We start from the raw sequence: 57,472 nt of genomic DNA on the forward strand, positions 1-57,472 counted from the left end.
GAGAAGCCCGGCCTCGACCAGTACATCGGCAAGAAGCTCATCCTCGGCATCCGCCCGTCCGACTTCGAGGACGCCGCCTCCGCCGGCGCCCACGCCGACAACGGCTGGGCGACGCTGTCCGCCAAGGCGGAGGTCACCGAGGAGCTCGGCTCCGAGATCAACGTGCTGTTCCTGATCGACGCCCCGCCGGTGGAGCACAAGGACACCGTGGCCGCGGCCGACACCGGCGACGACGAGGAGGCCACGCTGCCGCTGGCCGGCGACAAGTCGCTGTGGACCGCCCGGGTCAACGCCCGCAGCCACGTGCGTCACGGCCAGACCATCGACCTGGTCGTCGACACGCACAACCTGCACTTCTTCGACCCGGCCTCCGGCCTGGCCGTCGGCCACCCGGCCAACGTCGGCCGCTGACCGCAGCCGTACTCCGGCTACCGATTCCCGGCCGCGGGCCCGCCCGCGGCCGTCCGGGCCCTCATCGCGACCCCCTCCCGCGAAGAGGGCCCGACCCGTTTCCCGGGTCCGTCAACGGCGGCCGATGCGGGCGGAGACCTCCGCGACCAGGCGGCGCGGCACGAACCTGCCGACCGCGACGACCGCCTTGTAGCGCAGGGAAGGCACCGAGACCCACTTGCCCAGCGCCAGATCGCGCAGCGCCTCGGCGACGAGCTTGTCGGCGTCCAGCCACATGAACCCCGGCATGCCGGACATGTCGATCGAGGCGCGCTGGTGGAACTCCGTCCGCACGAAACCCGGGCAGAGCGCCATGACCTTGACGCCGGGCTCGCTGATCTCGGCCGCGGCGGACTCGCTGAAGTTGGCCACCCAGGCCTTGGACGCGCTGTAGGTGCCGCGGGTGAAGAAGCCCGCCACCGAACCGACGTTGACCACCGCGCCCTTGCCGCGCTTGCGCATCCCCGGCAGCGCCGCCAGGGTCAGCCGCAGCACCGCCTCGCAGTGGACCTTGAGCATCCGCAGCTCGTCCTCCACCGGCGTGTCGAGGAAGTCGTGCCGCTGCGCGAACCCGGCGTTGTTGACCAGCAGATCGACCCCGGCACGGCAGCGCGCCTCCACCAGGGCCAGGCCGTCGTCGGTCGCCAGGTCGGCGGGCAGGACCTCGACCGCGACCCCGTACCTCAGCTCCAGCTGAGCGGCGGCCTCGCCGAGCCGCCGCTCGTCGCGCGCCACCAGGACCAGGGTGAAACCGTCGGCTGCCAGCCGGCGGGCGAAGGCGGCGCCGATGCCGGCCGTGGCGCCGGTGATCAATGCGGTAGGCATGCCAAGAACCCTAACGCGGCGGGGGTGCGCGATCGCTGGAGCCGATCGTTCCGGTTCGTTCGCGGCGGACCGGCGGCGACCGGAGAATCAACATCGACAACCTTTTTCGGGAACCCCCTCGGGCTGGGCGCCGTCATGCGTGCCTTACGGCCCGCTCAGCCCGCCGTAGCTCCGGAAAACGGAGTGGGGAGGGGGTGCAAGTCCGGGTCGCGGAGCCTGACCGGGTTCGGGCTGCTCGCGATGGAGAAGCGGGAGGCCACGTACCCTCCGCATCACGTGGGTAGTGGCGCCGGGTCGCGAAGAGCGCGCGGGGACGGCGCGGCGGTGGCGAAGAGCGCGGTTGGGGCGGGGTGGTGGCGTCGGGCGGTGGTGAGGGCGGTTGGGGCGTGCGAGGATGGGCGGCGTGCGCCTCGCTGTGGCCGTGCTCGCCGTCGTCCTGACCGGCTGCTCCGCCGCGCCGCCGGAAGGAACCCCCGTCCCGCCGTCCGCGTCCGTTCCGGCCGACGCGGAGGCGGTGAGTCCGTCCGCGTCCGTTCCGGCCGACGCGGAGGCGGCGAGTCGGTCCGGTTCGCCCGCGGCGAGTACGCCCGCGCAGGGCGGGCTGCGGTTCACGCGGATCGCCGAGCTGGAGCGGCCGGTGGCGTTCGCCGTCCGGAGCGGGGATCGGCGGCTGTACGTGGCCGAGCAGGGCGGCAGGTTGCGCACCACCGACGGCGACACCATCGTAGACCTGTCCGGAGAGGTGAGCGGCGGCAACGAGCAGGGCCTGCTCGGCGTCGCCTTCCACCCGTCCGGCCGCTGGCTCTACCTCGACTGGACCGACAAGGCCGGCACCACCCACGTCACCGAATGGGCCTACGACGGCGCCCGCGCCACCCGCAGGCGTGACGTGCTGACGCAGGAGCAGCCGTTCGCCAACCACAACGGCGGCCAGCTCGCCTTCGGCCCCGACGGCTACCTCTACATCGCGCTCGGCGACGGCGGCGGCGGTGGCGACCCGGAGGGCAACGGCCAGGACCTGGGCACGCTGCTGGGCAAGATCCTGCGCATCGACCCGCGCGGCGGGAAACCCTACGCGGTGCCGGAGGACAACCCGTTCGTCGGCAAGGAGGGCGCGCGGACCGAGATCTGGGCCTACGGGCTGCGCAACCCGTGGCGGTTCGGCTTCGACCGGGCCAACGGCGACCTGTGGATCGGCGACGTCGGCCAGAACGCGTGGGAGGAGGTCGACTACCAGCCGGCCGGCTCCGAAGGCGGCGAGAACTACGGCTGGAACCTGCGTGAGGGCAGGGAACGCTTCCGCCAGGGCCCGGCCGGGAAGCTGACCGACCCGGTGATCGTCTACCCGCTGAACGAGGGCGGCAACTGCTCGGTGATCGCCGGATTCGTCTACCACGGCGCGAAGATCCCGTGGCTGCGCGGCCAGTTCCTCTACGGCGACTTCTGCGCGGGGTGGATCAGGGCGGCGCCCGTCGACGAGCCGGCACGCGACCGGCGCGTGGGCGAGGTGGAGCAGCTGTCCTCGTTCGGCGAGGACCACGACGGCGAGCTGTACGCGCTCAGCCTGGCCGGCCCCGTCTACCGGATCGATCCCGCCTGACCAGCTCGATCAGGTCCTCGACCTGCTTGCCGAGCCGGGTCCCCCGCGTCCAGCCCGCGTAGTGGGTGAGGAAGACGACGAGCTCCCGCAGCTCGGCCTCGTCCAGGTCGCCCGTGCGCAGCGCCGCGTCGAGCTGCAGCTCCACCTGGTCGTCGATGCCCTGCCCGACGAGCAGGCCGAGCAGGAGCAGGCGGCGTTCTCTGAGGGTGAGCGTCTCCCGCGACCAGAGGTCGGCGAAGGCGCGCTCCGCCGTCATCCCGTACGAGTCGACGATCTCCGTGGCCGGTCCGGCCGGTTCTGTCATCGTGCGCTCCGGTCGCGTGAGGGGGGTGGCTTCATCTTCGGCCACCCACCGCGCGATGACCAAGAGGCCCGGCCGGAAGTCAGACCTGGACGACAGGAAGACCTGTTGATCTGTAACAAGTGAGACCAACGCACGGCCAAGTTTTGGTCAAGATTTCTCATGCCGCGCACGGCTCAGTCGGGAGAAAACGGGCACAACAACTGCGGTGCCTCGTCATGCGGAGGTAATCCCTGGTGAAGACGACGCGGGCGTGGATCGCGCTCATCGCCGCGGCGGCGACCATGTCCGCTTGCGGGCAACCCGAGTTCCACTACGTGCGCGACCGGGACGGCACCACCTACTTCAAGGTGCCGTCCTCCTTCTCCCGGCTCGACGCGTCCCCGCTCGAACGGCTGCTGTCGGACGACCACCCGAGCTCGGCGGCGGCGCGGTTGCGCAGGCAACAGGTCTGGTCGACGGCCTACGACCAGGCGGCCCGGCCCGCCGTGGAGCACCTGTTCGGCTCGCGGTACCCGTTCGTGTACGTGACCGTGCGCAAGCTGACCGACGGGCAGCGCAACGAGATCTCGCTCAACCGGATGCGCGACTTCCTCCTGCCGGTGACCGAGCAGACGCGCACGGCGTACCTGATGTCCGTGCTGCGGGCGGGGCGAGCGCCGGCGTTCAGCCACTTCGAGCCGCTCATGGACAGGGAGCTCACCCTCGGCGACGGGGCCAGGGGGGTCCGGGTCCGCTACAACTACCGGATCGGCGGCGAGATCCAGACGTTCGACCAGACGGTCATCCTCGACGGCCAGGGAACGAGCCTGTCGGTGATGTTCCTCGCGTGCGAGGCGACCTGCTTCACCCGGCGCGCCGCCGAGTTCGACCAGATCGCGGGTTCCTTCAACCTGCTCAGGCTGCCCGGATGAGGGAGCACCCCGTGAAGACCACGCCCCACGCAGGGCTGCGCGCCCCCGGGAGCGGGCCCGCCGACCAGGACGCCGCCACGGCTGAGAGGCGGCGGCTCTGGGACCGGAGCAGGGTCCTGGCCGGCCTGACGGCCGTCTATCTGGTGCTCGCCCTGAAGGTGATGGCGGATCACCCGGGCATCGTGCCGTTCGCCGACGCGGTCCGGGTGGTGGCCAGGGACCATCAGTGGATCTTCTGGCTGCTCGGTGCGGAGGCGGCACGGCAGCTCCACCTCCTGGCCGCCGAGCGCCTGCCGGGCTACCGGCGGTTCTGGCGCCGGCGGGTCTTCGGCGGGTGGGAGCGCTGGTCGCACCGGCGTCTCGACGACTGGACCAGGTTCCGCCTGGCCCGCCTGGCGAAGATCGCTGTCTGGGTGGCGCTGCTGGCCCTGGTGCTCGCGGCGGTGCTCGGCACCGGCCCGGCGGTCGCGCTGTTCGAGGCTCCGGCGCTGCTGTCCCGGGCGCTGCCGCTCGTGTTCCAGATCGCCGTTCCGCTCGTCGTGATCATCGTCGTGTTCGCCGGTCTGCTCTGGTTCCTGTCCAGGGGCGGGGTCGAGACGTACCTCCCCGGCGAGGTCACGACCCGCTTCGCCGACGTGTGGGGGCAGGACCACGTGGTCGAGCGGATCAGGCAGAGCCTCGTCCTCCTGGAGAGACCCGGGGAGATCGAGCGGCGCGGGGGGTACGTGCCGGGCGGCCTGCTGCTGTGGGGGCCGCCGGGCACCGGCAAGACGCTGATCGCCGAGGCCGTCGCGGGAGAGACCGGCAAGCCGTACGTGGTCGTGGACTCGGGCGCGTTCGCCGGCGCGTTCGCGGGCGTCGGCGCCCTGAAGGTCAGGACGCTCTTCAGGAAGCTGCGCAGGCTCGCGCTCCGCTACGGAGGCGTGGTCGTCCTCTTCGACGACGCCGACGCGCTGGGCGGGCGCGGCCGGCCGGGACCGCCCGCCGAGGGCGGCGGCCTCTCCGGCTGCCACGGACCGGACTACCTGTCGGAGGAGAGCCGCTCGGTGCTCGCCTTCCCCGGCGAGCCCCTCGGCGGAGGCGGCGGCGACGCCTGCACGCAGCGGGCGCTCCTCACCGAGCTGTCCGGGCTGAAGGAGCCGCGCGGGCTCTTCAACCGGACGGTCAGGCGGCTGCTCGGGATGCGGCCCAAGCCGCCGCCCCCGTACCGCGTCCTCGTCATCCTGGCCACCGAGCGGCCGGACGCGCTGGACCGGGCGCTGCTGAGGCCCGGGCGCGTCGACCGCGTCCACCGGGTCGGCCACCCGTCCAGGGCCGGGCGGCTCCGCACCTACCAGGGCTACTTCGCCGAGGTGGCGCACGAGCTGACCGCGGAACAGATCGGCAGGCTCGCCGCCATCACCCCGTACGCGACCGGCGCCACCATCAAGGACCTGGTCAACGAGTCGCTGATCAGCGCCGTGCGCGACGGGCGGGAGACCATCACCTGGCCGGACGTGCTGCGCGCCAGGCGGCAGCGGCTCGGCCCGGACGAGCACGTCGAGCGCGAGCGCCACGCCGTGGCCGTGCACGAGGCCTGTCACGCGGTGGTCGCGTACGTGACGCGCTCCCACCAGGAGATCGGCCTCGCCACCATCGAGAAGGGCGCCGGCGACCTCGGCCCGTCGAACGGGTCCACCCGCTGGAAGTCGGAGTACGAGGCGGACATCATGGTCTCGCTCGCCTCCCTGGCGGGGGAGCGGATGTTCTTCGGCGAGGACAGCTCGTCGGGCGTCCGCGACGACCTGCACGCGGCGACCTGCCTGAGCGCGCTCATGGAGTCGTCCTGGGGGATGGGCTCGGGCGTCACCTCGCTGCCCGCCCTCCGGGAGCTGGGGATCAGCGGCGGGCGACCCGGCGTGCTGGGGGAGCGGGTCGAGGACAACCTGGCGCGGCTGCTGGCCAAGACCGGGGACCTGCTCGCGGAGCACCGCCGGGACGTGCTGTGCCTGGCGCACGCCCTGGAGACGCACCGGACGCTGGACGGCGACGACGTGGTGGCGATCCTCCGGCGGCGGCGGGGGCCGGTCGTCGACGGCACGATGTACGCCTCCGACGAGTTCTACCGGGACCTGGAGGAGTACCACGCGGAGGCCGCCCTGGCGCACCGCGAACACCGCCCGGTGGCGCGCGACCTGCCCGGCGCGGCGGAGACCGTCACCCCCGTCCCACCAGGCGACGGCTCCACGGTGCCGGCCCCGGAAACGGCGACCCCCCTCGCCTTCGCGGTCCCCGGCACGGATCCCGACTGGATCGGCGCCCCCGGCACGGCCCCGGCCTGGCCGGGAGCCCCCGGCACGGCCCCGGCCTGGCCGGGAGCCCCCGGCACGGCCCCCGCCTGGCCCGGCGCCTCCGGCGGCGACACCCCCGGGTCGGATCCCGCCTGGCCCGCGGCGCACGCCGGGGTCGGTGCGTCGCCTCCGGATGCTGGCTGGTCCGGCGCGTCTCCTGTGGTGAGAAGTCCGGCGCCCCTTTCCCTCGCCGCAGGTGAGGGTGATGAAGGGCGGCCCGAGATCGTGCCGTGGGGGTCGGAGCAGCAGCCGCCACCGCCGAGGGCAGTGCCGCTGATCGTGGACGACACGGTCGAGCAGCCGCCGCCGCGGAGTCGTACCGGACGGTTGTGGGTGGTCGCGGCCAGCCTGTTCATGCTCGTCGGGCTGGCGATCATCCTCGCGCTCGCGCTGACCGGCGTGCTGACCGCAGGCCCAGCCTCGGGGACGGAGACCGGCGCGGCCGCCGCCCCCGGCCCCGCGCCGGGCATCGCCTCGCCGTGGCTGCTGATCTCGCTCTTCGTGGTGGTGGTCGCGGTGGTCGTCGGCGTCGGGCTCACCACCGTGGCCGTCAAAGGCGTCCGGGTGGCCCAGGCCAAGGCGGAACGGGACCGGGACGAGGCGCACGCCCGCGCCCAGCTCCTGGCGGCGGCGCTGGACCCGGACACCGCGATGCGGCTGCTCGGCTACGACGGGAACGGACGGCGCGAGCTCGGCCCGGAATACCGCCTCACGCCGGGTGACAAGAAGCGACGGCCTTAACACGGCGTTCACATAAGGGCAAAAACCGGGAAACGGCGGTCCATAAGACTCGGCGTGGCTGATGAACATGGGAAAGGGACCCGCTGTGAGCTACAAGGCTGAGTACATCTGGATCGACGGCACCGAGCCCACCGCTCTGCTGCGCTCGAAGACCAAGATCCTCGCCGACGGGGCCGAGCCTCCGGTCTGGGGCTTCGACGGCTCCAGCACCAACCAGGCGAAGGGCTTCAAGTCGGACCTCGTGCTCCGCCCCGTGCTCACCTGCCCCGACCCGATCCGCGGCGGCGACCACGTGCTCGTGTTGTGCGAGGTCGAGGAGGTCAGCGGCGACCCGCACAAGAGCAACACCCGCGCCCAGCTCCGCCCGGTGGCCGAGCAGTTCGCCGAGCAGGACTCGTGGTTCGGCATCGAGCAGGAGTACACGTTCTTCAAGGGCAGCCGCCCGCTCGGCTTCCCCGAGGGCGGCTTCCCCGCCCCGCAGGGCCACTACTACTGCGGCGTCGGCGCCGAGGCCGTGTTCGGCCGTGAGATCGTCGAACTCCACCTCGACCGCTGCCTCGCCGCCGGGCTGAAGGTGTCCGGCATCAACGCCGAGGTCATGCCCGGCCAGTGGGAGTTCCAGATCGGCCCCGCCGGTCCGCTGGAGGTCGGCGACCACCTGTGGATCGCCCGCTGGCTGCTCTACCGCACCGCCGAGGAGTTCGGCGTGGAGGCCACGCTCGACGCCAAGCCCGCCCGCGGCGACTGGAACGGCGCCGGCGCGCACACCAACTTCTCCACCAAGGCCATGCGCGAGGGCTACGACGCGATCATCACCGCCTGCGAGGCCCTCGGCGACGGCGACAAGCCGATGGAGCACGTCAGGCACTACGGCGCCGACATCGAGAGCCGCCTGACCGGCGCGCACGAGACCGCCCCGTGGAACAGGTACACCTACGGCGTCTCCGACCGCGGCGCGTCCGTCCGCATCCCGTGGCAGGTCGAGGTCGACAAGAAGGGCTACATCGAGGACCGCCGCCCGAACGCCAACGTCGACCCGTACGTGGTCGCCCGCCTCCTGGTCGACACCTGCTGCACCGCCCTGGAGAAGGCCGGCCAGGTCTGACCCGGGTTCGAGGAGGGGAGAGAACGCGGGCACCCCTGAGGCCCGCGTTCTCCTCTTCAGCGCAGCCGGGACTGGTAGACGCGCCGCGCCTCCTCCAGCACCTCCAGGCCGTCCTCGTCGACCCGGTCCCTGATCTGCTTCTCCAGCAGGTCGAGCCAGCGCAGGCAGAACGTCACGTCCTCCTCCCTGGCCACCCGCCGGTGGCACACGTCCAGGTGGACCGGGCTGGTGTGGGCGAGCACCCGCCCGCGGCCCTCGGCGACCGCGACCACGTACGTCGGCCACACCACGGACAGGCGCGCGGCCAGCTCGCCGGGCGGCCCCGACGCCAGCTCGCCGTCGGCCGTCAGCAGCCGCACCCGCTCCGCCCCGTCGCCTAGCACCCGCGCCGACACCCGGACCGTCTCGCCCGGCGCGAGGTCCAGCGTGTCGCCCGGGCCCCGGCCGTCCACCTCCAGCTCCAGGAACGGGCCGGTGGTGACGAACGTGCGGCCCCGCCGCACCGCCTCCGCGTACGCGCCGGCGGTCAGCCGTCCCTCGACGCGCGCGTACGTGCGTTCGCGCCCGATCGGGCCCAGCCGGTGCGTGCGGCCGCCCGTCGCCGCGACCCGGTTGCCCGCGCCGATCAGCCGGCGGTACGCGCAGGGCGAGCCGATCACCGACGGGAAGCCGTCGACCAGCCCCAGCGCCGCGTCCACCACGGCCAGCCGCGCGTCGAACCCCGGATCGCCGCCGCTCATCAGCTGGTCGGCCGTCTCCGCCGGCCCGCAGCAGGAGTTCGCGTAACACACCAGCGTGCCCCGGCGGTGCAGCTCGCACAGCGCGACGGTGGACAGCGGCCACGAGTCCAGGCCCAGCACCTGGTGGACCAGGTCCACCCGGGCCAGGTGCGCGCCGTCCGACCACGGCAGGTCGCGGCCCGACCACCGCGCCAGCGTGTCGCCGTCGCCGGGCGGCACGTTGACGACGTGCAGGTCCTCGCCGTGCTGGGCGGAGGCCACCCACCGGGGCGGCCGGTTCAGCGGCACGTGCAGGTCGGCGCCGTACCAGCCGCGCGCCGCCGCGTCGTACAGGCGGGGCGGGGCCAGCTCCACCAGCGTCTCTCCTTCGCCCGGCAGCAGCGTGGTCTCCGCGCACCCGTGCTCCACGCCTCGCGCCGCCCGGACCTGGACCGGCTCGCGGGGCACCGGCAGGACGAGATCGTCGCCGTGGAAGTACGGCAGGCCGTCGAGATCGCGCGCCGGGGGCGTGCCGGGCGGGCACCAGCCGCGCCCGTCGAGGGTGCGGACGCTCCAGCGGCATGGGACGCCGGCCCGCAGGCGGAGGACCGGCTGACCAGGTAATGGTCTCGGATAGTCACGCATCGGCTTCTCCCCGTGATCGAAGGCGCCGTCATCGTGACACGGCCATCACCCGCCGGGAAGGGCCCCCTTCTCGGCGGGGTGGCTTCTTTTACACCCGGTATGAAGGAACTAGAGCCGGAACCCGTGATCGGGAGTAATCTCCGCCACGTCCATCTGCGCCTTCTGCAGGCGGCCGGAGTGATCCCAGTTCATCGACTGCCAGCGGGTGAACTGGTCGAGCACCCACATCCCCGACTGGCGGCTGCCGTTGCCCGACTTGCCGTTGCCGCCGAACGGCAGGTGCGCCTCGGCCCCGGACGTGGAGTTGTTGATGCTGACCATGCCCGCCGAGACACCCTCGCGGAAGGCGAACGCGTGCTTCGGATTCGTCGTGTAGATCGAGCTGGACAGGCCGTATCCCGGCCGGTTGGCCAGCTCGACCGCCTCGGCCATGGTCGAGAACGTGGTGACGCCGACGATCGGGCCGAACGTCTCCTCGAGGAAGATCCGGTCGTCCGGCCGGACCCCGTCGACCACCACCGGGTGGTAGTAGAGCCCGCCCTCGCCGGTGAAGCCCTCGCGCGGGTTGTCCTCGGTGATCCGCCCCGTCGGGCCCGAGACGACCCGGTGGTGGGGCTGGATCCAGGTCAGGTACTCCTCGTACCGGTCGGCGAACTTCCGGTCGAGCAACGGGCCCGCCAGCACGTCCTCGCGCGGGTCGCCGACGCGGGCCGCCTTCAGCGCCCGTACGAAACGGTCGGTGAAGTCCTGGTGGACGCTCTCGTGCACGATGGCCGTGCCCAGGCTCGTGCAGCGCTGGCCGGCCGTGCCGAACCCGGCGAACAGCGCGCCCTCCACCGCCAGGTCCAGGTCGGCGTCCGGCATGATCACCATCGGGTTCTTGCCGCCCAGCTCCAGGCAGGGCGACTGCAGGTGACGCCCCGCCAGCTCGCCGATCTTCCTGCCGACCTCGCTCGAACCGGTGAACCCGATCTTGTCGACCGTGCCCTCGGTGAGCGCCCGCTCCAGGCCCTCGAAGGTCTGCGCGCCGTCGGCGAAGACCACGTTCAGCACGCCGTCGGGCAGCCCGGCGGCCGCGAACAGCCGGTACATCGCGTGCGCCGACGCGGCGGCGTACTCGGCCGGCTTCCACACCACCGCGTTGCCGCACAGCAGGGCCGGCACCAGGTACCACGACGGGACCGCCACCGGGAAGTTGCCCGCCGTGATCACCGTGGCCACGCCGACCGGGTTGCGGAAGGTGAACAGGTTCTTGTCCGGCATCTCCGACGGGACCGTCTGGCCGTACAGCCTGCGCCCCTCGCCCAGGAAGAAGTCGCACGTGTCGACGATCTCCCGCACCTCGCCGAGCGCCTCCGCGTACGGCTTGCCGATCTCCTCGGTCACCAGCGCGGCCAGGCTCTCCGCGTTGGCCTCCACCAGCCGGCCGATCGACGCGATCACCCGGCCGCGCACCGGAGCCGGCACCTTCGCCCACTCCCGCTGGGCGTCCTTGGCGGTACGGCAGGCGGCGGCGAACGTGCCGGCGTCGGCCAGCCCCACCCGGGCCACCGCCTCGTCGAGCCGCGCGGGGTTGGCAGACGTGTACGTGTCCGAGCCGGCGGCATCTTTGCCACCCACGACGGAAACAATCTGACGGGTCACCGGTGCCCTCCTCGTAGCTTCTCCGGACAGACAATCATCTCCCCGGAAAATCCCCAACCCACGAGGGACAACCTCCCAAGCGCGGTGTCACCGGTGTGCCGGTTCTGCGCCGCCGCGACGGGCGCGATCGCCTGAGCTTCGGCGAACTGCGCGGCGTCAACGTCGCTGACGCCCAGGTGCCGGATCAGCCCTTCCGCGCGGAGCTCGGCCACCACCGCGAACCGTTCGGCGATCGACTCGCCCATCCCGCCGACCCGCAGATATGCCAGGTCGAGCCGGTCCAGGCCGAGAGAGCGCAGATCCGCCTCGACCAGGCCGCGCAACTGATCAGGCGTCGCCTGCTCGCTCGGTACACCGTTGGGTCCGCGCAGCGGCTCGGCCGTAGAAGCCCGCCGTGTCGATGTGGTTCACGCCCAGCTCCACGGCGCGACGCAGTGAACAGCCTGCCCGGGCATCTGAGGCAATCGGCTGTTGCGCGAACAGCAGCAGCCGACCGACAAGGCTCGCCGAGCCCGGTGTCTCGTCCTCGGCTGCCGTGAGAGTGCTCTCGCGCGAGCTTGAGGAAGAGCAGAGCATTGGAGGTGGCTCAAGGGGAGAACCTGGAACTGCGCCGCCGCCTTGAGCTTCCTGCGCCGTCGCTGCCGGGATCCGTTGTTCAAATACTCCGGTCGAGCCAGTTCAGTACGTTGGCGTAGGCAGCAGGAGCGCGACGGTGCAGGTTGATCGCGTGGCCGACGTCGTCCAGCACCACGGCATCCACTCGGGGCGCGGCCGGGTAGAGCGGCCGTTCGTCCGCCGCGAGAGCAGCCGGCGAGGTGCAGTCGTTGGCGTCGGCGGCGCAGACCAGCCGGTCCCGGTTGCCGACGACGAACAGCACCGGCACGCGAATCGCCTCTGTCACGCCGGGTGCGCCGGCATCGCCGAGCGAGAAGATCTCGCTCATCGTATTCGTTTCTTTCCTGGCGCTGTCGCGCGCGATGACCTGAGGGTCGGCGCCCGGCACGTAGTACATGACCGCGGGCCGCTGCTCGTCCTTGACCGTCACGTAGCCGTCGTCACCCGGAGGAACCTGCGCGGCCAACCGTGGAACCTCGCTCACCGGCTGGCCGTACCGTCCGGCAAGCTGCGCACCGCTCGGCGACACACGGTGCGCGTTGCCCGTCAGGATCAGCGCGTCCGCGGCCTGGAAGCGCGAGGCGGCGAACTTCGCCACTTCAGAGCCGAAAGAGTGCCCGACGAGCACCACATCGGCGAACGCCCGAGGGCCCACCTTGCCCGTCCGCAGCGCCGCCACCACCTGTGCGATGGTCAGCGCGTTGGACTGCAACGTCACCTCCTTGCTCGCCGGGTGTGAACTGCGTCCGACTCCGATGCGGTCCAGGTTGAACGTCGCGTAACCGGTCTGGTTCGCCCGCTTGACGTAGGAGTACCGGTGGGCGCGGAAGGGGAAATCCCAGTAGACATGGCTGTAGTTCAGGCCATGGATCAGGACCTGGACCGTTGAGGCGGCACGGCCCGCAGGCGTGCACAGTCGCCCCCAGATGTGATAGCTCCGTGGCTGGCCAGCGGCGATCGACACGGGTACGGTGACGTCCCGGCAGCGCGCGGTGGGCGTGGACGTGTCGGCGCCGGCTGGGGCAGCGGTCACCAGACCAGCCAGCAGGCCGGCCGCGGTGGCCGCGAGAAGGATGCGGTGGAGCACAAGGGTCCCTTTCGCGGGAAGAGGGGTCACGGTCGCAGGACCGTCTTTCCGGTGGTGGCGCGCGATTGCAGAGCGAGGTGCGCGGCGGCGGCGTCCGCCAGGGCGAACCGCCGGCCGATCACGGGGATGAGTCGCTTGCTGATCAGCGCTTCCATGGCGCTGAGCTCCAACGCCCGGGTGCCTCCTGGGCGCTGAAGGATTCGGGCCCCGACGGCGGAGGCGGCGCTGATCCCCCGGGCGAACAGGTCGTGGGCCGACAACTCGGTCAGGGATCCCGAAGCGGAACCGAACATCACCAGGCGTCCGGCCACCTCGAGCAGTTCCAGCGCGTCCCGGCCGATCTGGCTCCCGACTCCGTCGAGGACCAGCGTCACCGGCCTGCCCGCCAACGCCTCGCGCACAGCGTCGGGCCAGCCGGGCCGGTTGTAGTCGATGGCGTGGTCGGCGCCCAGCCCGCGGATGAGCGCCACCTTGTCGGGGCCGCCCGCGACGCCGACGACCGTCGCGCCGACGGCCAACGCTGCCTGGAGCAGCAGGGTTCCGATTCCTCCGGCGGCTGCGGTGACCAGGACGACATCGCCGGCGACCGGGCTCGCGAGTTCGAGGATCGCCATGGTCGTCCGGCCGGTGCCGATCATGGCCACGGCGGAGTCGGCGTCGACGTCGTCAGGCAGGACGTGGAGGGCCGCCGACGGGGCCAGCGCGAGCTCGGCGTACCCGCCACTGGCCAAGCCGAGGTCGGCGACGACGCGTCGGCCGATGAGGTGCGCGTCCGCGCCGGTGCCTATCTCGTCGACGAGTCCGGCGACCTCCCGGCCCGGAGTCATGGGCAGGCGGGGTGCGACCCGCGGCCCGCCTCCTCCTTGGCGGATGACCGTGTCCAGGAGATGAACACCGGCCGACTCGACCCGGATCCGCACCTCACCGTCGGCGGGATGGGGATCGGGCACCTCCTCCAACCGGAGTTCCCCGGGGCCGCCGAACGCGTGCTGCCTGATCGCTCGCATCGTGCTCAGCCCTCGCCGCGCAGGTTGTGCTTGACCAGCCAGGCGAGCAGCGAGGCGGCGATGGCCTCGGGCTGATCCTCGGGGGTGTGATGGCCGGCGGGCCCGTGCGTCACGATCTCCAGGGCGGACACGTGGGCGGCGCACCAGTCGATGGTCTCCTTGCCCATCATCGTGCCCGGTCCGGGCTCGAAGGTGAGCAGGAGCTTGGGCACCTCCGCGCTGTCGGCCAGCCACTCGTCGTAGGCGGCGACCCTGGCCACGACGTCGGCCGGCTCCCCCTCCAGGGGCATCGCCCGCGGCCACTGCAGCAGCGGCAGCCGGCTCTGCCTGGTCGGGTAGGGGCGGCGGTAGACCTCGTGGTCCTCCTCGCTCAGCCCGCCGGCGATGGTGGCAGGAAGCGCCTTTTCGATGAACGCGTTCTGGTCCAGGACCATGGCCTCGCCCACACCGGGCGTGCGCATGGACTCGAACAGCGGGCGGGCACCGGTGGGGAAGTCTGCCCAGGACATCGGCCTGACGATCGTCTCAGTGAACGCGATGCCCCGGACCCGTCCGGGATTGCGGGCGGCCCAGTCGAAGGCCAGGGCGCCGCCCCAGTCGTGACCGACCAGCACGACCTGATCGAGACCGAGCGCGTCGAACCACGCGTCGAGGTAGCGGGCGTGATCGTGGAAGGTGTAGGCGATGTCGGGCTTGCCCGACTCGCCCATGCCGATGAGGTCGGGTGCCAGGCACCGGCCGTACTGGCTGACGGTGGGCAAGATGTGCCGCCACAGGTAGGACGAGGTGGGGTTGCCGTGCAGGAAGACCATCGGCGTCCCCGCGCCGGCCTCCCGGTAGAAGATCGTGGAATCAAGAACATGGGCAGCGGGCATGGCAGGTCTCTCTGCGAAGATGGCATACTAGACAGGTACCTGACCATACTAGAACTAGACAGGTGGCTGTCAATATGAGCCGAGATCCGTCCGCCAAGCGCCTGCGGCTCGCCCTCCTCCTGCGCCTCCTCCACCGCGAATACGCCCATGACATCGAGGCGTCCCTCGCGGAGGCGGGCTTCGGCGACATTCGCTCGGGGGATGCCAAGGTCTTCCCGTTCGTCCCGCCCGAGGGAATAGCGATACGCGAGCTCGCCGTCCAGGCCGGCGTGCGCAAGCAGACCATGGCACAGTCGGTCGACCAGCTCGAACGTGCCGGTTATCTGGAACGCCGCACGAATCCCCGCGATGGCCGGTCACGGTTGATCGTCCTCACGGAACGGGGAAGGGCGGTACGGCCGCTGGCGGCGGGCATGGGAGACAGGATCGAACAGCGGTGGGCCGAACTGACCAGTCCCGAGGAGTTCGAGACCCTCCGCGGCCTCCTGCACCGCCTGCTGGACCGCATCGGCCAGGCGGACCCCGACGCGGCCGCCCGCTTGACGTCGCTCGACCACAGTCATCTCGACTGACCCCCAACCGTGCACGGTACGGCGGGTGTCGTGCGGGCGCAGGGTGCGCGCTGATGTCTGCCCTTGTCAGTGGGGCGGTCCTGTTCGCGCACGCCATGGTCTGGCCGGACCGGCTCCGAACCGCCTCTGTGAGCTCCGGCGGCTGAGCCGGTACGGGCTCGGGTGCTTCAGGTGCAGGTGATGGCGATCGGCGTGGTGGCGACGCGCTGGGAGAAGTCGGGCGCCCCGCCGTCCAGGTTGGCGAAGCCGTAACCCATGACGTGGTAGTTCCCCGGCACGCAGGACACCATGTTGAGCTTGTAGACGTAGGCGAGGTTGTACTGGTAGATCTCGGCGTAGTTCAGGAAGGTGCCGTCCCGGTACAGGGAGAGGTAGCCGCCGATGAACGAGACCTTCTGGTTGCACGAGACCTCGACGTAGGCGTACACGTTCGTCGTGTACAACTGGGTCGGGTTGGTGATGGTGATGGTGCAGCTCAGGGCCGAGGCGCCGGCCGCGTTCGCCGCCTGGGCGGGTGACACGCCGAGCGCCAGGGCGGCTGCCGCGCCGAGTGCGAGGGCGCGCCTTGCACGGTGAGGTTTCAAGAAGTCATCTCTCCCTACTGCCTCTGGGGTGGGGGGTTCTTGGGCGAGAGTCACACGACGACCGCGGGTCCGGACAGGCCCATTTCGGGTGGTGACCGGCGCCCTGGTGGTCGTATCGCGGCTTCCGGGCGGCCCGTATCCGCCGGACGACGTCGCCCGGCGGATCAACCGGCCGGTCGCGGGCCTCGTGACGGGGAGCGACGGTGTCGTCGCGGTCGCGTCCGCGCGGCGGTGCGGGTGAAACTTTCACCACCGGCTCGTTCGCCACGGGCGCGCGCCGGTCGCGCTAGCGTGCTGCTTATGATCATCCGTACCTGGAGAGGCTGGACGCGGGCGGCCGACGCGGCCGACTACGAGGCATACCTGATGCGCACCGGATACGCCGAGTACACCGCCACCCCCGGCAACAAGGGCGCCTACTTCACCCGCCGCGACGCCGGGGACCGCACCGAGTTCTTCCTGATCACCATGTGGGACTCGTGGGAGGCGGTGAAGGCGTTCGCCGGTGAGGACCCGTCCGTGGCCGTCTTCTACCCCGAGGACGAGCGCTTCCTGGGTCGACAAGGAGCTGACCGTGGACCACTACGACATGTTCGCCGGCACGTAGGACGGACGCATGATCACCAAGACCCGGCGTTCACCGCTCCTTCCGCAGCCAGCGGGTGATGCCCAGCGTCTCCAGGAACGGCAGGTCGTGGCTGACCACGATCAGCGCCCCCCGGTAGGCCGACAGGGCCTGGGAGAGCTGGCGGACGCTGGACATGTCGAGGTTGTTCGTGGGCTCGTCCAGGAGGAGCAGGTGCGGCGGGGGCTCGGCCGACAGCAGCGCCGCGAGCACCGCGCGGAACCGTTCGCCGCCCGACAGCGTGCCCGCCGCCCGCTCCGCCCGCTCGCCCCTGAACAGGAAGCGCGCCAGCCGCGCCCGCACCTCGTTCACCGGCGCTGACGGCGCGAAGCGGCGGACGTTGCCGAGCACGCTCAGCGAGTCGTCCAGCAGGTCGAGCCGCTGCGGCAGATAGCCGGTCGGGACCGGGTGGTCGCCGTCCGCGACGCTCCGCAGCAGGGTCGTCTTGCCGGACCCGTTCGGGCCGACCAGGGCGATCCGCTCGGGGCCGCGGACGACCAGCTCCGCGATCGGCTCGCCGTCCTCCTCAGGCCCGCCGCGCAGCTCGTACAGGCCCGTCAGGTCCGGCAGGGTGAGCACCGTGCGGCCGGCCGGGACCGCCGTCTCCGGCAGGGTGACCCTGATCTCGTCGTCCTCGCGCAGCGCCTGCTCGGCCTCGGTGAGGCGGTCGCGGGCCTGGTCCAGCTTCTCGGCGTGCATGGTGCGGTGCTTGCCCGCCGAGACCTGCGCCGCCCGCTTGCGGCCGCCCATGACGATCTTGGGCTCGCGTTTGGTCGCGTTCATCTTGTTGCCGTACCGGACCCTCCTGTCCAGCTTGGTCTGCGCCTCCTCCAGCTCGCGTCTCTGCCGCCGGACGTCGCCCTCGGCCGCGCGGACCGTGCGCTCGGCGGCCTCCTGCTCGGTCTCCAGCGCCTCCTCGTACGCGGTGAGGTTGCCGCCGAACATCCGTACGGCGCCGTCCCGCAGGTCGGCCACCTGGTCCACGAGGTCGAGCAGGGCGCGGTCGTGACTGACGACCACCAGCACCCCGGACCAGGAGCGGACGGCGGCGTAGAGTCGGCGGCGCGCGTCCAGGTCCAGGTTGTTGGTGGGCTCGTCGAGCAGCAGCACGTCGGGGCGGCGTACGAGGAGCGCGGCCAGCCCGGTCATGACCACCTCGCCTCCGGACAGCGTGGCGGCGGTGCGGTCCAGGTCCAGGTGGCCGAGGCCGAGCCGGTCGAGTTCGGCGCGGGCGCGCTCCTCGACGTCCCAGTCGTCGCCGATCACGGTGAAGTGCTCGGCGGCGACGTCCCCGTTCTCGATGGCGTGCAGGGCGGCCCGCCGCGCGGTGATGCCGAGCAGGTCGGCGACCGTGCTACCGGTGGCCAGCGGGAGGTTCTGCGGGAGGTAACCGATCTCGCCGGCCACGCTGATCGTGCCCGAGGACGGGCGCAGTTCGCCGGCGATCAGCCGGAGGAGGGTCGACTTGCCCGACCCGTTGACGCCCATCAGGCCGGTGCGGCCGGGGCCGAAGGCGACGTCGAGGTCCGACAGGACGGGCGTGCCGTCGGTCCACTCGAACGAGATGGCGTCACAGACGATGGAAAAAGACATAAGGGCGGCTCCCTGACGTGTCTAGAAATTTCGGGACACGTGGAGACACCGCGCGCGCAGGCCGGGAAGACCGGAAAAGAGATGGCCGAAAGAGAGGCGATCGTCTGAGGTCGGGCATGCGCACAGCGAAATGGCGCGGCGTCTCGGCCTCAGATCTCCAACAGGATCACCTCAGGGGTCGGCGACAAGGACGCCGAAACCATACCCGCTCGACCCTCCGAGATCAAGGGGTGGAGCCAACTCCACCCCCGTCGTGCACCTGAATCCATTCACCGGGCGGGCCGCGATCCCTAGCGTCGTCATCGAGAACTCCGACGGGACGGGGGATCGGTCATGAGCGAGATCACGCGGCGGTCCGCAGGACCAACCTGCGCTTCCGGCACGAGCCCGAGTACTTCCACCTGGCCGGCTCCACCGAGCAGGTCGTCAAGGCGGTGCAGGAGGCGGTCCGGGCCGGCCGCCGGATCGCCGTGCGCAGCGGCGGCCACTGCTACCTGGGTCGTCCGCAGTGCCTGGCCTTCAGGCCGGGGGTGAAGCGGACTCTCCCGCGCAGCGGGGCAGGGAAAGCCGGATCGCCCCAGGCGATCCGGCGTCTACGCGGCTCGGACCGGGCGGTTCTGTTGCTCGATGTACTGCCGCAGGACGCTGACCGGAGCGCCGCCCACGCTCCCTGCCAAGGAGGAGCCCGACCACAGCTTGTTCGCCCGGTAGTAGTGGCGGGCCAGTTCGCCGAACTCGGTGCGCAGCCGCCTGGAGGACACCCCTTTCGACGAGTTGACCAGGCAGGACAGTGCGACCTTCGGCGAGAAATTCACCATGTCTACCTGTTCTGATGTCTCCACGCTCAGCCATGAACAATGGCATGATCATGGCGTGCAGCTGCGGTACAACTTCCGGCTCCACCCGTCTGCGGGTCAGCGTCAAGCGCTGGCTCGGGCGTTCGGGTGCGCACGGACGGTGTTCAACGACGGGCTGCGCGCCAGGCAGGAAGCCCACGCCGGCGGTATGCCGTACCTCTCGGATGCAGACCTGTCCCAGCAGGTCATCACCCAGGCGAAGAAGACGCCGGAACGCGCCTGGCTGGGCGAGGTCTCCGCCGTGGTACTCCAGCAGGCACTGGCCGACCTGAACACGGCCTACCGCAACTTCTTCGCCTCCCTGTCGGGCAAGCGGAAAGGACCGAAGGTCGCGCCGCCCCGATACCGCTCCCGCAAGGACAACCGGCAGGCGGTCCGGTTCACCAAGAACGCCCGCTTCACGGTCACGGCGGGCGGGAAGCTGCGCCTGCCGAAGATCGGCGACGTGCCGGTGCGATGGTCTCGTGATCTGCCCGCCGAGCCGTCGAGCGTGACGGTCATCAAGGACGCGGCGGGGCGGTACTTCGCCTCGTTCGTGGTCGAGACCGGCGCAGATCCGTTGCCGCAGACGCCGCACGAGGTCGGTATCGACCTGGGGCTCACCCACTTCGCGGTGCTCTCAGACGGCCGGAAGATCGACAACCCGAGATTTCTGCGCCGCGCCGAACGACGGTTGAAGAACGCTCAGCAGGCCCTGTCCCGCAAGGCCAAGGGGTCGGCGAACCGGAAGAAAGCCGCGGCCCGGGTCGCCCGTGCTCACGCCAGGGTGGCCGACGCGCGCCGGGACTTCGCCCACAAGCTCTCCACGCAGATCATCCGCGACAACCAAGCGGTGCACGTGGAGGACCTGTGCGTGAAGGGCCTGGCCCGCACCCGGCTGGCCAAGAGCGTTCACGATGCGGGCTGGTCGCAGTTCGTGACCATGCTGGAGTACAAAGCCGGACGGTACGGCCGGGGCTTCGCCAAGGTCGGCCGGTTCTTCCCATCGAGCAAGTCATGCTCGGCGTGCGGCGCCGTCGCGGGCACGATGCCGCTGACCATCCGGTCGTGGACCTGCCCATGCGGAGCGGTCCACGACCGGGACGTCAACGCCGCGATCAACATCCTCGCCGCCGGACGGGCGGAGAGGCTAAACGCCTGCGGAGGGACCGTAAGACCCGCCGCCTAGCGGAGGGCAGGACCCAGCGAAACAGGAAGCCACAGAGGTGCCGCACGTGCGGCACGGGCTGAATCTCCGGCCTTAAGGCCGGGGAGCGCGTCAAGAGAACTTCGTCGGCGACGGGCATTACCTGGGCTCTACTACGACGGGAACTACGCCCGCCTCCGGCGGGTCAAGCGCCGCTACGACCCGCGTGACGTCTTCCGCCACGCGCTGTCGGTGCGGCCGTAGGGCCTGGTCAGGAGGCGCGCCGGCGCTTCTGTTGCGTGCCGCAGTTGCCGTAGCCGTCGGAGCCGCCGGAGGCCCGGTTGTCGAAGAACACGTACCGGCTGGACTCGCTGGTCCGCGTCGTCCCCTGGAAGGCGACGCACTTGTCCTTGGCGTAGGCCTTCACCGGTCCCGCGTAATACTTGTAGTCACTCTTGTCCTGGTAGGTCCGTTCGGGGCTCTGGACCCAGAGGGTCGCGGTGGTCCAGGTGGGCACTCCCACGTACCTCGACTTGATGGTGACGACGCAGTTCTCTCCCGTACGCGCGCTGTAGAGCAGGTGGACGTGGGCCCAGACGACGCCCTCGCGGTCGGTCACCGGCCGGGTGCCGTTCGCCACCTTCCCGAAGCCGGGACCGCACACCTGCTCGGGGGTGTGCCCGCCGTGCGCGGCGGCCGGTGAGGCGGTCAGAGCGGTGGCGAGCAGGGCCGCCGAGACGAGTCCTGCCGTGGTTCTGCTCATCATGAGATGTCCTCCCGAGTCGTGGACGGTGATCACGAGAGTGCGGGGCGGGGCGATTGTCCGGAACCGTCCGGCGTGAAGTGCGGACAACGAGTTGTCCGTGGACAAACCGGTTCTCGTCAGATGATCATCGGAGAGGGGGCGGGAAGGGGGCGGTCGCGATGGAACGCAGGGCGGGCAGACCCCAGGGCCGGCCGAGAGGGAGCACGGAACAGGCCAACGCGCTGGCGGAGTTCCTGCTCGGGCTCACCGGCGGGACGACTCTCCGCGAGCTGGCCGGGCGTTACCACGTGAGCAAGACGCTCTGGGGCGAGTACCGTTCCGGCGAGAAGATCATCCCGCTGGAGTTGCTCCGGCGGCTGGTACGCGACCGTACGCCTGACGAGCGCACCCGCCGGACGCGCCTGGAGACCGCCGAGCGCCTGCACGCGGCAGCCCTCGCCACAACCCCCCAGCCCTCCACCGCCCTCACGGAACCGTCCCCCGCCTCTCCCGCGTCCGTCGAGGCGGCCCCGCCCGCCGGCCATCCCACGTCCGCCGAACCGGCCCCGCCCGCCGACTCTCCCGCGTCCGTCGAACCGATCGGTCCCGCGGCGGGTGGGGTGCCGGTGGGACGGCGTAGGCGGCGTCCTCTGCTGTTCATCGGCGTCGCCGGGATCGTGGTGCTCGCCGTGCTCGTCGCCCTGGCCGGGTGGGAGCCGCCGAGCGCGCCCGGCGTCCCCGCGAGCGGCGTCGTGACGGCCCCGCCTGCCTCGGGCGCCGGGGTGTTCTCCGTCGGGCCGGGCGGCCGGGGCGTCTTCCGGTGGGACGGCGGGGAGGAGTGGACGAAGATCGGGGACGCCGCGAAACGCCTCTGGGCCGGTCCCGCGGGCCTGTTCGCGACGGGCATGGACGACCGGCTCTACGTGTACGGCGGGAGTCCCGGCGTCTGGTCACCCATCAGCGAGCCGGGCGCCGACTTCGCCGTAGCCGGTCCACGGTTGCACCGGCTGGCCGCGGACCGCCAGTCCGTCCACGTCTGGGACGGGCAGGGCACCTCCTGGACCTGGATCGGCGCGCCGGCGACACGCCTGTACGGCGGCACGCGAGGCCTGTTCGCCGTCGCCCCCGGCACCGGCTGGATCTGGTTCTACCGGGACAGACCCGGCCACTGGGACTTCGCCGGCACCGAGGGCGCCTCGTTCGCGGTCACCGGCCAGGGCCTGTACGGCCTCACCCCGGATCGCGGCGCGGTGAACCGCTGGACCGAGGGGGAGCCGCCGGCGTCACGGCGGCGATGGGTCCACGCGGCGGGCCCCGCGGGCGAGCTGTACGGAGGCGCCGCGGGCCTGTTCTCCACCGACCCGCCGGGCGCGAGGCTGCGCGTCCTGCCGGAGCCGGGACCGGGGGCCTGGCAGGACATCGGCCCGGCGGGCGCGGAGACGCGGGTGGGCGGCCGGGCGGTGTACGTCCTGGCCCGGGATCGTTCGCGGATCCTCCGCTGGACCCGCGGCACCGGCGCCTGGCAGCGCATAGGCGGACCCGCCCAGACCCTGGCGGTCTGGGAGGACCCGGAAGGTCAGGCCGAACCTCACAGGGCGGGTTAACCGGGGGTTCACCGGTCACCCGTACGTTGACGGGCCATGAGCTGGAAGTACAGGGCCAACGCGACGCTAGAAGGACTGACCGGTTACACGATCACCCGCGCCGGGAGGCGGCGGGCGGCCAAGGCGCCCGAGCCGAGGCCCGCGCCCAGGCCGGCGCCGGAGACGCAGCGGCTGCCCGACGACGTGGTGCGCGAGCCGGTGGACCCGGCGCACGACCGGCTGCTCCGCGAGCCCGTCTTCCTGCTGTCGTCGGTGCGGTCCGGCTCGACCCTGCTGCGGGTGATCCTGAACTCCCACAGCCGGATCCACTCGCCCATCGAGACGCACTTCCGCCGCATGACCGTGGCGTTCGGCACCGACCCCGTACGGCAGGCGATGCGCCTGCTCGGCCACACGCACGCGGACGTCGAGCACCTCGTCTGGGACCGGCTGCTGCACCGGGAGCTGTCGCGCAGCGGCAAGCCGATCCTGGTGGAGAAGACGCCGAGCAACGTGTTCGTGTGGAAGCGCCTCAGGACGTGCTGGCCCGACGCCAGGTTCATCTTCCTGCTGCGGCACCCGATGTCGATCGTGCAGTCCTGGCACGAGGCCGACCCCGTCAAGCGCCCCATGGCGGAGGCCGTGCCGCGGACCCTCGCGTACATGAACTACCTCCAGGAGGCCCGCACCCACCTGGAGGGCCACACCCTGCGCTACGAGGACCTGGTCGCCGAGCCGGAAGGGGCGCTGAAGGACCTCTGCGCCTTCCTCGGCGTGTCCTGGGAGCCCGGAATGCTCAACTATGGAGACAAGGATCACGGGACGTTCCAGAAAGGGGTGGGCGACTGGCGCGACAAGATCAAGAGCGGTACGGTCGTCGCTGGCCGCCCGTTGCCCCCAAACGACGAGCTGCCTCCCGAGCTCGAGGAGATCTGCAGGCTCTGGGACTACTGCTGACGAGCGCGGCCATTTCGTTATCCGGCTCCGGCAGAGTTCGCTTGCCGTTCTCCCGTGGTTCGCACCCCGATCTCACACTGCGCCAAAGGTGTCCTGCATGATCCCCGCTCCCTCACGTCGCACCCTCCTGGCGGGTGCGCTGGCCGGCCTGTCCGTCCCCGCCGCCGCGTCGCCGGCGCAGGCCGCGCTCGTCTCCCGGCCCAACTTCCTGGTCATCCTCGCCGACGACCTGGGGTGGGGTGAGATCGGCATCAACGGGCAGAAGAAGATCGTCACGCCGAACATCGACCGGCTGGCGGCCGACGGGGTGCGGTTCGAGGCCGCCTACTCGGGGGCGCCGCTGTGCGCGCCGTCGCGCTGCTCGCTGCTCACCGGCCTGCACGCCGGCCACTCCACCGTACGGGAGAACCCGGAGGGCGGCCCCCAGCGCGCGCTGCGGGAGGGCGACCTGACCTTCGCCGAGCTGCTCCAGCTGGCCGGCTACCGCACGGCGTGCATCGGCAAGTGGGGGTTCGGCCCCGAGCTGCCCGGCCAGCCGTCCCATCCGAACGAGCGCGGCTTCGACGAGTTCTTCGGCTACATCAGCCACCGCCACGCCCACCAGTACTTCCCCAGCTACCTGTGGCGCAACGGCGGCAAGGTGGCGATCACCGGGAAGAAGTACGCGCCCGACCTGTTCCTGCGGCAGGCCGTCGACTTCATCAAGAAGCCGTCCGACCGGCCGTTCCTGCTCTTCTTCCCGACGAACCTGCCGCACTCGCCGAGCGAGGTCCCCGGCAACGCCGGCCGCTACAAGGACAAGCCGTGGAGCCGCGCCAACCGGCGCCACGCCGCCCAGGTCACGCTGCTCGACTCGTACGTGGGCGAGCTCGTGGGCGCGCTGCGCGAGGCCGGGGTCGCCGACGACACGATCGTGCTGTTCATGAGCGACAACGGCCCGCACCGTGAGAAGGGCGTGACGCCCCGGCTGTTCGACTCCAACGGCCCGTTCCGCGCCGACAAGCGCGATCTGTACGAGGGCGGCATCCGGGTGCCGCTGATCGCCTGGTCGCCGAAGATGCGCTCCCGGGTGGAGACGCGGCCGGTGGCCTACTGGGACCTGATGCCGACGCTGGCCGACCTGGCAGAGGTGCCGGTGCCCGACGGGATCGACGGCCGCTCGTTCCGCGGCATGCTCAGCGGCGGTGCCGGGCCCGACCACGACCACCTGATCTGGAACCGGCCGCGCAAGGCGCAGGCGATCCGCCGCGGCCGCTGGAAGGCGATCAGGTTCGCACCCGGCGTCGAGGGCGCGGGCCCCGACGGCAGGATCGAGCTGTACGACCTCGACGAAGACCTCGGCGAGCGGAAGGACCTGGCCGCCATCAGGCCGGACGTGGTCTCCGAGCTGATGGACCTGCTCGACCGGTCGATCGGCCCCGACCCGCGCCGCCCGTACGGGCTCAGGGTGACGGCCTCGGGCGACCGCGTCACCGTGACGCTCGTCAACGGCTCGGCCGTCACGTGGCGCAAGGTGCGGCTCGGGCTGACCCTGCCGCGCGGGGGCAAGGTGACGGCCCGCAGGGAGGTGGCCGAGCTGCTGCCGGGCGAGGAGACCAGCGCGACCTTCCGGGTTCCCGGGCGCGGCCTGGTCACCGGGTCGGCGGCCTTCCGCTCGGGGAAGAAGCGGCACACGTTCCGCAGGACCTACCGCCACCAGCGCAGCCTTGTGTGAAATATCGCATCATTCGGCAGCCCGTGATGTGAAGCGTGTACAAAGAGGGCTATGCCAGAGCGGGCGGATGATCTCTCCGCGGTGATCTCGGCGGTGCTGACGGGCACCCGCCTGCTCGTCGGCATCGCCGCCCGCTCGCTCGGCGCGGTGGCGGACCGGGTCACGCTGTCGCAGTTCAGGATGCTGGTGGTGCTGGCCACCCAGGGGGAGACCAAGCTCGTCACGATGGCCGACCTGCTGAACGTCAACCCCTCCACGGCCATGCGGATGGCCGACCGGCTGGCCGCCGCCGACCTGATCGTGCGCGAGGTCAACCCGCTCAACCGCAGGGAGAGCCTGATGCGGCTCACCCCGGAAGGCCTGCACGTCGTGGACGAGGTGACCGCCCGCCGCCGCGCCGAGATCGGCACGATCGTGGCGCGCATGTCGCCGGAGCAGTGCCGCGCGCTGGTCGCGGCCATGAACGCCTTCAACACGGCGGCCGGTGAGCCTCCCGGGGAGGGCCCGCACCCGCTGGGCTGGCCCGAGGGCTAGGACGTGATCGGTTTGGGCAGGGCGGCGATCGCCTCCTGGACCGTGCCGTACGACCTGAACCGCTTGGTCAGGCCCGTGACGTCGAGCACCCGCTGGACCCGGGGATGGAGCTCGCAGAGGACCAGGACGCCGCCGGACGCCTCGGCCCCGCTCGCCGCCGCGATCAGGACGCTGAGCCCCGACGAGTCGCAGAACTCGACGCCTTTCATGTCGACGACGACCTTCGCGGGCTCGGTGCTCGCGATGGCCTCGGCCATGCAGCGGCCGCACTCGGCGGCCGTAGCGATGTCGAGCTCACCCGACAGGCTGAGGACGGCGGCGCCGCCGTTGGGGGTGATGATCCAGGAGAAGCCGGGCTGCATGTCTCCGCCCTCCTAAAGTGTGACATTTCACCCTTGAGCTCACCATTGCACAATGCAATGAATCCAGGCAGTACCCAAGAAACAACGCCAACATGCGCCGAGTCCCGTTAATCTCGCCGCTGCGCGTCAACGATGTGACTCAGCGCTACTGGAGCGTACGTCCTGCAAGCCACGATTGCCAGCCCCGGCATCGTACGGGCACATTGAGCGCATGGATCCGGTCAACCTGCGCGAGTACGAGCAAGCGGCCAAGGACAGATTAGACCCCGATCTCTACGACTATTTCGCCGGCGGAGCCCAGGACGAGGTGACGCTGCGTGCCAACGAGGCGGCGTTCCGGCGGCTGATGCTGGTGCCCCGGGTGCTGACCGGCGCCGGCGAGCCCGCGCTGGACGTCACGATCCTGGGACGGACGGCGTCGATGCCGGTGCTGGTGGCGCCCACCGCCTTCCACCGGCTGGCGCACCCGGAAGGGGAGCTGGCCACCGGGCGGGCGGTCGCCGCGGCCGGGGGCATCATGATCACCGCGATGTTGTCGACGGTGGCGATGGAGGAGGTGGCGGCCACCGGCGCCGAGCTCTGGTTCCAGTTCTACCTGCAGCCGGACCCCGGCTACACCGAGCACCTGGTGCGGCGGGCGGAGGCGGCGGGATGCCGGGCGCTGGTGATCACCGTCGACTCACCCGCGCTGCGGACAGGGGAGCGGGCCAGGAGCGCGCTGCTGGAACTGCCGGCGGGACTGTCGTGCCCCAACCTGGGCGGCGACGGTGACATCCGGCAGGTGACGCTCTCTCCGGAGATCTCGTGGGAGCACGTGGACCGGCTGCGCCGGACCACCTCGTTGCCGATCGTCCTGAAAGGCATCCTGCACCCGGCCGACGCCGCCCTGGCGGTCGCGCACGGCGCCGACGCGATCATCGTGTCCAACCACGGCGGACGCCAGCTCGACTCCGCCGCCGCCACCATCGACCGCCTCCCGGCGGTCGCCGACGCGGTGGACGGCCGCGTGCCCGTCCTGCTGGACGGCGGCGTACGGCGCGGCACCGACGTCGTCAAGGCGCTCGCCCTGGGCGCCCGCGCCGTCGCGATCGGCCGGCCCGTGGTGTGGGGGCTGTCGGTGGCGGGCGCCGACGGCGTCGCTCACGTGCTGGCGCTGCTCCGCGCCGAACTGGCCAACGCGCTCACCCTGTGCGGCCTCGGCTCGGCCGGCCAGGTGCCGCGCGACCTGGTGGTCACCGACGGCCCGGCGGCAGCGCCGTGAAGTCGGCGAAGTCGAACCCCGGCGACACCACGCAACTGACCAGGACCTCCTGGCCTTCCGCGGGCCTGGCCGACTGCCACACGCCGCCGGGCACCACGGCCTGCGGCACCTGCCCGCGCTCGACGTCCGGCCCCAGGATCACGCTCTCGTCGCCGATCGTCAGCCGCAGCGGACCTCCCCGGTGCCACAGCCACACCTCGTCGGAGCGCACCATGTGCGGCACCGACTCCTCGCCCGGCCGCAACAGGAAGTAGATCCCGGTCGCGGAGGCCCGGGCGCCCTCGTACCCGTCGGGCCGGAACGTCACCCCGGCCCGCCACGTCTCCCTGAACCACCCGCCCTCAGGATGCGGCAGCAGGTCGAGCGCCCGCGCGACCGGCGGCCGCGGCTCGAACCCCACCGGCGCCCCGGTCACGTCCCGCCGCAGGAACCGCGTCCCGTCGAGCACGAGCTGCCCCTCCAGCCCTCGCGCCAGCGCGTCCTCCTCGCCGGCCACCTCGAACACCGGCCCGTCCGGATAGATCATCAGCTCCATCCGGCAGATTTTACGGGGGCGTGGGCGATCGTCTTCGCACGGTCGCGGAATGTCGGTCGGCGTGGCTAATGTGCGGCGAGTGATCGAACGGTGGAGCCGTGATCAGGTCCTCTCCCTCGCCCCCGACGCGTCCTCACGGAAGGCCGCCCAGGGGGTCGCCGCGCCGGGCAGGTGGCCGGTGCGCGGTCTGACGGGCGAGGTGCTGTTCGGCGAGTGCGAGGGCAGCGGCGCCACGCCCTACCAGGCCTGCGTCGACCTGGGCGAGCCCGCCTACCGGTGCAGCTGCCCGAGCCGCAAGTTCCCCTGCAAGCACGCCTTGGGGCTGCTGCTCCTGTGGTCCTCTGACGGCGTCCCGCATGCGGACGGGCTGCCCGCGTGGGCGGGGGAGTGGCTGGCCCAGCGCGAGGCCCGCGCCGCCCGCTCGGCCGCCCGCCTCGAAGCCGCGCCGTCCCCGCCGCCCCGCAACGGCGAGTCGTTGCGGCACGGGCGGGTCGCGGCCGGGCTGGCGGAGCTGGAGCGGTGGCTGGCCGACCAGATCCGCCAGGGCCTGGCCACGGCCGCGCCGCACGACTGGGAAGGCCTGGCCAAACGGCTCATCGACGCCCAGGCGCCGGGGGCGGCCGGCATGGTGACCAGGCTCGCCCGGGTCAGGGACGAGGACGAGTGGCCGGGCCGGCTGCTGGAGGAGCACGCCCTGCTCCACCTCCTCGCCGTCGCCTACCGCAGGCGTGCCGAACTGCCCCCGGAGCTGGCCGAGACGGTGCTGATGCGGGTCGGGTTCCCGGTGACCCGGGAGGAGGTGCTGGCCCGTCCGGTGGTGCGCGACCGGTGGGACGTCCTCGGCCGGCGCGACGAGGAGCAGGACCGGCTCACGGCCCGCCGCGTCTGGCTGCGCGGCCGCTCGACCGGCCGCGCCGCGCTCATCCTGTCCTTCGCCCCCTCTGGCCAGCCCCTCGACGCCTCCCTGGTGACGGGCACCGCCATCGACGCCGACCTCGCCTTCTACCCCGGCGCCGCCCCCCTCCGCGCCCTCGTCGCCCACCGCCACCCACCCGCCCTTCGGGAAGCCGCCGCAGAACACGCGCCGCAGCCCTCGGCTCCTTCGGGAACGCTCGCGGGGCATGCGTCGCCGTCCCTTTCGGGAGCCGGCTCTCCTCGTACGGGCGTGCGCGCCGACGCCCCAGAGGCGCCTCTGACGGGCGGATCGGGCGCTGAGACGGGGTCGTCTACGGGGGATGCGCACGGGGCTTCTTCGGAAGCGGGCGGGGTCGTGCCGGGGATGAGTGCCGACGACGCGATGGGGGAGGTCGCCGCGGCGCTGGCCGCCGACCCGTGGACCGAGTCGTGGCCGCTGGTGCTGACCGGTGTGGTGCCGGGGGAGGCCACGCTGGCCGGGTTCCCGCTGCTGGCCTCGTGGCGCGGGGTGTGGCGGCTGCTCGCCGTGTCCGGCGGGCGGCCGGTGACGGTGGCCGCCGAGTGGACGCCGCGCGGCCTGCGCCCCCTGACGACCTGGGACGAGGACGGGACGGTGGTGATCCTGTGAAGACCGGCGACCCTTCGGCGGCACTCCGGGCGACGGCGAACGACTGGGAGGAGCTGGCCTCGACGGCCCTCGTCGGGACCGACCGCAGACCGTACCCCGGAGACCTGCTCGGCGCCGCCGCCGTCGAGACGGTGCGGCGGCGCGCCGGGCGGCGGCCCGTGGAGCCCGAGGGCGAGGAGGCCGCGCCCGGGGAGGAGCAGGAGCCGGTCGGCCGGCGCGCCGCCGAGCGGCTGGCGCGCATCGTGGGCGGCGAGCACGAGAGGCTGCTGCCCGAATGGCTGGCCGTCGCCGCCGCGACGGGCCGCAGGGTGCCGCCTTACGTGCTGCCCGAGTTGCTCGAACGCGGCCGGTGGGACCGATCCGTGCGCGCCCACCTCGGGGTGATCGCCGGACGGCGCGGCCGGTGGCTCGCCGCGCGCAACCCCGCGTGGGCCTACCTCCTGGACGAGCCGACCGGCGAGACGTGGGAGCTGGGCAGCGCCGCGGACCGGCGCGCCCACCTGCGGCGGCTCAGGAAGCAGGACCCCGCCGGGGCGCGGCGGCTGCTGGAGACCACGTGGGAGCGCGAGACGCCCGACGACCGGGCCGCGTTCACGGAGATGCTGGCCGACGGGCTGTCCATGGACGACGAGCCGTTCCTGGAGTCGGCGCTCGACGACCGGCGGCGCGAGGTGCGCCAGGAGGCCGCCAACCTGCTCACCCGCCTGCCGGGGTCCCGGCTGTCGCGGCGGATGGCCGAACGGGCCCGCGCCTGCCTGACCGTCACGCCCGCCGCGATCCTCGTCGAGCCGCCCGCGGGCTGCGACGGCGTGATGGAGCGCGACGGCATCAGGGCCAAGCCGCCGCGCGGGTTCGGCGAGCGGGCCTGGTGGCTGCAGCAGGTGATCGCCCGCGCGCCGCTGACGATGTGGGGCGAGCCGCCGGAGAGCCTGCTCGCCCGCCGCATCCCCGAGTGGGACGGCGAGGTGAAGGCCGGCTGGGTGCGCGCCGCGGTGCTGCAGCGCGACCCGGCCTGGGCGCGGGCGATGTTCGCCTGGGATCCGATCGCCGACCTGCTGGAGGCGCTCGGCCCTGACGAGCAGCAGGAGCTCGCCGCCGGGTTCACCCTGGGCCACGACCTCGACAGCCAGCTGATCATGGTGCTCGGCGGGGTGTCGCCCTACTGGCGGGAGCCGCTCGCCTCGGCCGTCCTGCACAAGATCGTCAAGGTGGCCGCCAGCCAGCCGTGGAACCTCGACGAGCTGGTCCGGCTGGCCGGCGAACGCCTCGACCCCGGCCTGGCCCCGCTGGCCGAGAGCTACTCGCCCGCGCCGGCCGTCCAGCGGGTGGCCGCCTCGCTGCGCTTCCGCGCCGACATGTTCAAGGAGTTGTCATGACCGTTCTGCGTCCCCACGCGGAAGACCAGTACGCCGACGAGCTGGCCCTGCTCGCCAAGGAGGACGACCGGGCGCGCCCGCCCGGCTGGAAGCTCTCGCCGTGGGCGGTCACCACCTACATCCTCGGCGACGGCGACCGCGTCACCCCCAAGTACGTCGGCGCCCGCCGCATCGTCGAGGTCGCCGTCGCCACCCTGGCGACCGACCGGGCGCTGCTGCTGCTCGGCGTGCCCGGTACGGCCAAGACCTGGCTGTCGGAGCACCTCGCCGCCGCCGTCAGCGGCGACTCGACGCTGCTCGTCCAGGGCACCGCCGGCACCGCAGAGGAGGCCATCCGGTACGGGTGGAACTACGCGCGGCTGCTGGCCGAGGGCCCGTCCCTGGACGCGCTGACGCCGTCCCCGGTGATGCGGGCGATGGCCGAGGGGCGGGTGGCCAGGGTCGAGGAGCTCACCCGCATGCCGTCCGACGTGCAGGACGCGCTGATCACCGTGCTGTCGGAGAAGACGCTGCCGATCCCGGAGCTCAACCGCGAGGTGCAGGCCGAACGCGGCTTCAACGTCATCGCCACCGCCAACGACCGCGACCGCGGCGTCAACGAGCTGTCCAGCGCGCTGCGCCGCCGCTTCAACACGGTCGTGCTGCCGGTGCCCGCCACGGCCGAGGAGGAGGTCGACATCGTCGCCCGCCGCGTCGCCCAGCTCGGCCGCTCGCTGGAGCTGCCCGAGACGGCGACCGCGCTGTCGGAGATCCGCCGCGTCGTGACCGTCTTCCGCGAGCTGCGCGCCGGCCTGACCGAGGACGGCCGCACCAAGGTCAAGTCGCCCAGCGCCACGCTGTCCACCGCCGAGGCGATCTCGGTGCTGACCAGCGGCATCGCCCTGGCCGCCCACTTCGGCGACGGCGTGCTGCGGCCCGCCGACGTGGCCGCCGGCATCGTCGGCGCGGTGGTGCAGGAGCCGGTGTCCGACCGGGTGGTGTGGCGCGAGTACCTGGAGACGGTCGTGCGCGAGCGGTCCGACTGGCGCGACTTCTACCGCGCCTGCCGCGAGGTCTCATGAGCGGCGTCTCCGTCCTGGGCGTCCGCCACCACGGCCCCGGCTCGGCCCGCGCCGTCCGGGCCGAGCTCGAACGCCTGCGCCCCGACATCATCCTCGTCGAGGGCCCGCCGGAGGCCGACTCCCTCGTCCGCCTCGCCCCTGACCTGGAGCCGCCGGTCGCGCTGCTGGCCCACGTCCCCGGCAGCGCGTCCAGCGCCGCCTTCTGGCCGTTCGCCCGCTTCTCCCCGGAATGGCAGGCGATCCTGTACGGGGTCGGGGCGGGCGTCCCGGTCCGCTTCTGCGACCTTCCCGCCGCCCACACCCTCGCGGAGCCCCGGGAACCCGCCGAGCCCCTTCCGGAGTCCGCGGAGGAGACGACGCGGCTCGACCCCATCGGGGCGCTGGCCCACGCCGCCGGATACGACGACCCGGAGCGGTGGTGGGAGGACGTGGTCGAGCACCGGGGCGACACGCCGTTCGAGGTGATCGCCGAGGCCGTGGCCGCCGTCCGGGAAGGGTACGTGCCGGCCGGGCGGGAGGCCAGGCGCGAGGCGTACCTGCGCAAGACCCTGCGTGCGGCGATCAAGGAAGGGCACGGGCGGATCGCCGTGATCTGCGGGGCCTGGCACGTCCCCGCGCTGTCCGGGCCGCTGCCGCCGGTCAAGGACGACAACGCGGTGCTGCGCGGGATGCCCAGGGTGAAGGCGGAGCTGACCTGGGTGCCGTGGACGTACGGGCGGCTGGCCTGGTGGAGCGGCTACGGGGCGGGCATCACCTCGCCCGGCTGGTACGACCACCTGTTCACGGCCCCCGACCGGCCGATCGAGCGGTGGCTGACCGGGGCGGCGGGGGTGCTGCGCGACGAAGGGCTGGCGGTGTCGCCGGCGCACGTGATCGAGGCGTCGCGGCTCGCCCACGGGCTGGCGGCGCTGCGCGGCCGGCCGCTGGCCGGGCTGGGCGAGGTGACCGAGGCGGCCCGGGCGGTGCTGTGCGAGGGTGACGACCTGGCGGTCGAGCTGATCCACCGGCGGCTGGTCGTCGGCGACCGGCTGGGGCTGGTCACCGACGGCACGCCGATGGTGCCGCTCCAGCGTGACCTGCGCGACCAGCAGCGCAAGGTGCGGCTCAAGCCCGAGGCGCTCGACCGTGAGCTCGATCTCGACCTGCGCAAGCCGCTCGACCTGGCGCGCAGCCATCTGCTGCACCGGCTGCGGCTGCTCGGGGTCGGCTGGGGGGAGCCGAGGGAGGCGCGGGGCAAGGGCACGTTCAGGGAGACGTGGCGGCTGCGGTGGGAGCCGGAGTTCGACCTGGCGCTGATCGAGCGGGCGGCTCTCGGCACCACGGTCGCGACCGCCGCGACCCGCCACGCCCGCGACCGCGCCACCGGCACGCCAGTTCCCGGACCGATGCCCGAGGGCTCGCCGGGGCCCAGTGGGACGGCAGGGGGTTCTCCCGGGTCCGGTGGTGGGCCGAGCGGGGCGTCGCAGGGCGGTGGGTCCGGCGGGGTGTCGCTGGCGGAGCTGACCGGGCTGGTGGAGCAGTGCCTGCTGGCCGACCTGCCCGAGGCGCTGCCCGGCGTGCTGGCCGCGCTGTCCGCCAAGGCGGCGCTCGACACCGACGTCACCCGGCTGATGGCGGCGCTGCCGGCGATGGTGCGCGCGCACCGGTACGGCGACGTACGCGGGACCTCGGCCGAAGGGCTGACGGTGATCGTGCGGTCGATGCTCGACCGGATCTGCGTGGGCCTGCCCGTCGCGGTGACCCGGCTGGACGACGAGGCGGCGGCCGGGCTGCTCGGCCACGTCGACGCCGTGCACACGGCCATGGGCCTGCTGGACGAGGGGCCGGGCGGGCCGGATCACGCGGGGGAGCCCGAGCAGCCCGGCGGCGGCGCGGCGTCGCCGCGTGAGCGGTGGCTCGCCACGTTGCTCGGGCTGTGCGGGCGTCAGGATCTGCACGGCCTGGTCGAGGGGAGGCTGACCCGGATCCTGCTCGACGCCGGGGAGATCGACGACGCCGGCGACCGGATGGCCAGAGCCGCGTCACGGGGCGAGGCGCCCGCCAGGACGGCCGCCTGGGTCGAGGGGTTCCTGTCCGGCGGCGGCCTGCTGCTGGTGCACGATCCGCGCCTGTTCGGGCTGGTCGACGAGTGGCTCACGGGGCTCGGCGCGGAGCAGTTCGTCGAGGTGCTGCCCCTGCTGCGGCGTACCTTCGGCAGCTTCGCCGTACCCGAGAGGAGAGCGGTGGGGGAGCGCGTGCGGCAGGGCGGGCGCGCGGCGGAGGCCGCGGAGCCGGAGCTGGACGAGCGGCGCGCGGGAGCGGCCGCGCGCACCGTGCTGGAGATCTTGGGGAGTGCGCATGGCTGACCAGGACGAGCGGCTGCGCCGGTGGCGACTGGTGCTCGGCGGCGGCGACGCCGACGGCACCGGCCACGGCCTGCGGGGCGCCGACGCGGGGATGGACGCGGCGCTGGCCGCCCTCTACGGGCAGGGCGGCGGGGGCGGCAAGGCGGGCGGGCGCGAAGGCGGGCTGGGCGCGTCGGCGCCGCGGGTGGCCCGCTGGCTGGGCGACATCAGGACCTACTTCCCCGCCACGGTCGTCCAGGTGATGCAGAAGGACGCGATCGAGCGGCTCGACCTCACCCGCCTGCTCCTGGAGCCGGAGATGCTGGACGCCGTCGAGCCCGACGTCCACCTGGTGGGCACGCTGCTGTCGCTCAACCGGGTGATGCCCGACCAGGCCCGTGAGTCCGCCAGGGCGGTGGTCCGCGCGGTGGTGGCCGAGCTGGAGAGACGGCTCGCCCAGAAGACCAGGGCGGCCGTCACCGGCGCGCTCGACCGCAGCGCCAGGAACCACCGCCCCAGGCGCGCGGCCGACATCGACTGGGACCGCACGATCCGCGCCAACCTGAAGAACTACCTGCCGGAGCGCGAGACCGTCGTCCCGTCGCGGCTCGTCGGCTACGCGCGCAGACAGCGGGCGGTCCAGCGCGAGGTGGTGCTGGCCATCGACCAGAGCGGGTCGATGGCGGCCTCGGTGGTCTACTCCAGCGTGTTCGGCGCCGTCCTGGCCTCGATGCGCTCGCTCAAGACGTCGCTGGTGGTCTTCGACACGTCCGTGGCCGACCTGACCGACCAGCTGCACGACCCGGTGGAGCTGCTGTTCGGCACGCAGCTCGGCGGCGGCACCGACATCAACAGGGCCATCGCCTACTGCCAGGGCCTCATCACCCGGCCGGCCGACTCGATCTTCGTCCTGATCAGCGACCTGTACGAGGGCGGCATCCGGCGGGAGATGCTGCGCCGGGTGGCCGCGATGACCCAGGCCGGCGTCCAGGTGATCGTGCTGCTGGCCCTGTCCGACGAGGGCGCGCCGTTCTACGACCACGAGAACGCGGCGGCGCTGGCGGCGATGGGCGTGCCCGCGTTCGCCTGCACTCCCGACGCCTTCCCCGATCTGATGGCCGCGGCGATCGAGCGCCGCGACATCGGCCGGTGGGCCGAACGCAACCTTGGCGGCCCCGGCCAGGCAGGTCCCTAGGGCGGACGGCCTACGCCCTGCGCCCGATGTGCCGGCCCGCCGGTTCGCGTAGCTTGACGGATCATGACGATGACTGCGGAGCGCGCCCCCGGCGTGCTCTCCTCCCGATACCGCGGGCTCAGCGTGGGGCTGGTCGCGCTGATCATGCTGGTGGCCTTCGAGGCGATGGCGGTGACCACCGCGATGCCGGTCGTGGCCCGCGAGCTCGGCGGCCTGCACCTGTACAACCTGGCCTTCAGCGCCACGCTGGCGGCGAGCGTGATCGCCACCGTGCTCGGCGGGCGGTGGAGCGACAGGAGCGGGCCGATGCCGCCCATCGCCGCGGGGGTGGCCGCCTTCGTCGCGGGCCTGCTGCTCGCGGGCGCGGCGCCGACCATGGAGGTCCTCGTCGCGGGCCGGTTCGTGCAGGGGCTCGGGGCCGGGCTGATCCAGGTGGCGCTGTATGTGTTCGTGGCCCGGGTCTACCCGCCGGAGCTGCACCCGAAGGTGTTCGCCCTGTTCTCGGCCGCGTGGGTGGTGCCCTCGATGGTGGGGCCGACGATCGCCGGGCTGGTGGCCGAGCATGCCGGCTGGCGGTGGATCTTCTACGGCGTGTCCCTGATCGTGGTGCCCGCGGCGCTGCTGCTCTGGCGGGGCGGCGGCGACCGGGCCACGGGCGGGGCCGGCGCGGCGGACGCCCCGGCGATCGGCGGCAAGCTCGCCTGGGCCGCGCTCACCGCCGTCGCCGCCGCGCTCATCCAGTACGGCAGCGCGCTCGGGCTGGGCGGCGTGCCGCTGCTGGCCGCGGGCGGCGCGCTGCTGGCCGTCGCGCTGCCCCGGCTGCTGCCCGCCGGTTCGCTCCGGGCCGCCCGCGGCCTGCCGAGCGGGCCCGTGCTGCGCGGTCTCGCCTACGGCTCGCTGATGGCCGCCCAGGTCCTGATCCCGCTCATGCTCACCCAGGAGCGCGGCCTGTCGCTGGCCGCCGCGGGCGTGGTGCTGACGGTCGGCGCGCTCGGCTGGTCCGCCGGTTCCTGGATCAAGGGCCGCGGCACGATCGGCAACATGACCGCCCTGCGCGGCGGCGCCCTCATGATCGCGGCCGGCATCTCGCTGGTCTCGCTCGTCCTCGTCGACGCGGTCCCGATCGGGCTCGCGCACGTCGCGATGGCGATCTCCGGGCTGGGCATCGGCATGCTCCACCCCACGGTGTCGGTGCTGGTCCTGGAGATGTCGGCGAAGGGCGAGGAGGGCGGCAACGCGGCGGCGCTCGGGGTCGGCGAGTCGGTGTTCACCGTGGTCGCCGTCGCCGTGAGCGGCGCCCTGTTCACCGCCACCGGGCAGGGCTACCTCGTGGGACTCGCCTTCACCGTCGTGCTCGCTCTCGGCGCCGCGTGGGTTGCCCCCCGTTTCGTCCACCCCGCCGGGGCAGGCACACTGGAGGAGGCCGCGTCATAAGAGGGGGGCTCATGCCGCGAGTGCGGGAGCTGGAGGTGCTTCGTGTCGTGCTGCCCTACGGCAGGCGCACGGAGTGCCTGCTGGTGAAGCTGACCGACTACGGCGGCATGACCGGCTGGGGCGAGGCCGTCAGCCCCGCGCCCAAGTCCTGGTCCAGGCTGGAGGAGACGCTCGGGGCGGTGCTCATCGGCGTCGACTGGGAACACCCCGACAGCGTGCCCAGCGGTGACCCGGCCGTCGACATGGCCTGCTGGGACCTGTGGACCCGGATGCGCGGCGTGCCGCTCGCCGACGCGATCGGCGGCACCCGCACCTCGCTGATGGCGACCGTGCGGCTCACCCCCGACCTGTCGATAGAGAGCCTGGTGACGCGGGTCAACCAGCAGGTGTGCGCCGGCTACGGCCACGTGACGCTCGACGTGCGGCCCGGCTGGGACGTGGAGCCGGTCCGGGCCGTGCGCGCCGCCTACCCCGCGCTCACGCTCGCCGTCGACTGCGGCAACGCCTACACCGACGGCGGCCAGCTCGTCGCGCTCGACGCCTACGGGCTGGAGGTGATCGAGCGCCCCTTCCCGGCCGGCGACGTGTACGCGCACGCCGACCTGCAGGACCAGGTGAGCGCCTCGGTCGCGGTCGAGGTCCACCGCACGGCCGACCTCGACGACTACCTGACGCTGCGCGCGGCCAGGGTGCTGCTGCTGCGGCCGTCCGCCTTCCCGTCGATCAGCGAGACCCGCCGCGCCCATGACCGCGCGGTCGCGGCCGGGTGGGACATCCAGTGCGCGGGCGGTCAGGGCGCCGGGCTGGCCAGGGCGGCCACCGTCGCCGTCGGCAGCCTGCCGGGCTGCACGCTGCCGTGCGACGTGACGCAGCCGCCGCGCAACAACCAGATCGTCACCCCGATCGTGGGCGCGAACGCGGGCGTCATCGCCGTCCCGTTCACCCAGCCCGGCCTCGGCCACACCGTCGACGAGACCCGGCTGCGCCGCCTGGCGAAGGACTACTTCACCTTCACCGGCTGAGCCGGATTCGGCCGAGCGGGCGCTAGGCCTTGCCGCAGCCCGCCGAGAGGTCCGTGGCGGAGCTCTCGTCAGGGTCCGCGGTCTTCTTCGGCGTCTTCGAGGGCGACGGCGTGGCGGTGGCCGCGAGGGTGGCCGCAGAGGTGGCCTCGGGGGTGGCGTCCGGGGTGGCCTCGGGGGTGGCCTCGGGGGTGGCCTCGGAACTGGCCTCGGGGGTGGCCGAGGCCGCGACCGGCGCGGCGCCGGTGGATTCGCGGAGCGCCTTGCGGACGAGCTTGCGGATCTCCCGCCAGTCGGGGTCGTACGTCTTGATCAGCGGCGGCACGAACTGGACGCTGGTCGCCTTCGCGTCCTGTGCCTTCAGCGCGAGCGGCACCAGATGGGTCAGCATGTCGCGGGGGATGTCGGTCTCGACCAGATCCTCGGTCGCCCCGGCGATCGCGGTGAACCTGGACAGCACCGTCGCCGGGTCCGCCTGGTGGAGCAGCGCGCTGATCACGCATCGCTGGCGGCCCATCCGGGTGTAGTCGTCGCTGTTGGTGCGGGAGCGGGCGTACCACATGGCGTCCGCGCCCTTCAGCCTGCGCGTGCCGGCCTTCACCAGGCCCTCGTTGTACTTGCCGAAGACCACGTCCTGCTCGACGGTGATGGTGACGCCGCCGATCGCGTCGATCAGCCGGGCGAACCCCCACATGTTGACCAGCGCGTACCAGTCGACCTCCAGCCCCAGCGTGTGGCCGATGGTCTCCATCAGCACCCCGGGGCCCTGGTCACGCTTGCCGCCGAAGATCTCCGGGTGCGCGTCGGAGTACTCCCAGACGCTGTTGAGCAGGTCGCTGCGGCCGCCGGCGGCGTCGGCCGGCAGGCGGAAGCCGTCGGGGAAGCGCTCGGCCATCGGCGTGCCCGGCTTGAACCGCACGTTCTCCAGGTTGCGCGGCAGGCTGAACAGGACCGTGTTGCCCGTCTTCACGTCCACGCTGGCCAGGTGCATGCTGTCGGTGCGCACGCCCGGCCGGTGGTCGTCGGCGTCGCCGCCCAGCAGCAGGATGTTCACCCGCTCCCGGCCGGCCCACGGGTCCTCGGCCGGCACCGGCCGGTCGCCGTCGGCCTGCGGGTCCGTCCCCGGGTTCTTGAAGATGTGGTTGATCGTCTCCCGGCCCGTCCACGCGTACTGCGTGACCAGCGCGAACGGCGTGAGCACCGCGACGGCGAGCAGCCCGGCGAGCGCGCCGGTGACGATCTGCTCGGCCTGGCGCAGCAGGCCGGGCCGCAGCACCGTGAACGAGTGCACGATCAGGGTGAACCACGCGATGCCCAGCAGGCCCGCGGCGAAGGTGCCCAGCACCAGCGAGGTGTCGTCGACGAGCACCCCGGCCAGGGAGCCCAGGTCGGTGGTCAGCCAGAGGGCGAGGAGCCCGAGCAGGGCGGCGGCGTACACGCTGAGCAGCGTCAGGCCCGTCCTGCGCCACCCCGCCTTCAGGTGGGCGGCGCCGGGCGCCAGCGCAGCGAGCACCAGCCAGCCGACGAGCCGTAGCGCACCCACCCGAATCCTCCCCTGGAACACCAGATCACCGCTTCCCCGAAGTTCATCACATAGGCCCGAATCGAGGCGGCAGCCTACGGACAAAATACGAAATCTATGTTTATGAATGGATGAACATCTGTCACCGAATAAGATTCGGTCCATGGCGTTCACCGAGATCCAGTACGGCGTGGCCGACCAGGTCGCGACCATCACCCTGTATCGCCCCGACCGGCTCAACGCGTTCACGCTGACCATGCGCGCCGAGCTGATCGAGGCCTTCGACCTGGCCGACGCCGACGACGAGGTGCGCGCGGTGGTCGTCACCGGCGCGGGCCGGGCCTTCTGCGCGGGCGCCGACCTGAGCGGCGGCGGCGGCACGTTCGGCCGGTCCGGACGCGAGGCCGAGCTGGTGAACGGCTATCCGCGTGACGGCGGCGGCACTGTCGCGCTGCGCGTCGCCCGATCGCTCAAGCCCGTCATCGCCGCGATCAACGGCGCCGCCGTCGGCGTCGGCCTCACGATGACGCTGCCGATGGACATCCGGCTGGCCGCCGACACCGCCAAGCTCGGGTTCGTCTTCGCCCGCCGCGGCATCGTGCCCGAGGCCGCCTCCAGCTGGTTCCTGCCCAGGATCGTCGGCATCGCGCAGGCCATGGAGTGGGCCGCCACCGGCAGGGTCTTCGGCGCCGCCGAAGCGCTGGAAGGCCGGCTGGTGTCACGCGTCTACCCGGGAGAGGAACTGCTGCCCGCCGCGTACGCGCTCGCCCGCGAGATCGCCGAGAACACCTCCGCGGTGTCGGTGGCCGCCGTGCGCAGGCTGATGTGGTCGGGGCTGTCGGCGTCCTCGCCGTGGGAGGCGCACGCGGCCGACTCCCGGCTCATGACCGAGCTGGGCCCCGCCGCCGACGCGGCCGAGGGCGTCACCGCGTTCCTGGAGAAGCGGCCGCCCGCCTTCCCGATGTCCGTCGGCGAGGACCTCCCCCCGGGAGTGCCGTCGTGGCCCGATGATCCGTATGGTGGCTGACATGTACGAGACGACCGTGCTCGCCATGCCGCCCGACTACGAAGGCGAGGTCGTGGCGACCCTGATCTCCAAGCGGACCGGATCGCGCCGGGCGGTGCTCTACATCCACGGCTTCACCGACTACTTCTTCCAGGACCACCTGGCCGACCACTACGTCGGGCACGGCATCGACTTCTACGCGCTCGACCTGCGCAAGTACGGCCGCTCGCTGCTGCCGCACCAGACCCGCGGCCTGGTGCGCAGCGTCACCGAGTACTTCCCGGAGATCGACGAGGCCGTCCGCCTGATCCGGCGCGACCACGACGAGCTGACCATCAACGCCCACTCCACCGGCGGGCTCATCGCCCCGCTCTGGGCCGACCGGGTCCGCGGCCGCGGCCTGGTGCAGGGGCTCGTGCTCAACAGCCCCTTCTTCGACCTCAACGTCTCCCGCCCGCTCCGCCTGGCCGCCGACCTGCTCAAGACCCCGCTCTCGTACGTGCTCAGGCCGCTCCCGCTCGGCTCCAGCCACGCCTACGGCCACAGCCTCCACCGCGACCACGGCGGCGAGTGGCACTACGACCTGGAGCTGAAGCCGCTCGGCGGGTTCCCGGTGCACGCCACCTGGCTGGCCGCCATCCGGCGCGCCCAGCGCCGCCTGCAATGCGGGCTGAAGGTGGACGTGCCCGTGCTCGTCCTCGCCGCGGGCAAGGGCCTGCGGGTACGGGACTTCGTACCGGAAGCACGCTCGGCCGACATCGTGCTCGACCCGGAACACATGGCCCGCTGGGCGACCTCGCTCGGCCCGCACGTCACGTGCGTGCGCGTCGACGGCGGCGTGCACGACCTGGTGCTGTCGGCCGAGCCGGTGCGCAAGCAGGTGTTCGCCGAGCTCGACCGCTGGATGGCCACCTATGTCGGGTCGCGTCCAGCGGCCGGGCTGACGTAGTCCGCGCCGATGCGGCCCCTACCAGGGGAACGAGAACAGCCCGTAGTAGGCCGCAGCGACCAGCAGCAGGCCGGTGCCGCCCAGCACGCCCGCGATCGCCACGTGCTGCCAGCGGCTCGGCCGCATGCCCTCGCGCAGGCCCGACACCACCGCGGCCACCGCGGTGACCTCCTGGATGAGCATCAGCACCGCGAGCACCCGCACCACGAGCCAGCCCGCCAGCACCGCCGGCCAGGCCCCCGCCTGGTTGATGCTGAACAGCACCAGCAGCATGATGAACGCCACCACCGACAGCAGCAGGCCGAGACCGGTCCACACCATCTTGGCCAGCCTGCGCCTGATCGGCGGCCACAGCCTGGCGTTCAGCTCCGGGATGTGATGCCGGCCGCGCAGCCGTACCACCATCGCCGCGACCGGGCCCGCCACGTAGCCGACGGCGGCCAGGCAGATCGTCAGGCCCAGCATCGTGCCGCCCGCGTACCACGGCGCGGCCGGCACGTCGGCCGCCTGGAACCGCTGCACCGGCGTCGCCCCCGCGACGTGCGCCGTGGGCTTGGCGGTGGCCGGCAGGCCGAGGATCCAGTTGGCGAGCGTGTCGAGGTAACCGGCGGTGAAGTCGCCGCCGCGCACCCGCATCGCGTGGTCGCCCTCGGCCATGAAGCGGATCGTGTAGCGGTCGTTCCCGGCCGCCTTCATGCCGCGCAGCAGGGCGTCCGTCGACTCCACGAACGGGATCGACGGGTCGGTGGTGCCGTAGAAGGCCAGCACCGGCTGCTCGATCCGGTCCAGCGCGGGCTGCGCGTCATAGCGCAGGAAGTCGAAGCCGACCGCGCCCATCGCCCTGGTCAGCAGGTCGCGCACACCCACCGGGGCGCGCAGCCGCAGCAGCTGCTCGTTCAGCGCCCAGGCGACCTGCCGCAGCGGCGAGACGTTCGGCGACGAGACCAGCACCACGAACCCGACGCTCGCGCTCTTGGCCGCGGCGATCGGCACCACCCAGCCGCCCTCGCTCACGCCCCAGACGCCGACGCGGACCGGGTCGACGTCGGAGCGGGTGCGCAGATACTCGACCATGCGCAGCGCGTCGTCCGCGAGCAGCGAGAAGTCGCGGTCGCGGAAGTTGTAGCCGACCGTCCGCTTGTCGAACGCCAGCGTCACCACACCCGACCGGGACAGGAACTCCGCCTGCGGCGTGAACTCCGTCCGCGACCCGTTGCCGGAGCCCGACACGAACACCATCGCCGGGTAGCGGCCCGGCTTCACCGGAAATCGGACCGTTCCGTGAAGCGTCTGCCCTTCGGCCCGGACCGAGATCTCCTCTTCCCGGAAGTCGGAGACCCTCGCCACCGGGCGCAGCTCCGCGGGGGGCTGGGGAGGCAGCGATTGTAATGCGACATCGGCCTTGAGCGGCGGCGGGTCGAACGCGGGCGGCAGGATGTACCCGACGGACGCCAGAGCCACCAGCAACAGACCGGCGGCAACGCTCAGAATGCCACGGCCAGTCCGCATCGGCCTCCCCATGTGCGTTGGTTTGCCCGTCGATCTTTCAGCTTACTCCCAGCTCATGTGGCGCAGGGGGCCGCATTTGTCAGCGGGACCTGTTAGCTTCCTGCGAATGCGGATCCTGCACACCTCCGACTGGCACCTGGGCCGCTCGTTCCACCGCGAGAGCCTGCTCGACGGGCAGGCGGCGTTCGTCGACCACCTGGTGGAGACCGTGCGGGCCGAGCGGGTCGACGTCGTGCTCGTCGCCGGCGACGTCTACGACCGGGCGCTGCCGCCGGTCGACGCCGTCGCGCTGTGCAACGAGGCGCTGCGCCGCCTGCGGGAGGCAGGCGCGCGCACGATCCTGATCAGCGGCAACCACGACTCGGCGCGCCGGCTCGGCTTCGGCGCCGCCCTGATCGAGGCGTCGGGCGTCCACCTCCGCACCGACCCCGCCCAGGCGTGGGAGCCCGTGGTGATCGACGACGTCGCCTTCTACGGCATCCCCTACCTGGAGCCCGAGCTGGTCCGCCGCCCTTGGGAGCTGACCGAGCGCAGCCACACCGCCGCGCTCACCCACGCCATGGACCGCGTCCGCGCCGACGCCGCCCGCCACCCCCGCTCGGTGGTGCTCGCGCACGCGTTCGTGACCGGGGGAGCGGCCAGCGACAGCGAGCGCGACATCAGCGTCGGCGGGGTCGCGCACGTCCCGCTGGCGGCCTTCGCCGGGGTCGACTACGTCGCGCTCGGCCACCTCCACGGCCGCCAGCGCATGTCCGAGACGGTCCGCTACTCCGGCTCCCCGCTGGCCTACTCGTTCTCCGAGGCGGGGCAGCTCAAGGGGTCCTGGCTGGTGACGCTCGGCCCGGGGAAGGAGGCCGCGGCGGAGTTCGTGCCCGCGCCGGTGCCGCGCCCCGTCGGCCGCCTCTCGGGCCGGCTCGACGACCTGCTCACCTCGCCCCGGTACGAGTACGTCGAGGATCACTGGCTGCAGGTCGTCCTCACCGACCCCGTACGGCCGCGCGCCGCCATGGACCGGTTACGCGCCCGCTTCCCTCACACACTGGCCCTGTCCTTCGAGCCGGAAGGCGAGCGGGCCGCGCCCGCGCCGGCCAGGCTGCAGGGGCGGCCGGAGGCGGAGGTCGCGCTCGACTTCGTCCGCGAGGTGCGCGGCGAGCCTGCCACACGCGAAGAGCAAGAGCTGCTAAGACGGGCCATCGAGGAGTCGAGGGTGAAGGAGACGATGGCGTAGATGCGGCCGCACCGGCTCTCGCTGACGGCGTTCGGGTCCTTTCCCCGGCCCGAGACGGTCGACTTCGACGCCTTGACCGAATCGGGGCTGTTCCTCGTGCACGGGCCGACGGGGGCGGGCAAGACCACCGTCCTCGACGCCCTCTGCTTCGCCCTCTACGGGCAGGTGCCCGGCCAGCGCAACAGCGCCCGCAGCCTGCGCTGCGACCACGCCCCGCCCGGGGCGGGGCCGTCCGTGACGCTCGAAGTGAGCATCCGGGGCCGCTTATTCCGCATCCACCGCTCCCCGGCCTGGCAGCGGCCCAAGCTCCGCGGCACCGGCTACACCGAGGAGAAGGCCAAGGTCATCGTCGAGGAGCGGCGCGGCTCCGGCTGGGTCGGGCTGACCACCCGCGCCGACGAGGCGGGCGACCTGGTGGGCGGGCTGCTGGGGATGAACGCCGACCAGTTCTGCCAGGTGGCGATGCTGCCGCAGGGCGACTTCGCGCGCTTCCTGCGCGCCGACGGGCTGGAGCGCCGCAAGCTGCTGGAACGGCTGTTCACCGTCAAGATCTTCACCCAGGCCGAGGCGTGGCTGGCCGAGCACCGCAAGCAGGCGTTCCGGTCGCAGCAGGAGCTGCGCCAGCAGGTGGAGTACGCCGTCCACCGAGTCGCCGAAGCCGCCGGCCCCGCCCTCCTCCACCCCACCCCTCCTGAGCCCACCCCCGCCCCTGCCGGCCTTCACCCCGCCTCGACAGGGACCACTTCCACTCCGAACCCCGTCGGCCTCCCGTCCGTCCCGACGGAGACCACTCCTGTCGCTGACTCCGCCGACTTTCACTCCATCCCGACGGAGACCGACCCCGCTGGGTTCCACCTCACCTCGGCGGAGAACGCGACCGGTTCCACTCCGCCGGGCGTCAGGTCCGTTCCGACGGAGAGGGCCGCTTCGCTGGAGGCCGGTGTCGCTCCTGAGCCGCCTGCTCCGGAGGAGGACCCCGTGTCCTGGGCGGGTCTCCTTCTGAAGGCCGCCGAGGCCGCCGTCTCCCGCGGCGCCGACGACCAGGCCGAGGCCGAGGAGGCGTGGCGCGCCGCGACCGGGCGGTTCGACCGGGCGTCCGCTCTCGCCGAACGGCAGCGCCGCCACGCCGAGGCCCTGACCCTGCGCCGCACCCTCGACGAGCGGGCCGAGGAACGCGCCGAGCTTCAGGCCATCCTCGACGACGCCCATCGCGCAGGCTCCGTCGTCCCGCTCATCGCCGCCGTCCGCCAGCGCACGGAAGCCGCGGCCAAGGCCCGCGCCCTCGCCGCCGACGCCCTGGCCCGCGCGCGGCCGATCCTCCTCCGTACCCCCGGAGGCCTCGACGAGCCGTCGGAAGTGGCCGGGTGGGTGGCTCCCGAGCGGCTCGCCGTCCTCGAAAGGGAACGCCGGAGCGAGATCGCCCGCCTGTCCGAGCTGCTCACCGAGGAAGCACGGCTGCTCGTCGTACGGCGGGACCTCGCCCGGCTGGAGGAGGAGCTGACCGCTCTCGGACGCGAGGACGAGCAGGTGAGTGAGCGGCTGGCCGCCCTGCCGGCGCTCATCGAGGAGGGCGAGCGGAGGCTGGCCGGGGCGCGCGCCGCCGCCGCCCGGATCCCGGCGGTCGAGGCCGTACGAGAGGTCGCGGCCCGCCTGATCGAGACCGATCGGGAGCTCGCCCGGCTGGCCACCGAGCTGGAGGCGCTGGGGGAGCAGGAGGCGGAGGTCGCGGCCGCCGAGGCGGAGCTGCCCGAGCGGGTCGCCGAGGCCGCCGCCCGGCTGGCGGAGGTACGCGCCGAGGCGGCGGGCATCCCGGCGGCGGCCGCCGTCCTGGACTCGGCCCGCACGACGCTCGACCAGGCCCGCCGCCGCGACGCGCTCGCCGCCGAGCTGGAGGACGCCCGGGCCGTGCACCAGGAGGTCGTCGACCGGGCACAGAACCTGCGCGAGCGCTGGCTCGACATCCGTCAGGCCCGCATCGACGGGATGGCCGCCGAGCTGGCCCGCGACCTCGCCGACGGGCGGCCGTGCACGGTCTGCGGCTCCGACCACCACCCGCACCCGGCGTCCCCTGCGCCCAGCGCGCCCTCACCGGACGACGAGCTCGACGCCGAGCGCGAGCACGAGGCGGCGGTCGCCGAGCGCGAGTCCGCCGAGCGGGTGCTCGCCTCCCTGGACTCCCGCCACGCCGACGCGCTGGCCGCCACGGCGGGGCTGGCCGTCGAGGACGCCGAGGCCGGGGTGGAGGAAGCCGAACGGGAGCTGACCCGCCTCCGCGAGGTCGCCGACCGCGAGCCGCGCCTGGCGGCCGAGCTGGAGCGGGCGGAGGCGGAGCGCGAACAGGTCCGCGACCGCGCCCGCGAACTGGGCGAGACCCTCGCCGCCCACCGCACCCACACCGCCCACCTGCGAGCCGAACGCGCCCGCCTCCACACCCGCCTCACCCTGCGCGACGTCATCGAGAACGCCGCCCCACGTCACCTTGAGAACGCCACACAGCACCCGGACACCTCCGACGAGGCAAGAGGCCTCGATCAGGAGGACGTACGTGGGTTGGCGGATGGCGAGGATGTCCGGCGGGAGAGCGTGCGTGAGTCGGGTCTGCTGGACGGTGAGAGCGCCCAGCGGGAGAAGGTCCGGCGGGAAAGCGTGCGCGAGTCGTCGCATCTGCTGGACGGTGAGGAGGTCCGGCAGGAGGACGTGCGTGGGTCGGCGGACGGTGAGGAGGTCCGGCAGGAGGACGTGCGTGGGTCGGCGGACGGTGAGGAGGTCCGGCAGGAGGACGTGCGTGAGGCGTTGCGCCTGCTGGATCGGGAGGTCGCCCGGCTGCGGGAGGTCGCAGGGGAGGAAGGCGCGCTGGTCGCGGAGGTGACGCGGCGCGGGCGTGAGAGGGAGGCGCTCCAGGAGGAGGCGCGGCGGGTGGCCACGAGGCTGGCCGCCGGCCGGACCCGCCAGGAGGAGCTGAGCGCCGATGCCGCCCGGCTGGGCGCCAGGCTGGACGAGGCGCGCGGCGACGACCCCACGATCACGGCCCGGCTGACCAGGCTCACCGACGAGGCCGAACTCCTGGGGGAGGCGCTGGAGGCGACCAGGGCGGCCGTGGCTGCGGAAGGCGAGCGGGTCACGGCCCACGACGCCGCTCAGGAGGCGGCGCGTGAGGCCGGGTTCGCCGACACCGCCGACGCCTCGGCCGCCGCCAGGAGCGCCGCCGAGCTGGAGAGCAAGGCCGAGACGCTGCGCAGGCTCGACGACCAGCTCGCCGCCGTCACCGCCGTACTCGAGGACCCGGAGCTGACCGCGGCGGCCGCGGAGCCGGCGCCTGACCTGGCGCGGCTGTCCGCAGAGAGGGACGAGGCCGAGCGGGCCCGCACCGCCCTGGCCTCCGCCCGCGACCGGGCCGAAGCCAGGGCCGACCGGCTGGCCGAGCTGCGCGAGGAGCTGGCCGGATGCGTGGCCCGGTGGCGGCCCGCCGCCGAGCGCCACAAGCTGGCCGAGCAACTGGCCGCGCTGGCCGCCGGCACGTCCGGCGACAACCAGTGGAGCATGAGCCTGTCCTCCTACGTGCTCGGCGAACGCCTCCGCCAGGTCGTGGACGCCGCCAACGACCGCCTCGACCACATGTCCGGCGGGCGCTACCTGCTCCGCCACGACCTGGCCAAGACCGCCGGGTCCCGGTCGCGCTCCGGCGGCGGCCTGGGTCTCCGGGTGTTCGACGGGTGGACCGGGGTCGAGCGTGATCCGGCCACGCTGTCCGGCGGGGAGAGCTTCATCACCTCTCTGGCGCTGGCTCTCGGCCTGGCCGACGTGGTGACGGCCGAGGCGGGCGGCGCCGAGATCGGCACGCTCTTCGTCGACGAGGGGTTCGGCACCTTGGACGAGGACACCCTCGACGGCGTGCTCGACATCCTCGACGGCCTGCGTGACGGCGGCCGCGCGGTGGGCATCGTCAGCCACGTGGCCGAGTTGCGCTCGCGCATCCCCGCCCAGCTCAAGGTGACCAAGACCCGCACCGGCTCCACCTTGGCGGCGACCACCGGTTAGGCCCCGTTTCCGCGGATCACCGTAATCGCTGATCTGCGACGATGTGGCACGTGCGGAAACGCGGCAGGCCAGGTGAGGCGGCCTGGACCCCGCGAATACCGCCGAATGCGACGTAACGGCCCAGGCGGCTCCGTATACTCCCGCACGTCGTCGATCGGGAGGTCTGATCGTATGCGTGGCGCCGGGTTGACAGCCGTGCTCCTGGTCACCGCGGTCGCGGGATGCGGCGGTGCCCCCGAGCGGGCCGGCCCGTCGTCGCCCTCTCCCACCGCCGCGTCGCCCACTGCGGCGTCGCCCTCCGCCGCGCCTTCGGCCTCCGTTTCCGGAGCCGGTTACGTGCGCGAGGGCCTGGTCGGGTTCCACGCGTCCAACCCGTTCCGGGTCGAGGTCCGTACGGTCGAACGGCACGAGGAGCTGACCGTGCTGAGGATGGAGATCTCGACCACGGAGGACACCAAGACGCCAGGCGGGTTCGGGTACGACGGGCTCCCCGGACAGAGCGTCACCTTCGGCAGGTTCAGGCTGCTCGACCCCGTGGGCGGGAAGATGTACCTCACACTGCGGGAGAAGTCCGGGGAGCGGGCGTTCGGCACCCGCCACGGCGACGGGTATCCCGAGGATTTCGAGCCGGGCGTGCGCTATCCGGTCGAGGTGTACTTCCCGCCGCTGCCCGGCGGCGTGAAGAGCGTCTCGCTCGTACCCGATCTGGCGATGGCCCCCACCACCGGCATCCCCGTCACCGACGGAGCCCCGCCGCCCGTCGCCAGGAAGCGCGGTGAGGGCGGGGAACACCAGTGGCCGGTGGTGCTCCCCGAGGGCGACCACTGGTCCGGGGTGTCCGGGCTGAACGAGCTGGTCGAGACCCCGGAGAAGACCACGTTCCAGGAAGGCGGCCAGGAGACCGTGGCGCTCCGCACCGACGTGCTCTTCGCCTTCGACAAGGCGACGCTGTCGGACAAGGCCGCGGCCATCCTGGACGAGGCCGTCGAGGAGACCCGCGAGCGCGCCGACCCGGACAAGCCGCCCATCCTCATCGAAGGGCACACCGACAGCAAGGGCGGCGGCACCTACAACCAGCGGCTGTCGGTCGAGCGTGCCGAGGCCGTCCGCGACTACCTGGTGGCCAAGCTCGGCGGTGACTACACGTACAAGGCCGAAGGCAAGGGTGAGAACGAGCCGATCGCCAGGAACGAGAAGCGGGACGGCGGCGACGACCCCGAGGGCCGGGCCCGCAACCGGCGGGTCGAGATCTCGTACACGATCAAGCGGGATCGGCCCGACGTCACGGTCACCACGGGGACGGCGACGGACGTCAGGGGCTCCACCCGCGAGCCCGCCCCTTACCGGGCCGAGGCGGGGCCGGTCGTCGGTTCGCTGGAGTGGCCGCGCTCCGAGGGCCGGCTGCGGGTGGACTTCCACCCCTTCTACCGTGACGGGGCCTATCTGGTGGCGGTGTTCGACGTGGTGTCGGTTAAGGACCACTACATCCCGATACCCGACCCGTTCAAGGGGTTCGCCCACCACTTCTCGTCCGCGTCCGACTACGGGGCGTTCATCCTGGTGGATCCGGAGACCCAGGCGCGCTACCACCCGCTCAAGATGCACACCGAGTTCGTCGAGAACTCCGTGCTCGCCCTGGAGAAGGGTGAGGTCAACCGCTCGTACGTGTACTATCCGGCGCCCGCCGACGACGTCACGTCCATCACCCTGGAGGCGGCCGACCTGGGCGAGGTGAAGGACATCCCCGTGTCGTGACCGTCACAACTGGCCGGGGAAGAGCAGGGACAGCTCGCGGGGGTAGGCCGCGATCAGGCGCAGCTCGTCGTCCGTGAGCGGCCTGCCCGTCATCGCGTTGCAGAGCTGCACCAGCTTGAAGCTCAGGTCCTCGTCCGCCACCTCCGCCCCGAGCCCGTCCATCACGTGCCGGAACCCGGCCTTCCCGCCGTACTCGCCCGTCAGCACCACCCGGCCGTCGCGCGCGTGCCAGTCCTCCGGGAACGGGCCCAGCGTCGCCTCGTCGTACAGCTCGTAGTTGCCGTGGTCCTTCAGCGCCCCGTCGGCGTGGATGCCGCTCTCGTGCGCGAAGGCGTTCCGCCCCACCCCGACCTGGTGGTACGGGAGAGGCTGGCCGAAGGCGTGGGCCGCCCACAGCCCGAACCTCCTGGCCCACGTCAGGTCCAGCGCGTCGCCGATCTCCGCGGCCAGCCCGAAGCCGTGCCGGAACGCCAGGATTGTCGACAGCAGGTCGGCGTTGCCGGAGCGCTCGCCGATGCCGTTGACGCAGGTGTTGATCCACGCGTCCTGGCCCGCGTCGAGGTCGCCGAGCGCGCCCGACACCGAGTTGGCCACCGCCATGCCGAGGTCGTTGTGGCAGTGCGTCTCCACCGGCAGCGCCACCGCCGAGGCCAGCTTGGCGAACCGCTCCCTGATCCGGTCGGGCGTGTCGCCGCCGATCGTGTCGCAGTAGCGGATCCGGTCCGCGCCCGCCTCCTTCGCCGCCAGCGCGAACTCCAGCAGGAACCCGTCGTCGGTCCGTGACCCGTCCTCGGCGTTTCACCCCCACGGTCCGCGCGCCCGCCGCCTTGGCGGCGCGCACCGCGGCGGTCATCTCCCGGATGATCGCGCCCCGGTCGAGCCGGCCGCGGAACTTGTTCTGGATCATGTAGTCGCTGGTGGAGATCGACAGGTTGTAGTGCCTGAGACCGAGCGGCGCCGCCTTCTCCACGTCCGCCGCCACGCCCCGGCACCACCCGGACAGCCGCAGCTCGCCGAACGCCCCCGCCTCGGCCAGCGCCACCTGCGCCCGCACGTACGGGACCTCGTGGAACAGGAAGGGGAACCCGATCTCGGACTGCGCCACGCCGAGCCTGGCCAGATAGAAGTTGACCATGGTCTTGCCGAACTTCGACAGGCCGGTGCGCGCGGTCTGCACGCCGTCCCGGTTCGTCACGTCAAGGAAGTGAACTTTGGGCATGCAGCAACGTTGACATGTTCCTTCAATGTGTATCAATATTGATTTTCATCAACATGTGGAGATGGGTGTGGAGTGGATCGACGCGGCCACGGCCGCCGACCGGCTGGGCGTCAAACCGGCCACCCTGTACGCGTACGTGAGCCGGGGGGTGCTCAAGCGGCGCCACGAGGGCCGCCGCAGCCTCTTCGACGCCGCCGAGATCGAGACCCTGGCCCGGCGGGGCAGGCCCCGGGGCCAGCCGCCCGAGCTGGTCATCGAGTCCGCCGTCACCGCTCTGGGGGCCGACCGGCCCTACTACCGTGGCCACGACGCCCTCACCCTCGCCCGCACCGCCGGCTTCGAGGCGACGGCCGAATGGCTCTGGACCGAGCACGCCTCCCCGGCCGGCCCAGAAAGCCACCCCGGCCCCTCGGCCGACAGCCCCGGCACGGTCACGAAGGATCGTTCCGGGGTCGGAAGGGACGACCACCCCGACCGGGGGCCCGGGACGGCGTATACCTGGCAGGCCGACGCGGCTGCCGTCCAGGCCGCCGTCGCCGCGCAACGCGACCTCCCCGAGTCACTCCTCCCGCTCGACCGCCTCCAGGTCATCACCACCGTCCTCGGCGCCACCGACCTGCTCCGCTTCCAGCTCGACCCGGCTTCGGTCGCCGCCACCGCCCGCCGCCTCATCACCGGCCTCGTCGACGCCCTCCCGGTACTGGGCCCACCAGACGCCCATGACCCATCCAGGCCAGAGCCCGACGATGAGTTCAGCCGGCCCGCACCGGGATGGGCAGATGAGCCGGGACGGCCCGCACCGAGGTCGGGAGACGCGCCGGGACGGCTCAGACCCGGGTCGGGCGATGAGTCCGGCGGGTTCGGACCGGGACGCCGTGACGAGGGCGGGCGGCTCAGACCCGAGGTCGAGTGGCTCGGTGACGACGCTGGGCAGGCCGTGCCGGAACGCGGGCGGGGGGCCGGGCAGCGAGAGCCGGAAGCAGGCACTGCCGCGGAGAGCAGCAGTCCCGTGCCTCGCTCGATCGCCGAGCGGCTGTGGCCCCGCCTGACGCCGCACCCTCCGAGCCCGTCCCTGCTCCGGGCCCTGGAAGCCGCGCTGGTGCTGCTCGCAGACCATGAGCTGGCCGCCTCCACGCTGGCCGCGCGGGTCGCCGCCTCCGCCAAGGCCGACCCGTACGCCGTCGTCATCACCGGTCTGGGCGTGCTGGGCGGCCCCCTGCACGGTGGCGCCTCCTACGCCGCAGAACGCCTCCTCGCCGAGGTCACCCGCCCCTCCGACGCGCCCCGCGTGATCGCCGACCGGATCCGCCGCGGCGAGCGCATCCCCGGCTTCGGCCACACCGTCTACAAGAACGGCGACGCCCGCGCCACCACGCTCCTCGACCTGGTGACGGAGGCCGCCCCCGGCCATGACCGGCTCGCCGCCGCCCGAGCCGTCCTGGCCGAGGCGCGCCGGCGACGGCTCCCCGAGCCCAACGTCGACTTCGGCCTCGCCACCCTCGCCGCCGTCGCCGGCATGACCCCCGGCGCGGGCGAGGCGATCTTCGCCGTCGCCAGGACCGCCGGCTGGCTCGCCCACGCCATGGAGGAGTACGCCCGAGGTTCCCTCCTGCGGCTGCGCGCCTCCTACACCGGCCCGCCGATCCCCAGACCCTGAATCCGGCGCTCAGCCGGGCTGTTCGCCGGACCTGTCGACGTAGGCCGCCAGGGCCTTGACCCGGTCAGCGTGCTGGTCGTGGCCGACGATCACCGGGGGCTCGTTGTAGGGCATCGCGTCGGAGGAACGGCGCAGCTTGACGTACTGGCCGCAGGCGTCGATGGCGTACGGCTCCATGTCGTCCTGCAGCGCCCCGATCACCGTGATGCCGTAGGTCTCGCCGATCCGCCGGAACAGCGCCACCGCCTCCCGCCGGTGCTCCTTGCCCAGGTTGCGGCCCAGCTCGTCGAGCACCAGGCACAGGTGGCCGCCCCCGGACGAGGCGATGGCCGCCGCGCACACCAGCTTGACCGCCTTCTCGTCCATCAGGGCGGTGTTGGCCCGCCGGTTGTAGGGCACGAAGCCCTGGCCCTCGCCGCGGCGCCACTTCGGCGTCACCCGCCACTGCCAGCGCTGCTCCGGGTCCGCGGGCGCGGGCGGCACCGGGAACTCCAGCGTCGCCCCGTAGCCGCCGTACGAGACGTCGAGCTTCTCGAACTCCTCGGCCACCCGCTCCAGCCTGGCCTTGATCGCGGCCGAGAGCGCCGCCCGGTGCACGGCCGTCGACTGCGCCGCCTCCTCCGCGCCCTTGTCGGCCGCCGCGAGGTCGCGCTGCCGCGACACCAGCTGCGCCTCGATCTGCCTGCGCTGGTGCTTCTCGTACTCCTCCTGGCCGCGCAGGTAGGAGGCGAGCGCGCCGCACACGCCCGCGAACGTCGCCTGCTCCCGCGCCGCGCTGCCGCCCCGCTCGGCCAACAGGAACCGCAGCTCCTCCGGCACCTCCGCGTCCTCCTCGGGGAACGTGTCGCGCAGCGCCTGGTCGAGCCGGCGCTCGGCGACCCGCCACCACTCGTCGGCGGTGCGCGGGCGCTCCTCCTCGGGCAGCTCGCCCAGCCACTCGACGGCCGACTCGGCGGTGCCGCCCCATTCGGCGGCCAGCGCGCCGAGCTTCAGCGCCTCCCGCTCGGCCGTGACTCGCGTCTCCTGCTCGCGGGCGCGCGCCCGCTCGCCGTCGAGCTGCCGGCGGCGGCTCTCCAGCCGCTCGATCTCCAGGTCTCTGGTGCGGGCGCGGAAGTCGAGCGCGGCGGTCTCCCGCTCGGCCTCCGCGACCCTCGGGGTCAGCTCCTCCAGGGCGGCGGCCAGCTCGGCGAGCCTGGCGCGCTGCCCGGTCAGCCGCCGCTCCAGCTCCTCCAGCCGCACGCCCGCCTTGGCCCCGTCGAGCCTGCGCTGGGCCAGCGTCACCGTCTCCTCGGCGTCGCGCACGGCCTCGGCGGCGGTGTCCTGAGAGTCGACGGCGCGGTTGAGGCGCTGCTCGGCGGCCTTGATGCGGGCCTCCCTGCCGGTCGCCACCCCCTCGAACGCCCCCACCACGCTCACCCCGGCCGCGCTGACCAGCACGGACCCGGGCAGCTCACGCAGCGCCTCGGCCGCCTCCGCCAGCCGGCCGGCGTCGACGATCACGGCGTGCTCACCGGGCCAGTTGCGCAGCTCGTCCAGCGCCAGCCCGCCTCCCGTCACGCCGCCGGTGACGCCGGCGGCATCCGCCAGGCTGCCGGTCCTGCCGCCGGCGGACGCACGGCCGGAGGTCGAAGGCGGGGCGCTCGTGGCGTGGTCGCGGGCCTGTTCGGCGACGTCGAGGGCGTCCAGCAGGCCGGACGCCGGGACACCCGCCCCGGCGAGTGCGTCGAGCTGGGCGGCGGCAGGGCCGCCCTCGGCGTCGTCCAGCGCCGCGCGGGCCGAGGCCACCTCCTGGTCGGCCACGCCCAGCGCCTTGAGCGCCTCGTTGAGCCGCAGCCGGGACTCGCGCAGCTCGCCCTCCGCCGCGGGCACGTCGCGCCCGTCGGCGAACCTGCGTGTCTCCTCCAGCGCCGGGATCCGGCCGCGCAGCTCGTCGGCGGAGTTCTCCGCGACCGCACGGTCGGCGTCGAGCTTGGCCGCCCGCGCCTGGAGGGCGGCCAACTCCTTGCGCGCCTCGGTGACGCGCCGGTCGAGCGTGTCGTCCTTGAGCGTGGCGATCTCCGCCTTGGCCTCGGCGATCGCCTCGGCCGCCGTCTCTCCCGCCGCTTGGTGCCCGGCCAGCTCGGCGGCCAGCGCGGAGTCCTTGGCCGCCGCGTCGGCCAGCTTGCGCGCCTGGCGCCCCTGCCAGCACCGCAACGCCCCGGCCAGGCCCACCCTCGCCTGGTCGCGCCGGTCGAACGTGGACAGCAGCGCCCGCGACTCGGTCTCGAACTCGGCCAGCCGCTCCGCCGCCTGCGCCGCCCGCACCCGCTTGGCGTGCTCGTCGCGCCGCGCCTCCCGCTCCTGCTCCAGCTCCGCGTCGAGCCCGGTCAGCGCCGCGATCGCCTCGAACACCCGCTCCGGCGAGATCTCGTTGAGCGGCTGGGACAGGAGGTTGGTGGCCACCTTGCTGCGCACGCTCGTCGACAGGAACGACACGCACCGCACCCGGTCGCCGTAGAGGACCTTGGTGAGGTCGCGGGCCACGACGTCGCGCCGGCCCGCCGATCGGGGCAGCGACGCCCAGATCTCGTCGGCCCGCGCCACGCGTTCGGCCTCCGACGGCGCCGCCGCCAGCCGGACCCCCTCCCGCCAGCGGATCTCCAGATGCGGAGCCTCCTGGTTGACCCGCAGCCAGACGGTCAGCGGCGCGTCGGGCCGCCCGGCCACCCCGAACAGCTCGCCGTCGTCGTCGCCCGGATCGACCGTGTAGGCGTCGAGACTCTCGCTGCCGGCGGCGGGCGCGAACACGCCCACGATGTAGCCGTGGCCGGCGCTCGCCCACTGGCGCGCGCCCGCCCCGCTGGCCAGCTCCGCGTTGAACAGCAGCTCCGACACCGTCTTGGCGCCCGAGGCGAACCGCCACTGCTCGTCGCCGAGCAGCGCGGTGATCGACGCGATGAACGACGACTTGCCGGCGCCGTTGGAGTCCTTGGGGCCCGCTCCCGCCACGACGATCAGCGTGCCGGGCACTACGGGCACCGGATGGGTGGACAGCCGGGAGATGTTGACCGCCTGCACGGCGACCAGCACCCGATCTCCCACGACGTTCTCCACCTGCGCCACCACTACCCCCGTTTCCTTCGGTCGGCCGCCCCGGTCATCGGGCGGCCCTGCGTGCTCGTACGGCCACCGCCAGCGGCGTGTCGGGACCCGCCGCGAGGATCAGCTCCTCCTGCAGCCGCCTGCGCGCCTCCGGCGTGAGGCGGTGGAACTGCGGGCCGGGGACGTAACCCCCGGCCTCCTCGCCCGCCTTGACCTGGGTCACCAGCCCCGCGTGGCGCAGCGCGCGCAGCGCCGACTCCAGCTCGCCGATCGGGAGCTGGGTGTGGCGGCGCAACTCGTCGACCGGGGCCGGGTGCGGCGACAGCCACGAGTCTTCGGGCAGCAGGCCCTCGGCGCGGGGGATGGCCACCGAGTGGACCAGCACCAGGGTCAGCACCGCCCGCTCGCTCTCGCCCGGCCCTCCTCCCGGCGGCTCGTCGCGTACGAGCTCGTCGGCGTAACCCGAGATCCAGCGCTCGCGCTGCTGGACGAGCGTGCGCCCGCGGCGGGCGAGCATCTCGGCGAGGGTGCGCCGCAGCGCCGGGTCGCGCAGCGCGGCGAACCTCGTCTCCTGCACGGGCTCGGCGGCGTGCTCCACCACCATGAAGGCGGACACCAGCTCGGCCCTGCGGCGCTCGTCGTAGCCGCTCAGCAGGTCGTCGAACTCGGCCACGCCCGGCTCCGCCCGGCTCCCCGCGCCCTGGTCGGGAGCGGCGGGCTCCGGAAGGGCGGCGGCGACCAGGCCCGCGTCGGGGACCACCGGCACGGCGCGGCGCTCCGGCTCGGGGATGCGGCGCACCAGGTCCTTCAACACCGCGTGGGACTCCACGGGCCACAGCGCGCACCGCGGGCCGAGCGAGACGATGCCGCCGGCCACCACCACCCACGCCGAGTCGTGCAGCCGGCGCAGCGCCCCGATGGCCCAGTTGCGCATGAGGTCGTCGGTGCGGCCGATCAGCGCGCGGTAGGTGTCGAGCACCCGCTCCAGCGGCGCCGGCTCGCCCGGCCACGGGTCGGCCGACTGGTCGGCCCAGCAGCACTTGAGCACCGCCGCCAGCACCCGACGGGTCTCGCCGGCCCGCTCCACCGGCATGGGCGGCACCTGGTGCTCCTCCAGCAGCGACGGCGTCACCCCGTCGGGCCACACGGGCAGCGCCACCCCTGAGGAGTCCGGGCCGCTCAGCCTGGTCATGCCCGCGGGGGCCGGCGCGCCGGGCCCGAGCCGCAGCGGGCCTTGCGCGCGCGCCCGCGCGTGCGCGGCCTGATCGGCGGTCACGGCGTACGCTCCAGGTGGCCGTGGGAGAGCCAGGACGGCTCGCGGGACGGGTCGATCGTCAGCCCGTCCGACCAGGCCAGCCGGTAGGGCAGCTCCGGCCGCAGGTCGACGGTCGTCAGGTCGGCGAGCACCCGCCGGGCCGTGGCCCAGTCGGGGCCGAGCACGTCGGCCAGCGCCACCCGCGACTCCCCGCCCAGCAGGGACTCGGCCAGCTCGCGCAGCCGCTCGACGGCCGCCTCCCGCGCGGCGCCGAGCGAGCCGTCGGGGCCCGGGTCGGGCAGCGTGGAGCGCGGCGGCGTGGGCTGGGCGGGCGCCGGCCGCGGCGCCTCGTCGACGGCGCGGGCGATCGCCGCCGGATCGTGCCACGGCGCCGG

The 57,472-nt window shown here is 72.9% G+C and carries 46 protein-coding genes and 2 pseudogenes (2 of these 48 only partly in view); 27 read left to right on the plus strand and 21 right to left on the minus strand.

Annotation, left to right across the window (positions count from 1 at the left end; translation table 11 throughout):
* On the plus strand, nt 1–411 hold the 3' end of the coding sequence (locus ACZ6YG_RS03320) for an ABC transporter ATP-binding protein (protein ID WP_148030511.1). It extends 810 nt beyond the left edge of the window; 411 of the gene's 1,221 nt are visible here — the last part of the coding sequence; its start codon lies beyond the left edge, outside the window; its stop codon occupies nt 409–411.
* 111 nt (nt 412–522) lie between these two features.
* Here ACZ6YG_RS03320 and ACZ6YG_RS03325 read toward each other — a convergent pair whose 3' ends face one another.
* On the minus strand, nt 523–1,275 hold the full coding sequence (locus tag ACZ6YG_RS03325; RefSeq protein WP_219545359.1) for an SDR family NAD(P)-dependent oxidoreductase: 753 nt from the start codon (nt 1,273–1,275) through the stop codon (nt 523–525).
* 403 nt (nt 1,276–1,678) lie between these two features.
* On the opposite strand from ACZ6YG_RS03325, the gene ACZ6YG_RS03330 reads away from it, so the two are divergent.
* The gene (locus ACZ6YG_RS03330; RefSeq protein WP_466017088.1) at nt 1,679–2,875 is read left to right on the plus strand and encodes a PQQ-dependent sugar dehydrogenase; all 1,197 of its coding nucleotides are present in this window, start codon (nt 1,679–1,681) and stop codon (nt 2,873–2,875) included.
* Here ACZ6YG_RS03330 and ACZ6YG_RS03335 read toward each other — a convergent pair.
* Entirely contained in the window at nt 2,835–3,179 is a 345-nt protein-coding gene (locus ACZ6YG_RS03335) for a carboxymuconolactone decarboxylase family protein (RefSeq protein ID WP_148030513.1), read from the minus strand. The two genes, ACZ6YG_RS03330 and ACZ6YG_RS03335, sit on opposite strands and share 41 nt — an antisense overlap.
* Nucleotides 3,180–3,412: 233 nt before the next feature.
* On the opposite strand from ACZ6YG_RS03335, the gene ACZ6YG_RS03340 reads away from it, so the two are divergent.
* The 3 genes from ACZ6YG_RS03340 to glnII all read left to right on the plus strand — a co-directional run bounded on the left by ACZ6YG_RS03340 (nt 3,413) and on the right by glnII (nt 8,266).
* On the plus strand, nt 3,413–4,090 hold the full coding sequence (locus ACZ6YG_RS03340) for a hypothetical protein (RefSeq protein ID WP_466017089.1): 678 nt from the start codon (nt 3,413–3,415) through the stop codon (nt 4,088–4,090).
* Between the two features lie 11 nt (nt 4,091–4,101).
* Nucleotides 4,102–7,161, plus strand: coding sequence for an AAA family ATPase (locus ACZ6YG_RS03345; RefSeq protein ID WP_466017090.1), 3,060 nt, complete (start codon nt 4,102–4,104; stop codon nt 7,159–7,161).
* An 85-nt stretch (nt 7,162–7,246) separates the two neighbouring features.
* On the plus strand, nt 7,247–8,266 hold the full coding sequence (glnII, locus tag ACZ6YG_RS03350) for a glutamine synthetase (protein WP_148030515.1): 1,020 nt from the start codon (nt 7,247–7,249) through the stop codon (nt 8,264–8,266).
* Nucleotides 8,267–8,322: 56 nt separating this feature from the next.
* On the opposite strand, the gene ACZ6YG_RS03355 is transcribed toward glnII, so the two are convergent.
* From ACZ6YG_RS03355 to ACZ6YG_RS03380, 6 genes are all read right to left on the minus strand, one after another.
* Nucleotides 8,323–9,630 (minus strand): CehA/McbA family metallohydrolase, encoded by a 1,308-nt coding sequence (locus tag ACZ6YG_RS03355; RefSeq protein WP_466017091.1) that lies wholly within the window; start codon nt 9,628–9,630, stop codon nt 8,323–8,325.
* Nucleotides 9,631–9,738: 108 nt separating this feature from the next.
* Entirely contained in the window at nt 9,739–11,250 is a 1,512-nt protein-coding gene (locus tag ACZ6YG_RS03360) for an aldehyde dehydrogenase family protein (RefSeq protein WP_261808426.1), read from the minus strand.
* A gap of 20 nt (nt 11,251–11,270) precedes the next feature.
* Nucleotides 11,271–11,597, minus strand: a complete 327-nt coding sequence (locus ACZ6YG_RS03365; RefSeq protein WP_466017092.1) for an aldo/keto reductase — start codon at nt 11,595–11,597, stop codon at nt 11,271–11,273.
* A gap of 332 nt (nt 11,598–11,929) precedes the next feature.
* Nucleotides 11,930–12,976, minus strand: a complete 1,047-nt coding sequence (locus ACZ6YG_RS03370) for an alpha/beta hydrolase (RefSeq protein WP_466017093.1) — start codon at nt 12,974–12,976, stop codon at nt 11,930–11,932.
* A gap of 26 nt (nt 12,977–13,002) precedes the next feature.
* On the minus strand, nt 13,003–13,983 hold the full coding sequence (locus tag ACZ6YG_RS03375; RefSeq protein WP_466017094.1) for a zinc-binding dehydrogenase: 981 nt from the start codon (nt 13,981–13,983) through the stop codon (nt 13,003–13,005).
* Nucleotides 13,984–13,988: 5 nt separating this feature from the next.
* On the minus strand, nt 13,989–14,858 hold the full coding sequence (locus tag ACZ6YG_RS03380; protein ID WP_148030520.1) for a haloalkane dehalogenase: 870 nt from the start codon (nt 14,856–14,858) through the stop codon (nt 13,989–13,991).
* Between the two features lie 74 nt (nt 14,859–14,932).
* On the opposite strand from ACZ6YG_RS03380, the gene ACZ6YG_RS03385 reads away from it, so the two are divergent.
* On the plus strand, nt 14,933–15,430 hold the full coding sequence (locus ACZ6YG_RS03385; RefSeq protein WP_148030521.1) for a MarR family winged helix-turn-helix transcriptional regulator: 498 nt from the start codon (nt 14,933–14,935) through the stop codon (nt 15,428–15,430).
* Nucleotides 15,431–15,597: 167 nt separating this feature from the next.
* Here the strand turns inward: ACZ6YG_RS03385 and ACZ6YG_RS03390 are convergent, their stop codons facing one another.
* Complete coding sequence (locus tag ACZ6YG_RS03390) at nt 15,598–16,014, minus strand: hypothetical protein (RefSeq protein WP_148030522.1); 417 nt, start codon at nt 16,012–16,014, stop codon at nt 15,598–15,600.
* A 300-nt stretch (nt 16,015–16,314) separates the two neighbouring features.
* Between ACZ6YG_RS03390 and ACZ6YG_RS03395 the strand changes: the two genes are divergently transcribed.
* A complete protein-coding gene (locus ACZ6YG_RS03395; protein WP_466017095.1) occupies nt 16,315–16,680 on the plus strand; it encodes a hypothetical protein in 366 nt (121 codons plus the stop codon).
* Here ACZ6YG_RS03395 and ACZ6YG_RS03400 read toward each other — a convergent pair.
* Nucleotides 16,652–18,232 (minus strand): ABC-F family ATP-binding cassette domain-containing protein, encoded by a 1,581-nt coding sequence (locus tag ACZ6YG_RS03400; RefSeq protein ID WP_397197503.1) that lies wholly within the window; start codon nt 18,230–18,232, stop codon nt 16,652–16,654. The two genes, ACZ6YG_RS03395 and ACZ6YG_RS03400, sit on opposite strands and share 29 nt — an antisense overlap.
* A gap of 593 nt (nt 18,233–18,825) precedes the next feature.
* Entirely contained in the window at nt 18,826–19,050 is a 225-nt protein-coding gene (locus ACZ6YG_RS03405; protein WP_466017096.1) for an IS200/IS605 family transposase, read from the minus strand.
* 55 nt (nt 19,051–19,105) lie between these two features.
* Here ACZ6YG_RS03405 and ACZ6YG_RS03410 point away from each other — a divergent pair, with 55 nt between their 5' ends.
* Both ACZ6YG_RS03410 and ACZ6YG_RS03415 read left to right on the plus strand, forming a co-directional pair.
* Entirely contained in the window at nt 19,106–20,257 is a 1,152-nt protein-coding gene (locus ACZ6YG_RS03410) for an RNA-guided endonuclease InsQ/TnpB family protein (protein ID WP_466017097.1), read from the plus strand.
* 138 nt (nt 20,258–20,395) lie between these two features.
* A pseudogene (locus ACZ6YG_RS03415) lies at nt 20,396–20,479 on the plus strand (BBE domain-containing protein); the annotation flags it as partial.
* A gap of 7 nt (nt 20,480–20,486) precedes the next feature.
* Here ACZ6YG_RS03415 and ACZ6YG_RS03420 read toward each other — a convergent pair.
* Nucleotides 20,487–20,981, minus strand: a complete 495-nt coding sequence (locus tag ACZ6YG_RS03420; RefSeq protein WP_466017098.1) for a hypothetical protein — start codon at nt 20,979–20,981, stop codon at nt 20,487–20,489.
* A gap of 158 nt (nt 20,982–21,139) precedes the next feature.
* On the opposite strand from ACZ6YG_RS03420, the gene ACZ6YG_RS03425 reads away from it, so the two are divergent.
* From ACZ6YG_RS03425 to ACZ6YG_RS03440, 4 genes are all read left to right on the plus strand, one after another.
* Nucleotides 21,140–22,564 (plus strand): hypothetical protein, encoded by a 1,425-nt coding sequence (locus ACZ6YG_RS03425; protein WP_466017099.1) that lies wholly within the window; start codon nt 21,140–21,142, stop codon nt 22,562–22,564.
* Nucleotides 22,565–22,600: 36 nt separating this feature from the next.
* A complete protein-coding gene (locus ACZ6YG_RS03430) occupies nt 22,601–23,500 on the plus strand; it encodes a sulfotransferase family protein (RefSeq protein WP_466017100.1) in 900 nt (299 codons plus the stop codon).
* Nucleotides 23,501–23,597: 97 nt separating this feature from the next.
* Nucleotides 23,598–25,214 (plus strand): sulfatase-like hydrolase/transferase, encoded by a 1,617-nt coding sequence (locus ACZ6YG_RS03435; protein ID WP_219545374.1) that lies wholly within the window; start codon nt 23,598–23,600, stop codon nt 25,212–25,214.
* 51 nt (nt 25,215–25,265) lie between these two features.
* Nucleotides 25,266–25,748: a MarR family winged helix-turn-helix transcriptional regulator gene (locus ACZ6YG_RS03440; protein WP_148030530.1), complete on the plus strand. Its 483-nt coding sequence runs from the start codon at nt 25,266–25,268 to the stop codon at nt 25,746–25,748.
* Here ACZ6YG_RS03440 and ACZ6YG_RS03445 read toward each other — a convergent pair.
* Entirely contained in the window at nt 25,745–26,110 is a 366-nt protein-coding gene (locus ACZ6YG_RS03445) for an anti-sigma factor antagonist (RefSeq protein ID WP_148030531.1), read from the minus strand. The genes ACZ6YG_RS03440 and ACZ6YG_RS03445 overlap by 4 nt on opposite strands.
* Nucleotides 26,111–26,321: 211 nt before the next feature.
* Between ACZ6YG_RS03445 and ACZ6YG_RS03450 the strand changes: the two genes are divergently transcribed.
* Complete coding sequence (locus tag ACZ6YG_RS03450; RefSeq protein WP_345482527.1) at nt 26,322–27,371, plus strand: alpha-hydroxy acid oxidase; 1,050 nt, start codon at nt 26,322–26,324, stop codon at nt 27,369–27,371.
* Here ACZ6YG_RS03450 and ACZ6YG_RS03455 read toward each other — a convergent pair.
* On the minus strand, nt 27,343–27,906 hold the full coding sequence (locus tag ACZ6YG_RS03455; protein WP_364232596.1) for a cupin domain-containing protein: 564 nt from the start codon (nt 27,904–27,906) through the stop codon (nt 27,343–27,345). The two genes, ACZ6YG_RS03450 and ACZ6YG_RS03455, sit on opposite strands and share 29 nt — an antisense overlap.
* A gap of 79 nt (nt 27,907–27,985) precedes the next feature.
* On the opposite strand from ACZ6YG_RS03455, the gene ACZ6YG_RS03460 reads away from it, so the two are divergent.
* The 7 genes from ACZ6YG_RS03460 to ACZ6YG_RS03490 all read left to right on the plus strand — a co-directional run bounded on the left by ACZ6YG_RS03460 (nt 27,986) and on the right by ACZ6YG_RS03490 (nt 37,861).
* Nucleotides 27,986–29,449, plus strand: coding sequence for an SWIM zinc finger family protein (locus tag ACZ6YG_RS03460; RefSeq protein WP_466017101.1), 1,464 nt, complete (start codon nt 27,986–27,988; stop codon nt 29,447–29,449).
* A complete protein-coding gene (locus ACZ6YG_RS03465) occupies nt 29,446–30,825 on the plus strand; it encodes a DUF5691 domain-containing protein (protein WP_261808429.1) in 1,380 nt (459 codons plus the stop codon). Before ACZ6YG_RS03460 ends, ACZ6YG_RS03465 begins: the two co-directional genes overlap by 4 nt.
* On the plus strand, nt 30,822–31,886 hold the full coding sequence (locus tag ACZ6YG_RS03470) for an ATP-binding protein (RefSeq protein ID WP_148030534.1): 1,065 nt from the start codon (nt 30,822–30,824) through the stop codon (nt 31,884–31,886). The genes ACZ6YG_RS03465 and ACZ6YG_RS03470 overlap by 4 nt, the downstream gene beginning before the upstream one ends.
* A complete protein-coding gene (locus ACZ6YG_RS03475; RefSeq protein WP_466017102.1) occupies nt 31,883–34,231 on the plus strand; it encodes a DUF5682 family protein in 2,349 nt (782 codons plus the stop codon). Before ACZ6YG_RS03470 ends, ACZ6YG_RS03475 begins: the two co-directional genes overlap by 4 nt.
* Nucleotides 34,224–35,405, plus strand: coding sequence for a VWA domain-containing protein (locus ACZ6YG_RS03480; protein WP_148030536.1), 1,182 nt, complete (start codon nt 34,224–34,226; stop codon nt 35,403–35,405). The genes ACZ6YG_RS03475 and ACZ6YG_RS03480 overlap by 8 nt, the downstream gene beginning before the upstream one ends.
* A 63-nt stretch (nt 35,406–35,468) precedes the next feature.
* A complete protein-coding gene (locus ACZ6YG_RS03485; RefSeq protein WP_261808430.1) occupies nt 35,469–36,839 on the plus strand; it encodes an MFS transporter in 1,371 nt (456 codons plus the stop codon).
* 11 nt (nt 36,840–36,850) lie between these two features.
* On the plus strand, nt 36,851–37,861 hold the full coding sequence (locus ACZ6YG_RS03490) for an enolase C-terminal domain-like protein (RefSeq protein WP_219545380.1): 1,011 nt from the start codon (nt 36,851–36,853) through the stop codon (nt 37,859–37,861).
* A 22-nt stretch (nt 37,862–37,883) separates the two neighbouring features.
* Here the strand turns inward: ACZ6YG_RS03490 and ACZ6YG_RS03495 are convergent, their stop codons facing one another.
* A complete protein-coding gene (locus tag ACZ6YG_RS03495; RefSeq protein ID WP_466017103.1) occupies nt 37,884–39,401 on the minus strand; it encodes an LCP family protein in 1,518 nt (505 codons plus the stop codon).
* A 142-nt stretch (nt 39,402–39,543) separates the two neighbouring features.
* On the opposite strand from ACZ6YG_RS03495, the gene ACZ6YG_RS03500 reads away from it, so the two are divergent.
* A complete protein-coding gene (locus ACZ6YG_RS03500; RefSeq protein WP_148030537.1) occupies nt 39,544–40,407 on the plus strand; it encodes an enoyl-CoA hydratase-related protein in 864 nt (287 codons plus the stop codon).
* Nucleotide 40,408: 1 nt separating this feature from the next.
* Nucleotides 40,409–41,335: an alpha/beta hydrolase gene (locus ACZ6YG_RS03505; protein ID WP_148030538.1), complete on the plus strand. Its 927-nt coding sequence runs from the start codon at nt 40,409–40,411 to the stop codon at nt 41,333–41,335.
* An 18-nt stretch (nt 41,336–41,353) separates the two neighbouring features.
* Here the strand turns inward: ACZ6YG_RS03505 and ACZ6YG_RS03510 are convergent, their stop codons facing one another.
* Nucleotides 41,354–42,844: an alpha/beta hydrolase family protein gene (locus tag ACZ6YG_RS03510; RefSeq protein ID WP_466017104.1), complete on the minus strand. Its 1,491-nt coding sequence runs from the start codon at nt 42,842–42,844 to the stop codon at nt 41,354–41,356.
* A 106-nt stretch (nt 42,845–42,950) separates the two neighbouring features.
* On the opposite strand from ACZ6YG_RS03510, the gene ACZ6YG_RS03515 reads away from it, so the two are divergent.
* The 3 genes from ACZ6YG_RS03515 to ACZ6YG_RS03525 all read left to right on the plus strand — a co-directional run bounded on the left by ACZ6YG_RS03515 (nt 42,951) and on the right by ACZ6YG_RS03525 (nt 49,865).
* Nucleotides 42,951–44,072, plus strand: a complete 1,122-nt coding sequence (locus tag ACZ6YG_RS03515) for an exonuclease SbcCD subunit D (protein WP_466017105.1) — start codon at nt 42,951–42,953, stop codon at nt 44,070–44,072.
* Entirely contained in the window at nt 44,073–48,110 is a 4,038-nt protein-coding gene (locus ACZ6YG_RS03520) for an AAA family ATPase (protein ID WP_466017106.1), read from the plus strand.
* 195 nt (nt 48,111–48,305) lie between these two features.
* Nucleotides 48,306–49,865, plus strand: coding sequence for an OmpA family protein (locus ACZ6YG_RS03525; RefSeq protein ID WP_466017172.1), 1,560 nt, complete (start codon nt 48,306–48,308; stop codon nt 49,863–49,865).
* Between the two features lie 3 nt (nt 49,866–49,868).
* Here ACZ6YG_RS03525 and ACZ6YG_RS03530 read toward each other — a convergent pair whose 3' ends face one another.
* Nucleotides 49,869–50,627: a homocitrate synthase/isopropylmalate synthase family protein gene (locus ACZ6YG_RS03530; protein ID WP_466017173.1), complete on the minus strand. Its 759-nt coding sequence runs from the start codon at nt 50,625–50,627 to the stop codon at nt 49,869–49,871.
* Between the two features lie 103 nt (nt 50,628–50,730).
* Nucleotides 50,731–51,084, minus strand: a pseudogene (locus ACZ6YG_RS03535) (beta/alpha barrel domain-containing protein); the annotation flags it as partial.
* Between the two features lie 61 nt (nt 51,085–51,145).
* Between ACZ6YG_RS03535 and ACZ6YG_RS03540 the strand changes: the two are divergent.
* Nucleotides 51,146–52,741 (plus strand): citrate synthase, encoded by a 1,596-nt coding sequence (locus tag ACZ6YG_RS03540; RefSeq protein WP_466017107.1) that lies wholly within the window; start codon nt 51,146–51,148, stop codon nt 52,739–52,741.
* Between the two features lie 9 nt (nt 52,742–52,750).
* Here the strand turns inward: ACZ6YG_RS03540 and ACZ6YG_RS03545 are convergent, their stop codons facing one another.
* The 3 genes in view from ACZ6YG_RS03545 to ACZ6YG_RS03555 are tightly spaced (at most 43 nt apart) and all read right to left on the minus strand, a layout consistent with a single transcriptional unit that may run on beyond the window.
* Complete coding sequence (locus ACZ6YG_RS03545) at nt 52,751–55,834, minus strand: coiled-coil domain-containing protein (protein WP_466017108.1); 3,084 nt, start codon at nt 55,832–55,834, stop codon at nt 52,751–52,753.
* A 43-nt stretch (nt 55,835–55,877) separates the two neighbouring features.
* Nucleotides 55,878–57,098 (minus strand): helix-turn-helix domain-containing protein, encoded by a 1,221-nt coding sequence (locus ACZ6YG_RS03550; protein WP_466017109.1) that lies wholly within the window; start codon nt 57,096–57,098, stop codon nt 55,878–55,880.
* On the minus strand, nt 57,095–57,472 hold the 3' portion of the coding sequence (locus tag ACZ6YG_RS03555) for a hypothetical protein (RefSeq protein ID WP_308248960.1). The gene runs 822 nt beyond the window's last position; the window shows 378 of its 1,200 coding nt (coding positions 823–1,200); its start codon lies off the right edge, out of view; the stop codon is at nt 57,095–57,097. The genes ACZ6YG_RS03550 and ACZ6YG_RS03555 overlap by 4 nt, the downstream gene beginning before the upstream one ends.

This window comes from Nonomuraea sp. NPDC054003, from assembly GCF_055585125.1.

Coding starts and splice junctions, on each gene's coding strand:
- ACZ6YG_RS03325 (WP_219545359.1), bottom strand. CDS start 1,275: ATGCCTACCGCATTGATCACCGGCGCCACGGCCGGCATCGGCGCCGCC.
- ACZ6YG_RS03335 (WP_148030513.1), bottom strand. CDS start 3,179: ATGACAGAACCGGCCGGACCGGCCACGGAGATCGTCGACTCGTACGGG.
- ACZ6YG_RS03355 (WP_466017091.1), bottom strand. CDS start 9,630: ATGCGTGACTATCCGAGACCATTACCTGGTCAGCCGGTCCTCCGCCTG.
- ACZ6YG_RS03375 (WP_466017094.1), bottom strand. CDS start 13,983: ATGCGAGCGATCAGGCAGCACGCGTTCGGCGGCCCCGGGGAACTCCGG.
- ACZ6YG_RS03380 (WP_148030520.1), bottom strand. CDS start 14,858: ATGCCCGCTGCCCATGTTCTTGATTCCACGATCTTCTACCGGGAGGCC.
- ACZ6YG_RS03385 (WP_148030521.1), top strand. CDS start 14,933: ATGAGCCGAGATCCGTCCGCCAAGCGCCTGCGGCTCGCCCTCCTCCTG.
- ACZ6YG_RS03395 (WP_466017095.1), top strand. CDS start 16,315: ATGATCATCCGTACCTGGAGAGGCTGGACGCGGGCGGCCGACGCGGCC.
- ACZ6YG_RS03400 (WP_397197503.1), bottom strand. CDS start 18,232: ATGTCTTTTTCCATCGTCTGTGACGCCATCTCGTTCGAGTGGACCGAC.
- ACZ6YG_RS03405 (WP_466017096.1), bottom strand. CDS start 19,050: ATGGTGAATTTCTCGCCGAAGGTCGCACTGTCCTGCCTGGTCAACTCG.
- ACZ6YG_RS03420 (WP_466017098.1), bottom strand. CDS start 20,981: ATGATGAGCAGAACCACGGCAGGACTCGTCTCGGCGGCCCTGCTCGCC.
- ACZ6YG_RS03425 (WP_466017099.1), top strand. CDS start 21,140: ATGGAACGCAGGGCGGGCAGACCCCAGGGCCGGCCGAGAGGGAGCACG.
- ACZ6YG_RS03430 (WP_466017100.1), top strand. CDS start 22,601: ATGAGCTGGAAGTACAGGGCCAACGCGACGCTAGAAGGACTGACCGGT.
- ACZ6YG_RS03435 (WP_219545374.1), top strand. CDS start 23,598: ATGATCCCCGCTCCCTCACGTCGCACCCTCCTGGCGGGTGCGCTGGCC.
- ACZ6YG_RS03440 (WP_148030530.1), top strand. CDS start 25,266: ATGCCAGAGCGGGCGGATGATCTCTCCGCGGTGATCTCGGCGGTGCTG.
- ACZ6YG_RS03445 (WP_148030531.1), bottom strand. CDS start 26,110: ATGCAGCCCGGCTTCTCCTGGATCATCACCCCCAACGGCGGCGCCGCC.
- ACZ6YG_RS03450 (WP_345482527.1), top strand. CDS start 26,322: ATGGATCCGGTCAACCTGCGCGAGTACGAGCAAGCGGCCAAGGACAGA.
- ACZ6YG_RS03455 (WP_364232596.1), bottom strand. CDS start 27,906: ATGGAGCTGATGATCTATCCGGACGGGCCGGTGTTCGAGGTGGCCGGC.
- ACZ6YG_RS03470 (WP_148030534.1), top strand. CDS start 30,822: ATGACCGTTCTGCGTCCCCACGCGGAAGACCAGTACGCCGACGAGCTG.
- ACZ6YG_RS03475 (WP_466017102.1), top strand. CDS start 31,883: ATGAGCGGCGTCTCCGTCCTGGGCGTCCGCCACCACGGCCCCGGCTCG.
- ACZ6YG_RS03480 (WP_148030536.1), top strand. CDS start 34,224: ATGGCTGACCAGGACGAGCGGCTGCGCCGGTGGCGACTGGTGCTCGGC.
- ACZ6YG_RS03485 (WP_261808430.1), top strand. CDS start 35,469: ATGACGATGACTGCGGAGCGCGCCCCCGGCGTGCTCTCCTCCCGATAC.
- ACZ6YG_RS03490 (WP_219545380.1), top strand. CDS start 36,851: ATGCCGCGAGTGCGGGAGCTGGAGGTGCTTCGTGTCGTGCTGCCCTAC.
- ACZ6YG_RS03500 (WP_148030537.1), top strand. CDS start 39,544: ATGGCGTTCACCGAGATCCAGTACGGCGTGGCCGACCAGGTCGCGACC.
- ACZ6YG_RS03505 (WP_148030538.1), top strand. CDS start 40,409: ATGTACGAGACGACCGTGCTCGCCATGCCGCCCGACTACGAAGGCGAG.
- ACZ6YG_RS03510 (WP_466017104.1), bottom strand. CDS start 42,844: ATGCGGACTGGCCGTGGCATTCTGAGCGTTGCCGCCGGTCTGTTGCTG.
- ACZ6YG_RS03515 (WP_466017105.1), top strand. CDS start 42,951: ATGCGGATCCTGCACACCTCCGACTGGCACCTGGGCCGCTCGTTCCAC.
- ACZ6YG_RS03520 (WP_466017106.1), top strand. CDS start 44,073: ATGCGGCCGCACCGGCTCTCGCTGACGGCGTTCGGGTCCTTTCCCCGG.
- ACZ6YG_RS03540 (WP_466017107.1), top strand. CDS start 51,146: ATGGGTGTGGAGTGGATCGACGCGGCCACGGCCGCCGACCGGCTGGGC.